43 protein-coding genes are annotated in these 40,817 nt (G+C 71.3%); 26 read left to right on the top strand and 17 right to left on the bottom strand.

Annotated features, from left to right (window positions below):
- Positions 1 to 24: 24 nt before the first annotated feature.
- The 5 genes from GWI24_RS07695 to GWI24_RS07715 form a co-directional block, all read right to left on the bottom strand.
- On the bottom strand, positions 25 to 789 hold the full coding sequence (locus GWI24_RS07695; RefSeq protein WP_210945145.1) for an ABC transporter ATP-binding protein: 765 nt from the start codon (positions 787 to 789) through the stop codon (positions 25 to 27).
- 180 nt (positions 790 to 969) lie between these two features.
- Positions 970 to 1,620: a response regulator transcription factor gene (locus GWI24_RS07700; RefSeq protein ID WP_210945146.1), complete on the bottom strand. Its 651-nt coding sequence runs from the start codon at positions 1,618 to 1,620 to the stop codon at positions 970 to 972.
- Positions 1,617 to 2,912, bottom strand: coding sequence for a histidine kinase (locus tag GWI24_RS07705; RefSeq protein ID WP_210945147.1), 1,296 nt, complete (start codon positions 2,910 to 2,912; stop codon positions 1,617 to 1,619). The genes GWI24_RS07700 and GWI24_RS07705 overlap by 4 nt, the downstream gene beginning before the upstream one ends.
- 18 nt (positions 2,913 to 2,930) lie before the next feature.
- Positions 2,931 to 3,263 (bottom strand): hypothetical protein, encoded by a 333-nt coding sequence (locus GWI24_RS07710; RefSeq protein ID WP_210945148.1) that lies wholly within the window; start codon positions 3,261 to 3,263, stop codon positions 2,931 to 2,933.
- A gap of 91 nt (positions 3,264 to 3,354) precedes the next feature.
- Positions 3,355 to 4,332, bottom strand: a complete 978-nt coding sequence (locus GWI24_RS07715; protein ID WP_210945149.1) for a serine protease — start codon at positions 4,330 to 4,332, stop codon at positions 3,355 to 3,357.
- A gap of 450 nt (positions 4,333 to 4,782) precedes the next feature.
- Between GWI24_RS07715 and GWI24_RS07720 the strand changes: the two genes are divergently transcribed.
- Complete coding sequence (locus tag GWI24_RS07720; RefSeq protein ID WP_210945150.1) at positions 4,783 to 6,105, top strand: cytochrome P450; 1,323 nt, start codon at positions 4,783 to 4,785, stop codon at positions 6,103 to 6,105.
- Between the two features lie 82 nt (positions 6,106 to 6,187).
- Entirely contained in the window at positions 6,188 to 7,306 is a 1,119-nt protein-coding gene (locus GWI24_RS07725; protein WP_210945151.1) for an LLM class flavin-dependent oxidoreductase, read from the top strand.
- Between the two features lie 72 nt (positions 7,307 to 7,378).
- Here GWI24_RS07725 and GWI24_RS07730 read toward each other — a convergent pair whose 3' ends face one another.
- From GWI24_RS07730 to GWI24_RS07740, 3 genes are read right to left on the bottom strand one after another with little or no spacing between them, the layout of a single operon-like run.
- Positions 7,379 to 7,594, bottom strand: coding sequence for a tautomerase family protein (locus GWI24_RS07730; RefSeq protein WP_020873857.1), 216 nt, complete (start codon positions 7,592 to 7,594; stop codon positions 7,379 to 7,381).
- 58 nt (positions 7,595 to 7,652) lie between these two features.
- Positions 7,653 to 8,561 (bottom strand): SDR family NAD(P)-dependent oxidoreductase, encoded by a 909-nt coding sequence (locus GWI24_RS07735; RefSeq protein ID WP_210945152.1) that lies wholly within the window; start codon positions 8,559 to 8,561, stop codon positions 7,653 to 7,655.
- A gap of 45 nt (positions 8,562 to 8,606) precedes the next feature.
- Positions 8,607 to 9,374: an SDR family oxidoreductase gene (locus GWI24_RS07740; RefSeq protein ID WP_210945153.1), complete on the bottom strand. Its 768-nt coding sequence runs from the start codon at positions 9,372 to 9,374 to the stop codon at positions 8,607 to 8,609.
- 200 nt (positions 9,375 to 9,574) lie between these two features.
- Here GWI24_RS07740 and GWI24_RS07745 point away from each other — a divergent pair, with 200 nt between their 5' ends.
- From GWI24_RS07745 to GWI24_RS07765, 5 genes are all read left to right on the top strand, one after another.
- Positions 9,575 to 10,438 carry a helix-turn-helix transcriptional regulator gene (locus GWI24_RS07745; protein ID WP_210945154.1) on the top strand — a complete coding sequence of 288 codons (864 nt, stop codon included), beginning with the start codon at positions 9,575 to 9,577 and terminating at the stop codon, positions 10,436 to 10,438.
- Positions 10,439 to 10,633: 195 nt separating this feature from the next.
- Positions 10,634 to 11,515 carry an aldo/keto reductase gene (locus GWI24_RS07750; RefSeq protein ID WP_210945155.1) on the top strand — a complete coding sequence of 294 codons (882 nt, stop codon included), beginning with the start codon at positions 10,634 to 10,636 and terminating at the stop codon, positions 11,513 to 11,515.
- Between the two features lie 128 nt (positions 11,516 to 11,643).
- Positions 11,644 to 12,414 carry an SDR family NAD(P)-dependent oxidoreductase gene (locus tag GWI24_RS07755; RefSeq protein ID WP_210945156.1) on the top strand — a complete coding sequence of 257 codons (771 nt, stop codon included), beginning with the start codon at positions 11,644 to 11,646 and terminating at the stop codon, positions 12,412 to 12,414.
- 153 nt (positions 12,415 to 12,567) lie between these two features.
- The gene (locus GWI24_RS07760; RefSeq protein WP_210945157.1) at positions 12,568 to 13,176 is read left to right on the top strand and encodes a 3'-5' exonuclease; all 609 of its coding nucleotides are present in this window, start codon (positions 12,568 to 12,570) and stop codon (positions 13,174 to 13,176) included.
- A gap of 139 nt (positions 13,177 to 13,315) precedes the next feature.
- Entirely contained in the window at positions 13,316 to 14,071 is a 756-nt protein-coding gene (locus GWI24_RS07765) for a dienelactone hydrolase family protein (protein ID WP_210945158.1), read from the top strand.
- Positions 14,072 to 14,126: 55 nt separating this feature from the next.
- On the opposite strand, the gene GWI24_RS07770 is transcribed toward GWI24_RS07765, so the two are convergent.
- Positions 14,127 to 15,029, bottom strand: a complete 903-nt coding sequence (locus GWI24_RS07770; RefSeq protein ID WP_210945159.1) for a serine hydrolase — start codon at positions 15,027 to 15,029, stop codon at positions 14,127 to 14,129.
- Positions 15,026 to 15,970: a LysR family transcriptional regulator gene (locus GWI24_RS07775; RefSeq protein WP_308343562.1), complete on the bottom strand. Its 945-nt coding sequence runs from the start codon at positions 15,968 to 15,970 to the stop codon at positions 15,026 to 15,028. Before GWI24_RS07775 ends, GWI24_RS07770 begins: the two co-directional genes overlap by 4 nt.
- A gap of 172 nt (positions 15,971 to 16,142) precedes the next feature.
- On the opposite strand from GWI24_RS07775, the gene bla reads away from it, so the two are divergent.
- A complete protein-coding gene (bla, locus tag GWI24_RS07780) occupies positions 16,143 to 17,099 on the top strand; it encodes a class A beta-lactamase (protein WP_210945160.1) in 957 nt (318 codons plus the stop codon).
- 17 nt (positions 17,100 to 17,116) lie between these two features.
- Here the strand turns inward: bla and GWI24_RS07785 are convergent, their stop codons facing one another.
- Entirely contained in the window at positions 17,117 to 17,878 is a 762-nt protein-coding gene (locus GWI24_RS07785; protein ID WP_210945161.1) for a sulfite exporter TauE/SafE family protein, read from the bottom strand.
- A gap of 84 nt (positions 17,879 to 17,962) precedes the next feature.
- On the opposite strand from GWI24_RS07785, the gene GWI24_RS07790 reads away from it, so the two are divergent.
- Together GWI24_RS07790 and GWI24_RS07795 are read left to right on the top strand one after the other, a co-directional pair.
- Positions 17,963 to 18,886 carry a LysR family transcriptional regulator gene (locus GWI24_RS07790; protein ID WP_210945162.1) on the top strand — a complete coding sequence of 308 codons (924 nt, stop codon included), beginning with the start codon at positions 17,963 to 17,965 and terminating at the stop codon, positions 18,884 to 18,886.
- A 47-nt stretch (positions 18,887 to 18,933) separates the two neighbouring features.
- Positions 18,934 to 19,335: a hypothetical protein gene (locus GWI24_RS07795; protein ID WP_210945163.1), complete on the top strand. Its 402-nt coding sequence runs from the start codon at positions 18,934 to 18,936 to the stop codon at positions 19,333 to 19,335.
- Here GWI24_RS07795 and GWI24_RS07800 read toward each other — a convergent pair.
- On the bottom strand, positions 19,317 to 19,766 hold the full coding sequence (locus GWI24_RS07800) for an Rrf2 family transcriptional regulator (protein ID WP_210945164.1): 450 nt from the start codon (positions 19,764 to 19,766) through the stop codon (positions 19,317 to 19,319). The two genes, GWI24_RS07795 and GWI24_RS07800, sit on opposite strands and share 19 nt — an antisense overlap.
- A gap of 178 nt (positions 19,767 to 19,944) precedes the next feature.
- Between GWI24_RS07800 and GWI24_RS07805 the strand changes: the two genes are divergently transcribed.
- Positions 19,945 to 21,063 (top strand): NADH:flavin oxidoreductase, encoded by a 1,119-nt coding sequence (locus tag GWI24_RS07805; RefSeq protein WP_210945165.1) that lies wholly within the window; start codon positions 19,945 to 19,947, stop codon positions 21,061 to 21,063.
- Positions 21,064 to 21,186: 123 nt separating this feature from the next.
- On the opposite strand, the gene GWI24_RS07810 is transcribed toward GWI24_RS07805, so the two are convergent.
- On the bottom strand, positions 21,187 to 22,530 hold the full coding sequence (locus GWI24_RS07810; protein ID WP_210945181.1) for a cellulase family glycosylhydrolase: 1,344 nt from the start codon (positions 22,528 to 22,530) through the stop codon (positions 21,187 to 21,189).
- 159 nt (positions 22,531 to 22,689) lie between these two features.
- On the opposite strand from GWI24_RS07810, the gene GWI24_RS07815 reads away from it, so the two are divergent.
- The 3 genes from GWI24_RS07815 to GWI24_RS07820 all read left to right on the top strand — a co-directional run bounded on the left by GWI24_RS07815 (position 22,690) and on the right by GWI24_RS07820 (position 24,203).
- Complete coding sequence (locus tag GWI24_RS07815; protein ID WP_210945166.1) at positions 22,690 to 23,079, top strand: TraR/DksA C4-type zinc finger protein; 390 nt, start codon at positions 22,690 to 22,692, stop codon at positions 23,077 to 23,079.
- Positions 23,080 to 23,256: 177 nt separating this feature from the next.
- Positions 23,257 to 23,541: a hypothetical protein gene (locus GWI24_RS44940; RefSeq protein ID WP_247616034.1), complete on the top strand. Its 285-nt coding sequence runs from the start codon at positions 23,257 to 23,259 to the stop codon at positions 23,539 to 23,541.
- Between the two features lie 11 nt (positions 23,542 to 23,552).
- On the top strand, positions 23,553 to 24,203 hold the full coding sequence (locus GWI24_RS07820) for a type II CAAX prenyl endopeptidase Rce1 family protein (RefSeq protein ID WP_247616035.1): 651 nt from the start codon (positions 23,553 to 23,555) through the stop codon (positions 24,201 to 24,203).
- Positions 24,204 to 24,224: 21 nt separating this feature from the next.
- Here GWI24_RS07820 and GWI24_RS07825 read toward each other — a convergent pair whose 3' ends face one another.
- Complete coding sequence (locus GWI24_RS07825; RefSeq protein WP_210945167.1) at positions 24,225 to 25,151, bottom strand: SDR family oxidoreductase; 927 nt, start codon at positions 25,149 to 25,151, stop codon at positions 24,225 to 24,227.
- Positions 25,152 to 25,364: 213 nt separating this feature from the next.
- Between GWI24_RS07825 and GWI24_RS07830 the strand changes: the two genes are divergently transcribed.
- The 3 genes from GWI24_RS07830 to GWI24_RS07840 all read left to right on the top strand — a co-directional run bounded on the left by GWI24_RS07830 (position 25,365) and on the right by GWI24_RS07840 (position 29,274).
- Positions 25,365 to 26,300 (top strand): D-alanyl-D-alanine carboxypeptidase family protein, encoded by a 936-nt coding sequence (locus GWI24_RS07830; RefSeq protein WP_210945168.1) that lies wholly within the window; start codon positions 25,365 to 25,367, stop codon positions 26,298 to 26,300.
- Positions 26,301 to 26,923: 623 nt separating this feature from the next.
- A complete protein-coding gene (locus GWI24_RS07835; protein WP_210945169.1) occupies positions 26,924 to 27,877 on the top strand; it encodes a tetratricopeptide repeat protein in 954 nt (317 codons plus the stop codon).
- 434 nt (positions 27,878 to 28,311) lie between these two features.
- Positions 28,312 to 29,274 (top strand): alpha/beta hydrolase fold domain-containing protein, encoded by a 963-nt coding sequence (locus GWI24_RS07840; protein WP_210945170.1) that lies wholly within the window; start codon positions 28,312 to 28,314, stop codon positions 29,272 to 29,274.
- A 7-nt stretch (positions 29,275 to 29,281) separates the two neighbouring features.
- Here GWI24_RS07840 and GWI24_RS07845 read toward each other — a convergent pair whose 3' ends face one another.
- Positions 29,282 to 30,241, bottom strand: coding sequence for a LysR family transcriptional regulator (locus GWI24_RS07845; RefSeq protein ID WP_210945171.1), 960 nt, complete (start codon positions 30,239 to 30,241; stop codon positions 29,282 to 29,284).
- A 146-nt stretch (positions 30,242 to 30,387) separates the two neighbouring features.
- Here GWI24_RS07845 and GWI24_RS07850 point away from each other — a divergent pair, with 146 nt between their 5' ends.
- The 8 genes from GWI24_RS07850 (at position 30,388) to GWI24_RS44945 (ending at position 37,557) form a co-directional block, all read left to right on the top strand.
- Entirely contained in the window at positions 30,388 to 31,506 is a 1,119-nt protein-coding gene (locus tag GWI24_RS07850) for a PrpF domain-containing protein (RefSeq protein ID WP_210945172.1), read from the top strand.
- The gene (dctA, locus tag GWI24_RS07855) at positions 31,503 to 32,897 is read left to right on the top strand and encodes a C4-dicarboxylate transporter DctA (RefSeq protein WP_210945173.1); all 1,395 of its coding nucleotides are present in this window, start codon (positions 31,503 to 31,505) and stop codon (positions 32,895 to 32,897) included. The genes GWI24_RS07850 and dctA overlap by 4 nt, the downstream gene beginning before the upstream one ends.
- A 207-nt stretch (positions 32,898 to 33,104) precedes the next feature.
- The gene (locus GWI24_RS07860; protein WP_210945174.1) at positions 33,105 to 33,932 is read left to right on the top strand and encodes an inositol monophosphatase; all 828 of its coding nucleotides are present in this window, start codon (positions 33,105 to 33,107) and stop codon (positions 33,930 to 33,932) included.
- Between the two features lie 30 nt (positions 33,933 to 33,962).
- A complete protein-coding gene (locus tag GWI24_RS07865) occupies positions 33,963 to 34,610 on the top strand; it encodes an NADPH-dependent F420 reductase (RefSeq protein ID WP_210945175.1) in 648 nt (215 codons plus the stop codon).
- A gap of 132 nt (positions 34,611 to 34,742) precedes the next feature.
- A complete protein-coding gene (locus GWI24_RS07870; RefSeq protein ID WP_210945176.1) occupies positions 34,743 to 36,260 on the top strand; it encodes an LCP family protein in 1,518 nt (505 codons plus the stop codon).
- Between the two features lie 208 nt (positions 36,261 to 36,468).
- Positions 36,469 to 36,735 (top strand): GlsB/YeaQ/YmgE family stress response membrane protein, encoded by a 267-nt coding sequence (locus GWI24_RS07875; RefSeq protein WP_210945177.1) that lies wholly within the window; start codon positions 36,469 to 36,471, stop codon positions 36,733 to 36,735.
- Positions 36,736 to 36,863: 128 nt separating this feature from the next.
- Positions 36,864 to 37,337: a hypothetical protein gene (locus GWI24_RS07880; protein WP_247616036.1), complete on the top strand. Its 474-nt coding sequence runs from the start codon at positions 36,864 to 36,866 to the stop codon at positions 37,335 to 37,337.
- A 13-nt stretch (positions 37,338 to 37,350) separates the two neighbouring features.
- Positions 37,351 to 37,557 (top strand): hypothetical protein, encoded by a 207-nt coding sequence (locus GWI24_RS44945; protein ID WP_247616037.1) that lies wholly within the window; start codon positions 37,351 to 37,353, stop codon positions 37,555 to 37,557.
- 37 nt (positions 37,558 to 37,594) lie between these two features.
- Here GWI24_RS44945 and GWI24_RS07885 read toward each other — a convergent pair whose 3' ends face one another.
- Positions 37,595 to 38,407: a helix-turn-helix transcriptional regulator gene (locus tag GWI24_RS07885; RefSeq protein WP_210945178.1), complete on the bottom strand. Its 813-nt coding sequence runs from the start codon at positions 38,405 to 38,407 to the stop codon at positions 37,595 to 37,597.
- A gap of 81 nt (positions 38,408 to 38,488) precedes the next feature.
- On the opposite strand from GWI24_RS07885, the gene GWI24_RS07890 reads away from it, so the two are divergent.
- Positions 38,489 to 39,205, top strand: coding sequence for an SDR family oxidoreductase (locus GWI24_RS07890; protein WP_210945179.1), 717 nt, complete (start codon positions 38,489 to 38,491; stop codon positions 39,203 to 39,205).
- A 77-nt stretch (positions 39,206 to 39,282) separates the two neighbouring features.
- Here GWI24_RS07890 and GWI24_RS07895 read toward each other — a convergent pair.
- The coding region (locus GWI24_RS07895) for an MDR family MFS transporter (protein ID WP_210945180.1) at positions 39,283 to 40,817 on the bottom strand (1,535 nt) is incomplete at its 5' end.

A 40,817-nucleotide genomic window follows, 5' to 3' on the forward strand; every position in this document is an offset into this window, starting at 1 on the left:
GCGGTCGTCGGGCGTGCGTAGTCGTCAGGCGTGCGCCGGGGTCAGGCGGCCCATGCGCTCCAGGACGGCCTCGGCCGTCGGCGCGTGGAGTTCGTCGACGATGCGGCCGTCGGCGAGGAAGACCACGCGGTCCGCGTAGGAGGCGGCGACGGGGTCGTGGGTGACCATCACGACGGTCTGGCCCAGCGCGCTCGCGGAGCCGCGCAGGAACTCGAGGATCTCGGCGCCGCTGCGGGAGTCGAGGTTGCCGGTGGGCTCGTCGGCGAAGACGATGTCGGGCCGCCCGGCCAGCGCGCGGGCGACGGCGACACGCTGCTGCTGGCCGCCGGAGAGCTGGGCGGGCCGGTGGCCGAGCCGGTCGGCCAGGCCGACGGTCCGGATGATGCTCTCCAGCCAGGCCCGCTCCGGTTTGCGGCCCGCGATGTCCATGGGAAGGGTGATGTTCTCCAGGGCGCTCAGGGTGGGCAGCAGGTTGAACGCCTGGAAGACGAAGCCGATGCGGTCGCGGCGCAGCCGGGTGAGCTGACGGTTGTTCAGCGAGGCGATCTCCGTGTCACCGAGGCGGACCGAGCCGAAGGACGGCGAGTCGAGCCCGGCCACGCAGTGCATCAGGGTGGACTTCCCCGACCCGGACGGACCCATGATCGCGGTGAACCGCCCCTTGCCGAAGCCGACCGTGACCGCGTCGAGGGCCACCACACGGGTGTCCCCCGTGCCGTACACCTTCGTCAGGTCGGTGGCGTGGGCCGCGTAGGACTCCGGGGCGGAAGGGGGCTGGTGTGCGTGCATGCCGATCCTCGGTGAGCGCTCGGTGGATGGCCCTCGTGGCGGAGGGCGTCGCCGCTGATGGCGACGTCCTCGAGCCTCCCGCCCGGCCACCCCCGCGCGGATCCCCCGACCATCCGGAGCCGCATCCCCCGATCGGGGGAGATCGCCGCGGAACCACCGCTCGGCACGCCCGCCGGACCGCTACTCCGCGCGCCCCGTGCGGAAGGCCCAGGCCGCGATCTCGACCCTGTTGCGCAGCCCCAGCTTCGCCTGGACCGAGCCCAGATGGGTCTTGACCGTGCTGGGCGCGATGTACAGCTCGGCGGCGATCTCCGGGTTGGTCAGCCCGCGGGCGATGCCCTGGATGACCTCCTCCTCGCGGTCGGTCAGCGGCTCGGCCGGCTCATGTGCGGCGCGCCGCCGGCTCTTGGCGAAGTGCTGGAGCAGCCGGAGGGTGATCTGCGGGGCGACCATCGCGTCCCCGCGGACGGCCGCCCGCACGGCCTCGGTCAGCAGCGCCGGACCGGCGTCCTTCAGGAGGAAGCCGGACGCCCCGTTCGACAGCGCCGTGTACACATACTCATCGAGGTCGAAGGTGGTGACCACGACCACCTTCGGTGCGCCGGGCCGACCGCCGCCGGCCAGTCGGCGGGTGACCTCCAGACCGTCGGGCGGGGGCATCCGGATGTCCACGAGGCACACATCCGGCTGGGTCTCGCGGGCCAGCGACAGGGCCGAGGCCCCGTCGGCGGCCTCGGCCACCACCTCCATGTCGGACTCGGCCGACAGCACCATGCGGAACCCGGCCCGCACCAGATGCTGGTCGTCCGCGACCAGGATGCGTATGGTCATGCCGTCCTGCCCTCCCGTAGCCGCAACCCGGTTCGTACGGCGTGCCGCCCGCGTGTCCGCGAGGTGCGCGCGGCCTCGTCGGGGCGCAGCGGTACGGAGGCGCGGACCCGCCATCCGCCCTCGGCGCGGTGGCCCGCCTCGAAGGCGCCGCCGAGCAGCTCGATCCGCTCCCGCATGCCCATGATGCCGAAGCCGCCGCCGAGCCGGCCGAGGCTGCCGCGGTTTCCGGACGGGGAGCCGTGTCCGTCGTCCTCCACGACCAGTTCGGCATGGCGTGCCGCCACCCGGGCGGACACATCCACCGACCGCACTCCGCGCGCATAGCGCTGAGCGTTGGTCAGGGCCTCCTGAAGGACGCGGCTCAGCCCGCCGGTGACCTCGGCCGGTACGTCCTCCGGCAGATCCCGCCCGAGGTCCAGCCGGACCGGCAGCCCCGTCCCCCGCGCCTCGTCCACGATGCGGGTCAGGACCTCGCCGAGGTTCTCCGGGTGCCGCGGGGTCTCGTCACCGCGCATCGAGCCCACCAGGCGCCGCATCGATGTCAGCGCCTCGCCGCCCGCGTGCTCGACGGCCTCGAGCATCTCGTTCAGCGCCCGCGGGTCGGGGGTGCCCCGCCCGGTGACATGGCGCACGGCCTGCAGCTGCACCACGATCGCGGTCACCTGGTGGGCCACGGTGTCATGCAGGTCCCGGGCCAGCGCGAGCCGTTCCTCCTGCCGCACCAGCTGTCCGGTGCGCTCCTGCTGGACGTCGTAGAGACGGAGCACCAGCCCGCAGACGAAGGCCAGCGCCAGCAACAGCGCGGTGTTGTCGGAGAAGTCACCGGGATCGGAGTCCCGCAGGAGCGGGATGGAGAACACGCTGACGCTCATCGCCGCCACAGACACCAGGGCCCACCAGGGCGTGCAGCGGCGCACCGCCACGGCGAGGAGGAACAGCAGGCCCATGAGTTCGGTGCCGCTGGACTCGCTGGTCACCATGTTCACCGGCATCAAGTGGTAGGCCACCGTGGCCGCGAAGGTACCGGCACAGGCCACCAGCGCGGCCCTCGGGACCCACCGGACATCGCGCACGACGGCAAGCACGGCCATCGCCCCGGCCAGGGCTCCGGAACCGATCGGCACCCAGTCCCCGGCGAACGCCTCCGTGTCGAGGTCCGGGTCGAGGACGAGCCGTTCCCGCACGTCCTGGTAGACGGAGAAGAGGAACCACAGCGCCAGCGCGGCAATCACGATCCGCCCCGGCCAACGTCGATAACCGGCGCGCCGACCGGAGGACACAGCTATTCGCACCCGCGCCACCCTACGCACCTACGGCGGCGATTGCCGCCCGCCTCCCGCGCCCGGGCCCGTGTCCGTGTCCGGGCCCGTGTCCGTGTCCGGGCCCGTGTCCGTGTCCGGGCCCGTGTCCGGTCCCACGCCCGGGCTCTGGCCCGGGTCGGTGGGCATGGGCGCGGGCCGTGCGTCGCGCACTCGCTCCGGTGTCCAGTACGAGGGGTCCGGCGGATCCGCCCGGTGGGTCCGTGGCGTGTCCGGGGCGGGGGGATCGCCGGTGTCGTCGCCCCGGGCGGCGACGGCGAGGACCGCGACGATGGCGGTTCCCACGACCGCCGCGGTGATGAGCACTGCGGTGAGCGGGCGCATGACGTTCTCTCCCGATGGTGGGGCGCTACGGATGCCGGAGGCCGGGACCCCCTGAGTGCGGGGCCCCGGCCGGGTGCGGTGTGTGTGGTGCTCAGCCGTTGGCGGTGTTGTTGTAGATCGTCTGGATCTTGTTGTCGAAGTAGGCACTGTCGATGTAGGCGGGCGGATCGGTCCGGGTGCTGGTGACGCCGATCTCGGTCCCCAGGCCCGTGGTCTCGTTGTAGTCCCGCAGCCAGGGGCCGCCGCTGGCGCCCTCGACCATGGTGCACCCGTTCTGCACCCGGGAGCCGTCCTGCCACGTGGGGATGTTCTGGCACACGTAGGGCAGCTCGCCGTCGTAGCCGAAGGCGGCCGGATAGCCCCAGACGGTCACGGTGTTGGAGTACCCGTAGTTGTAGCCGAGCCCCATGCCGCCGACGGTGTTGACCAGCTTGCCGGCGCCGTTGTCCCAGACGTTGACCACGCCGATGTCGTAGTTCAGGTCGCTGTTGTTGATCCAGCCGTTGAACGTGGTCAGCGTCTTGGCGGACCAGGTTCCGTACGGCCGCGAGCCGTTGTAGTACGCGGGTACGAACACCCAGTTGGTGGCCCAGGTGCCACCGGCGCCACCGTGGACGCAGTGCCCCGCGGTGAACACCATGTTCTTCGTGGGATTGTTGACCGCGGCGGCGGAGCAGGCGTAGTCGCCGCCGTTGGTCGGGTTGTGGAAGAAGACCTTGCCCTGCACGATCGAGGTGGCGATCCGCACCCCGCGGGCCTTCTTCGAGCTGGCCTTCTGCGGTTTCGCGAGCTGAGCGGGTTCGGCCGCCGCGTCGATGGCCGCCTTCCGCGACGCCTTGGCGTCGGTGGGCGTGTCGGCCTCGACGGCTCTGCGCATACGCTGCGGGGTCCAGTATGTCTCGGCGGACTCCGCGGATGAGCGGGACGCGGCGCTCTTGTGCGTGGACACCGCGGTGTCCACGCTGCGTGTGACGGTGCCGTGCGAATCGGCGGACGCGGCCGCCGGAATCGTCAGGGCGAACGCGAAAACCACTCCGCTCGCCGCTAAAACGACCTTGCGTATCTGCACCAGTCCCCCCAGTTTTTGAACGGGACGGGGAGCGGATGCCCCCGGTGAAATCCCGGGCGCACCGTATCGCGTGATGAAGTGCGCACGCCAAGATCCCGCAGGTGGTCAGAACGGTATCCGGCCAGGCATGACGCCCCCGGCCCAGTACGGAGAATCGCCTCGCGACCGCTGGACTGCCCTTTTCGGTAAAAGCGGAATGGGTCGTGTGCCGCATTGAACGAGGAATTCCGACGCGTCAACGCGCGTCAACGGCCGCCTTCTCCCACTCGGCGACGGCCACCCGATACCCGACAGTGTCCGGAACCCGCATTCGCATTTCTCTTGTCGAATTCACGGAAGTATTCACGCATTCACCGGAGCCCCGCACTACGCGATGGGCCCGCCTGCCGCAGCGAATGCTGTTAGCCTCCCGGCAGCCCCGTAGGCCCGCCGCTCCGAGGAAGACCATTGGTGACGAACCTCCAGGACGACCAGGACGCCCAGGACAGCCAGGACACACCGGCGCCGCCGCACGCGCCGGACGCGCCTGACGCGCCTGACGCGCCGCCCCCGGGCTGCCCCGCCCACGCCGCGCGGCTGTACGGGCCGGACTTCCGGCGTCGGCCGGACGAGACCTACCAGCGGATACGGCAGGACAGCGGACCGGTCGCCCCGGTCCTGCTCGAAGGCGACATCGACGCCTGGTTCGTCCTCGGCTACCGCGAGACCCGTCAAGTGCTGTCCGACACCGAGACGTTCGGCCGGGACCCGCGCCGCTGGAACGGCTGGGACAGCGTGCCGCCGGACTGGCCGCTGATGCCGTGGGTGGCGTACAGCCCGATGATGACCTTCACGGAGGGCGAGGAGCACCAGCGGCGCGCGACGGCGGCCAGCGAGGCCCTCGCCACGATCGATCCCTTCGTGCTGCGTGGCCACTGCGAGCGGCTCGCCGATCAGCTGATCGACAAGTTCGCCGCGAGCGGCAGGGCGGATCTGGTGTACGACTACATCTACTCGGTGCCCACCCTCGCCACGGCCGAGCTGTTCGGCCTGGCCGAGGACGAGGCCGGGCTGGAGGCCCTGGCGGCGGGGCTGACCATGTCGTTCCTCTCCAACGAGGAGGCCATCGCCGGTCAGCAGCGGGTCGCCGCGTATGTGACGGAGCTGGTGCGGGCCAAGCGCGAGGAACCGGGCCCCGACCTCACCTCGCGGTTCATCCTGAACACCCCGGACCTCACCGAGGAGCAGCACACCGCGGACGTCATGGTGCTGATGGCGGCGGCGCTGCCGCTGACCTCGTACTGGATCGGCAACACCCTGCGGCTGATGCTTACCGACGAGCGCTTCGCCATGACCCTCTCGGGCAACCGCCGCAGCATCGGCGAGGCCATGAACGAGGTGCTGTGGGCGGACTCCCCGCTGCAGAACCTCATCGGGCGGTACGCCACCCGCGACACCGACCTCGGCGGCCGGCGCATCCACGCCGGCGACCTCGTCGTCCTCGGCCTGGCCGCCGCCAACGCCGATCCGCTGCTGTGGCCCGACATCCCCGTCGGCCACGCCGGGAACCACTCCCATGTCGCCTTCAGCGGCGGCGACTACGGCTGCCCGGCAGGCGGCCCCGAGACGGCTAGGATCATCGCGGAGACGGCGATCGAGGTGCTGCTGGACCGGGTTCCGGACCTGACACTGGCGGTCGCGCCCGACGAGCTGAGATGGGTGGACTCGTTCTGGTACCGCTGCCTGGAGTCGCTGCCCGTCACGTTCAGCCCCACCCCGGTCACCGCGGGCTAGCACACGAAGAAGCGGAATAGACACCGGAGGCCCTCCGTTGACATAGTTCAACAATCAACTACTTCGGAGGAGGATGAGTCCGGTGCAGTTCGGGATCTTCACGGTCGGGGATGTGACGGAGGACCCGACCAGGGGCACGACGCCGAGCGAGCACGAGCGGATCAAGGCCATGGTCAGGATCGCGCTGAAGGCGGAGGAGGTGGGTCTCGACGTCTTCGCGACCGGCGAGCACCACAACCCGCCGTTCGTGCCGTCCTCCCCCACCACGATGCTCGGGTATGTCGCTGCCCGCACCGAGCGGCTGATCCTCTCGACCTCCACCACGCTGATCACCACCAACGACCCGGTGAAGATCGCCGAGGACTTCGCCATGCTCCAGCACCTGGCGGACGGCCGGGTCGATCTGATGATGGGGCGCGGAAACACCGGTCCGGTCTATCCGTGGTTCGGGCAGGACATCCGCCAGGGCATTCCGCTCGCCATCGAGAACTACGCCCTGCTGCACCGGCTGTGGCGAGAGGACGTGGTGGACTGGGAGGGGCGGTTCCGCACCCCGCTGCAGGGCTTCACCTCCACGCCGCGGCCCCTGGACGGGGTGCCGCCGTTCGTCTGGCACGGCTCGATCCGCTCGCCGGAGATCGCCGAACAGGCCGCCTACTACGGCGACGGCTTCTTCGCCAACAACATCTTCTGGCCCAAGGAGCACTTCCAGCGGCTGATCGACCTCTACCGGCGGCGCTACGCCCACTACGGCCACGGCACGCCCGAGCAGGCGGTCGTCGGGCTCGGTGGCCAGGTGTTCATCCGGCCCAACTCCCAGGACGCCGTACGTGAGTTCCGGCCGTACTTCGACAACGCGCCGGTCTACGGCCACGGCCCGTCCCTTGAGGAGTTCACCCGCGACACCCCGCTGACCGTCGGCAGCCCGCAGGAGGTCATCGAGAAGACCCTGGCCTTCCGTGACACCTTCGGCGACTACCAGCGCCAGCTGTTCCTCATGGACCATGCCGGGCTGCCGCTGAAGACCGTCCTGGAGCAGCTGGACCACCTCGGCGAGGTCGTGCGGGTCCTGCGCACCGAGTTCGCCAAGGACCGCCCCGCCGGCGTGCCCGACGCCCCCACTCACGCTTCCCTCGTCGCCCAGCGCGACGCCGAGGCCGCGCGGGTCGGCACCGGTCTCCAGGAGGTCCGGCCCGAGTAGCCCGGCGTCCCCCGGGGAGATCCGGCGTTCCCCGGAAGAGAAGAGGACGCCGGGGCCCTGGGTCCGGTGGTGTCAGTTGCCGGGTGGCTGCTGGAGCATGGCGAGGGTCAGGACATTGCCGCCGATGCCCCAGCCGCCGTCGGTGACCTCCTCGACCAGGACCAGGGTGGTGGCGCGGGCGCGCTCACCGTAGATCTCGACGTACAGCTCGGTGGCACGGGTGACGATCTCCTCCTTCTGCTTCTCGTCGAGGGATCCGGCAGGGACCTTGAAGTTCGCGAAGGGCATGGTCGTTCTCTTTCGTACGTGGGACTTCGGTGTGTTCGAGGGTGCGATTCGGGTGTGATTACAGTGAGCTGCCCGTGGTGAGCAGATCGTCCAGCCCGGCCCGGCGGAAGAACTCGGCGCGGACGCGGTCGGCGACCGCGGAGACGACTTCGCTGCCGTCGCGGCTGGGGTCTATGTGGGTGCGCAGCGGCCGGGTGCCGGCCGGCAGGGCCACCAGGCGTACGACGGCGTCGGCGACGTGCGCGGCGTCCGCGTCCGGCGGGATCAGCGCGGCCAGCCGCTGGTCGAGCTCGGCCAGCAGGGTGCCGTAGCGCTCGTCGTAGGCGGTGGCGCGGTCGGGGTCGGCGGGCGCGCCCGCGTGGCGGAAGTGGTTGGTGCCGGAGGTGAAGGCGCCGGGGACGACGATCGCGGTGTCGATGCCGAAGCGGACCACCTCGGCGGCGTAGCTGACGGCCAGGGCGTCCATGGCGGCCTTCGCGGCGAAGTAGGGCCCGATGAAGGGCGGGCAGCCGCCGCGGGTGCTGGAGCTGCCGATCCACACCAGCAGCCCCTCGCCCTGGGCCCGCAGATGCGGCAGCGCGGCGCGGTTGACGCGCTGGGTGCCCAGGACGTTGACGTCGTACAGCTGGGCCAGTTGCTCGGGGATGAAGGCCTCCGCCGGGCCGGTGGCCATGTGTCCGGCGTTGTGGACGATCACGTCCAGCCGGTTCCGGTCGGCCAGGATGCGGGCGACGGCGGCGTCGGCGGAGTCCTGCGAGGTGACGTCGAGCTCCACGGCACGCAGGTCGGCGTCGTGGTCGGTGGCGTAGCGGGTCAGCTCGGCCACCGCGGAGGCGTTGCGGGTGGCCGGCTGCCGGATCCCGGCGTAGACGGTGTGGCCGGCGCGGGCCAGAGCGCGTGCGGTCAGCGCCCCGAAGCCGCTGGAGGCCCCGGTGACCAGGATGGTCGTGGGTGTGTCGGAGGGCATGGGGTCCTTATGGGCGAGAGGAGGGGGAAGGTCGCGCGGTGGCGGTCAGATGATGCCGCCGTTGGCGCGGACGCGCTGACCGTTGACCCAGTGGCCGGCCGGGGAGGCGAGGAAGGCCACGACCTCGGCGATGTCGGCGGGGGTGCCCAGGCGCTCCAGCGGGGGCTGGGCCGCCATCCGGGCGATGGTCTCCTCGTCCTTGCCGTCGAGGAACAGGTCGGTGGCGGTGGGGCCGGGGGCCACGGTGTTGACGGTGACGTCCCGCCCGCGCAGCTCGCGCGCCAGGATCATGGTGAGCGCCTCGACCGCTCCCTTGCTGGCGCTGTAGGCGCCGTAGGCGGGGAGGGCCAGGCCCACGATGGACGTGGAGAAGGTGATGAGTGCCCCGCCGCCGCGGATCCTGCGGGCGGCCTGCTGGGCGACGACGAAGGTGCCGCGGATGTTGGTGCGGTGCAGCGTGTCCAGCTCGGCGAGGTCCAGCTCGGCGATGGGCGCCAGGTACATCCGGCCGGCCGCGTGGACGACGACGTCGACACCGCCGAACTCGGACTCCGCGGTGTCGAAGAGCGCGGCCACCTGCTGTTCGTCGGCGACGTCGGCCTGGACGGCGACGGCCCGGCCACCGGCGGCGGTGATGTCCTTGGCGGCGGCCTCGGCCGGTTCGCGATGGCCCGCGTAGCCGATCACGACGGCGTATCCGTCGGCGGCCAGCCGCTTCACCGCCTCGTGGCCGATACCGCGGGAGCCTCCGGTGACGATGGCGACGCGGGGCCGGTCGGTGGGGTGCTGAGGCGCGGTTTCCTGGGGCGACATGGAGACTCCTGGAGGACATGTACTGGCGGGCGGATGCCACGGCGTACGGGCCGTGGCCCCCGGGGCGCCGGCGTCGTTCGCCGCCGTGCCCCTTCGGTGTTCCCAGCTTGGGCCGGGATGGCCGGGCCAGCCACGGTTCTCTCCACCCAGGGGTTGTCAGCCCCTGGCTCAGCTCACCGGCACAAGCGACCATGGAGGGCGTGAACCACTCCGAATTCGCCGCCTTCCTGAAGTCCCGGCGCGACCGCATCCGCCCGGCCGACGTCGGTCTGCCCGCCGGTCCGCGGCGCCGGGTGCCCGGCCTGCGGCGCGAGGAGGTCGCCCAGCTGGCCGGGCTGTCCGCGGACTACTACACCGAGCTGGAGCGCGGGCGCGGCGCCCAGCCCTCCGCCCAGGTGCTGGCGGCGCTCGCCCGGGCGCTGCGGCTGAACGGCGACGAGCGCGACCATCTGTTCCACCTCGCCGACCGTCCCGTCCCACCGGCGACGCACGGCCCGGCCGCACAGGTCCAGCCGGCCCTGCTCGGTCTGCTGGACCGGCTCACGACCACCCCCGCCCAGGTCATCACCGATCTGCACCAGACGCTCGTACAGAACGAGCTGGCCGCGGCGCTGGTCGGCCGTCCCCCGGCGGTGCGCGGCCCCGCGGCGAGCCTCGTCTACCGCTGGTTCACCGATCCGGACGCCCGTGGGCTCTACCCGCCCGAGGACCACCCCCACCACTCCCGGGTCTTCGTAGCCGATCTCCAGGCCGTCGCCGCCCGGCGCGGCGGCGACTCCGAGGTACGGCGGATGGTGGCCGCGCTCCGCCGCCGCAGCGAGGAGTTCGCCGCCCTCTGGGACACCCATGACGTGGCTCTCCGGCGGACCGACCACAAGCGCATCGTCCACCCCTCGCTGGGCGTCATCGAGCTGGACTGCCACTCCCTGTTCAGCGAGGACGGCCACCAGCGGCTGCTGTGGTTCAGCGCCCCGCCCGGCACCGAGGGCGCCGCCCAGCTGGAGCTTCTCTCGGTGATCGGCACGCAGGACATGACGGCCGGCGAGCACAGCGCGTCACCGTGATCCCCCGCGGTGTGGCGGCCTCGGAGGCCGGGCACGGCTCCCTGATCGCGCCAACGTGGTGACGTTCGGGGGTGCGGAGCATGCGAGCGGCCCGTCATTGGGAACCCCTGTCGCAGTACGAGCGGGCTCCGCCCGGTGCCGGGGTCACGGCACCGGCAGGGGCCCGCCGGTCTCCGACTCACCCAAGGACCCCGTATGAACGGACCAGCCCCGCTTCTGACCCTGAACAACGGCGTGCGGATGCCCGCCCTCGGCCTCGGTGTCTACCAGAGCCCGCCCGAAGAGACCGTCTCCGCGGTGACGACCGCGATCGGGAACGGCTACCGCCTGATCGACACCGCGGCCGCCTACGGCAACGAGAAGGAGGTCGGCGAGGGCATCGCCCGCTCGGGCATCGGCCGCGAGGACATCTTCGTCATCACCAAGCTGTGGCTGACCGACTACGGCTACGACTCCACCCTCCGGGCCTTCGACACCAGCCTCACCAAGCTGGGCCTCGACCACCTCGACCTGTATCTGCTGCACTGGCCGGTCCCGTCCGCTTACGACACCACGGCGGCCTCGTACAAGGCGGCCGAGAAGCTGCTGGCCGACGGCCGGGTGCGGGCCATCGGCGTATGCAACCACAGCCCCGGACACCTGACCGATCTCATGGCGCGCACTGACGTCGTGCCCGCGGTGAACCAGGTCGAGCTGCACCCGAACTTCAGCCAGCCCGAGCTGCGCGCGTTCGACGTCCGCCATGGCATCCTCACCCAGTCCTGGTCGCCCATCGGCGGGGTGAACCGCTACGGGGGCGAGGGCGCGGACAAGGTCAGGGACCCGCTCCAGGAACCCACCATCACCGGCCTCGCCGAGAAGTACGGCAAGAGCCCGGCCCAGATCATCCTGCGCTGGCAGGTCGAGCACGACCTGTGCGCGATCCCGAAGTCCGTCAAACCCCACCGCATCGCGGAGAACATCGACATCTTCGACTTCTCCCTGACCCCCCACGAGGTGGCCGCCATCGACGCGCTCGACACCGGAGCGCGCGGCGGACCCGACCCCGACCGGGTCACGCTCGACACATTCTCCTGAGCCACCGGCGCGGGGCGGCCACCGGCCGCCCCGCACACGGTCGTCCGGGCAGGAGACTACCGAGCTTCATCGTGGAATGATGACGCGTGCTTTTGTCGGTTCCAGACCTCTGTCGGTGGGAGAGAGGCATGAGGGGACTTCAGGGCAAGAGGATCGTCATCGCGGGTGGCGCCACCGGTATCGGCGCCGCCACCGCCGAGCGGCTCGCCGGGGAAGGTGCCTCCGTCGTCGTCGGCGACATCGACCTCACGGGCGCGAAGGCCACCGCCCAGCGCGTCGCCGAGGCCGGCGGCACCGCGGTCGCCGTCCCGTTCGACCTCGCCGACGAGGAATCGATCGGCGCGCTGATCGACCGGGCCGCCGCCGAACTCGGCGGGATCGACGGGCTGTACAACGTCGGCGCCGACCTCTCGGACGAGCACCTGGGCCGGGACACCGATCTGCTCGAGATGGACCCGGCCGTGTGGCGGCGCACCCATGAGGTGAATCTGCTGGGCTACGCCCTCACCTGCCGGGCGGTCATCCCGCGGCTGCTGGCCCAGGGCGGCGGCGTGATCGTGAACACCTCCTCCGGCGCTGCCTGGGGAGGGGAGCCCCGGCGTCCCGCGTATGCCGCATCCAAGGCCGGGATCAACGCACTGACCCGCCATATCGCCTCCCGCTGGGGCAAGGAGGGCATCCGCTGCAACGCCGTGGCACCCGGGCTGGTCATGGGCGACACCCAGAAGCAGCGGGACGACCAGCGGCTGCAGGCCATGGCGCTGAAGGTCGCCCGCAGTCCGCGGCTGGGCGAGCCCGCGGACGTGGCGGGCACCGTGGCGTTTCTTCTCTCGGACGACGCCGAGTGGGTCAACGGCCAGGTGTGGTCGGTCTGTGGCGGCATGAGCCTGCGCGACTGAGGGCTCCCCCGGGACCGTCTTACGGCGTCTTACGGCGGGCCAGGTCGTCCTACGGCCTCCTACGACGCCCTATGGCCATGCGCGGAGGAGTAGCCTCCTGCGCAGCGACCCGTACGGTTCATTCGCCCCCACCGCACATCGAGGAGAGACCGTTTGTCGACGTTTGTCGTGTTCGACCTTGAGTTCACCACATGGCCGGGAGCGCTTGAGCAGGACTGGTCGGAACCGGGGCAGCTTCGCGAAATCGTCCAGATCGGCGCGCTGCGCATCAGCACCGACTCTTCCGCTGACGCCTACTCCGTTGTCGAGGAATACGAAGCGCTGGTCAGACCGGTGGCCAATCCTCGGCTGTCCCCGTTCTTCACCGGCCTCACGGGTATCGACCAGCGGACCGTGGACCGCGAGGGAGTGGCACCCGCCGAGGCGATCGGCGACTTCCTGGCGTTCTGCCGGGGGCAGTCCGTCCTCTCCTACGGCAATGACATGGTCGTCCTCGGGGAGAACGTGGGGTGGGCCCGGGCCCGCGGCGAGGAGGTCAAGAACGGCTTTCTTACCACCCCCTTCCTGAACATCCGGCCGTGGCTGAACACCATCGCGCCGACAACGGCCTCGACCAATTCCGGTCGGCTGTGGGAAGCGCTCGGCCTGCCCAAACCCGCGGCCGGCAAGGAGCATTCGGCGCTCTTCGACTGCTATTCGATCGCCGCGGCGATCGGACACGTCCGCGCCGGTGGGGCCGCCCTGCCCGAGGGATGCCTCTAGGGATGGAGCGAATCGGCCATCGGCGAGCGTGGCGGCTGACGCGCTGACAGCGAGTGGCACGATGGGCCGGAGAGGCCGGAGATCTTGCTCGGCGGTGCTCGCGCGCCGTCCGGTACGCATCGAGGAAAGGAACCCCCACATGACCGCAGTGCGCGGAACAGCCGTGGACATCCCCACCCAGGACGGCATCGCCGATGCCTATCTGGCCCACCCCGACGACTCCGACCGCCACCCGGCCGTTCTGTTCTACATGGACGCGTTCGGCCTCCGGCCACATCTGCGCGGGATGGCCGACCGTCTGGCCGGAGCCGGTTACACCGTGCTGGTGCCCAACGTGTTCTACCGCCACGGGCGCGCTCCCGTAGTGGAGCTGCCCGACTTCCTCGACCCGGCGGCGCGTCCGGCGATCTTCGAGCACATCGCCCCGATCGCGCGGGAGCTCACTCCCGAGCGTGCCATGCGCGACGCCGGTGCCTATCTCGACTGGCTGGCCTCCTGCGCGCAGGCCACCGACGGGCCCGTGGGCCTCACCGGCTACTGCCTGGGCGCCGGGCTGGCCCTGCGGACCGCCGGAACGCACCCCGGTCGTGTCGCCGCGGCAGCCGGTTTCCACGGTGCCCACTTGGCCACGGAGGCGCCGGACAGCCCGCACACGGTGGCCGGGCAGGTCACCGCCGAGCTGTACTTCGGACACGCGGACCAGGATCACGCCCTGCCCCCCGAACAGATCGAGCGCCTGGACAAGGCCCTCAACGAGGCCGGTGTCCTCCACCGCACCGAGGTCTACACGGGCGCTCAGCACGGCTACACCCAGGCCGACACCTCCGCCTACAACGCCGAGGCGGCCGAACGCCACTGGGAGGCGCTGCTCGACCTCTTCGGCCGCACTCTCTGACCATGGCCGGCCATGGCTGGTGACCGGCCGCCGGGGGCTGGTCACCACCTCCGGCCTAGAGCTGCCGGAGGTGGTCCCGCAGAGTGCGGGCCACCTGCGCCATCAGGGCCTCGGCGCCGGGCTGGAAATTGGCGGGCACCAGCGACTCGGTGAGCGCGGCGACGGCGAACACCTGGCCGTCGGAGTGCTCGACGATCCCGATCTCATGGCGAAGGTTGAGGAGGGTGCCGGTCTTGGAGGACCAGGTGGTGGCGTCGGAGCTGAAGTCCGGGGCGAGCCGGTGCCGCAGCACGTTGTGGGCCATGAGGTCGCGTACGCGCAGCGCCACTTCGGGGTGGATTCTCGACGGCGTCCACAGTGCCTGGAGCAGTTCCACCCAGGCGCGTGCGCTGCCGGTGTTGGCGCGGGTGGTGTCGAGTTGCGGCACCCGATGGCCGCGGCCGCTGGTGCCGGCGTCGATGGCGAGGGCATGGGCGAGATGCACCTGTGCGGCCTCGAAGCGCTCCACGGGGGTTTCGCTCAGTTCGCGCATACCGTGCCGGACGGTGATGCCACGCAGCCCGAGCTCATGGAGGATCTCGGCCACCTGGGCGGGCGGGGTGAGGTCGAACAGCGCGTCGGCCGCCGTTCCATCGCTCACACAGGTGCTCAGATAGAGCAGATCGTCGACCGCGATCCGGACGGGGTGGCGGAACCGGCTCAGCCCGGTGGGGCCGGGCGTGGTGATCCGCCCGGGTGGCACATCGAGCATCGTGGCTCCGTCGAGTTCGCCACGCCGAACGCGCTCCAGCGTCGCAAGTGCGAGCGGGACCTTGACCAGGGAGGCGGAGGGCAGCTGGGTGTCCGGGTCGATCCCCACCTCGTCCCCCGTGTGGAGGTCCCGTACGAGCAGACAGCCGTGCAGGCCGCCGTCGCGCAACTGCCCGCGCAGCTCGCTCAGCAGTGGCTCGGTGCTCATGCCTCGGCTCCTTCCGCGGTGCCTGCCCGGGTGGCCGCTTCCGCGGTGTCCGCCTGTGTGCGCGCTGCCTCGGTGCCCGCGCCGAGGCAGCGGGCGATGGCGCCGCCCAGGCGCCCTTCGAGGTGCTGGGGATTGCCGTCCGCCGCGGCGGCGAGGGCGAACCCCCGGCTGAGCGCGATCTCACCGATGGGCCGCCACGTCAGGGCGAGTTCCTCGGCCTGCGCGGGAGAGCACAGCAACAGGTCACGGGTGCAGAGGACTTCGGCGGCGGCGGTCGTCAGATCGGTGGCGGCCACGAGCTGTGCGGGCCGCAGACCGACCGCGTCGCGCAGCCGGGTGAGCGGATCGCGGATATGCGGCACATCGTCCTCCGGCTGGATCCATATCCGGCGGGCCGGGCCCCGAGCGGACCGGCCGACCCGCAGCGTCTCGAGATAGACCCGCCGCACACCGGGATCCCGGACTCCGGCGAGCCCGAGCGGCACGGACCATGTGGCCTCGTCCTCGGGCACCGCGAGCAGTGCCGCCCGCACCTGCTGTGCGTGGATGAGCTCCAGGCGCCGCGCCGGCGCCGCCACGCGGAGATCGAGGGTGACCCCGTGCCCTCGCGCCTCGGCGACCAGGTGGGCGAGACCGGCCGTGGAGCAGATGCCGGGCACCGCGAGCCGCCACGGCTTGCGCTTGGCCGCTTCCGCCTCGTGCAGCAGCACATCGGCCGCCTGTACGAGCTGTCTGGCCACCGGCAGCATCTCCCGTCCGAACGGGGTGAGGACGGCCCGCCGCGAGGTGCGCTCGAAGAGCTGCTCCCCGAAGCGCTCCTCCAGCGCGGCCACGCGACGGCTGGCCACCGACTGCGACATCCGGGCGGCGGCCGCCCCGACGGTGAAACTTCCCCGCTCGCTCACGCTGACGAACGCCCGGCACACTCCCACCAGATCCACAGCCGCACTCTATGCCAGATCGGCATGAAGAAGCGCATGAGCGTATTGGACCGCATAGGCGCCCGACGGCGAGGGTGATGCCAACGCCCATGACCACGCCCCGGAAGAGGGGCCCGGTCATCCCATCCCATGTGCGCCCCGTGTGACGGGGACCCAACCGGAGGTTCGGACCATGCGATTCACCCGTGCCCGGCACACCGCTGTCAGCGCGCTCGCCGCGCTCGCGCTGCTCGTCCCGCTGACGGCCTGTAGCGAAGGGGATTCCCCGGACGCGTCGGCGCCGTCGAGCTCCTCGTCCACCTCCGCCGAGAGGGCGAGTACGGCGGGTACCGGCGCGGACGCGAAGGCGGTCACCGGCGAGTTCAAGAAGCTGGAGCGCTCCTACGACGCGCACCTGGGGGTCTACGCGATCGACACCGGCACCGGACACGAGGTGGCGTACCGCGACGGCGAACGGTTCGCCTACGCCTCCACGTTCAAGGCACTGGCCGCCGGTGCCGTACTGCGGAAGTACAAGCTGAGCGGGCTGGACCGGGTGATCCGGTACTCCAAGGACGATCTGGTCGACAACTCCCCCGTGACCGAGAAGCACGTGGACACCGGGATGAGCCTGGGCGCGCTGTGCGACGCCGCCGTCCGCTACAGCGACAACACCGCGGCCAATCTGCTCTTCGACCAGCTCGGCGGGCCCAAGGGCCTCGACGCCACCCTCGAGAAGTTGGGCGACGACGTCATCCAAATGGAGCGCCCCGAGCCGGAGTTGAGCCAATGGGTGCCGGGCGAGACGCATGACACCAGCACCCCGCGGGCGATGGCCAAGGATCTGCGCGCGTTCGTCCTCGGTGATGTCCTCCGCGAGGGAGAGCGCGCGCAGCTCACGAAGTGGCTGCGGACCAACACCACCGGGGACGAGCTCATCAGGGCCGGAATGCCCAAGGGCTGGCAGGTCGGCGACAAGACCGGAAGCGGCAGCTACTACGGCGCCCGCAACGACATCGCCGTGGTGTGGCGGCCCGACGGCGCTCCCCTCGTCATGGCGATCATGTCGTACCGCGGTGACAAGGACACCCCGTTCGACAACAAGCTGATCGCGGACGCGGCGTCCGTGGTGGCCGACACGCTGTCGTAACGCGGTCGGTCAAGTCCTCAGCCGCGCAGGAAATACAGGACCGTCATGGTCACGGCGGTGGTCAGAATGACGCCCCGCAGCAGCCACGCGGGCAGACGGCGGGCGATCCGCGCTCCGGCCACACCACCGGCCACCGCCCCGACCAGCATGGCGGCGAGCAGACGCGGTGCGCCCAGCGCGTCCGAGGCGATGAGGAACAGCCCGGTCGCGCTGAGGTAGATGGCCGTGATCTGGGCGACCCGCATCGGGTTGCCGGTCGAAGTGTCGAGGCCGAGGCCGATGCTCCACACGGCCAGCATCATGATGCCTACGGCACCGCCGAAGTATCCGCCGTACACGGCGAGGAGGAACTGGCCGAGCAGGACGGCCCGGGGGCTCATGCCGACCGCATGGCCCCTCGCCTCGCTCACGGCTCGGGAGACGCGCCGCCCGAAGGCGAGGACCACCGTGGCGAAGGCGAGCAGCCAGGGCACCGCGGCGTCGAACGACACCGCGGGCAGCGCCAGCAGCAGACCGGCACCGAGCCCGCCACCGATCACACTGACCGCCGTCAGGGCCCGGGTGGACGTGCCCCCGACCGGGGCGAGATCGCGCCGGTACACCCACGCGCTCGCCACGCTCCCGGGGACGAGGGCCACGGTCGAGGACGCGTTCGCCGTCACGGGGGACAGACCGGCCGCCACCAGGGCGGGGAGCGCCACGAACGTGCCCCCGCCCCCGATGGCGTTCAACGCCCCGGCGGCCACACCCGCCAGCAGAACAAGCACTGTCTCGGACACCCGCCGAGCATCGCCCCATGGCCCGTGGGCCCACAATGCGTGATCCGCGTAGTCGGCCCAAGGCTCTGCCTTAGGCTCATCAGGGTGCGGTATGACCTGGACGACCTGCGGCTCTTCCTTCACATCGTGGCGGAGGGCTCGATCACGGCGGGCGCTCGCCGGATGCATCTGAGCCTCCCGTCGGCCAGTGCGCGGGTGCGCTCGCTCGAGCACCACGCGGGCGTGGACCTGCTGATCCGCGGACGGCGGGGCGTGCGCCCGACCCCGGCGGGGACGGCGCTGGCCAGCCACGCACGGGACGTGCTCGACCAGACGGCGCGCCTGGAAAGCGCCGTGGCGAGCTACGCCCGGCCGCCGACCGCCCCGCTGACCCTGCTGGGCGGTGGCTCCGCGATGCACCGCCTGGTGCCACGGGCGCTGGTCTCGTTCCTCCGCGCACACCCGGACGTCGACGTCGTGGTGTCCGAGAGCCGCACCCCACGGACCGTGCGGATGCTCGCCGACGGCGAGGCGGACCTGGGCGTCGTCCTCGACCGCGAGGCCCGCGACTGCGGTCTCATCATGGAACCCCTCGGCGACGACTCGCTGGTGGTGATCGGCCAGTGCGGCGGGATCCTCGCGGGGCGTACCGAGGTGACCTACAGCGAGGTGGCCGAGCATCCGCTCGTGGGGCTCGACTCCGGTTCCTCGCTGCGACGCTCGATCGAGAAGAACCTCGGCCCGCACGCTCCTGCGGTGCGCTACCGCACCACCGTCGCCCACCTCACCACCCTGGTCTCCCTCGCGGCCGCCGGTGTCGGACTCGCCGTCGTGCCACGCCGTGCCATCGCTCCGTACCATCCGCTCGACGTGTGCCACCTCCGCGATCCCTGGGCACGCCGCCACCATCTGCTGGCCTGGGGCGCGAAGGCCCGGGCCTCGTCCACCGCCACCGCGGCGCTCGCCGAACATCTGCGCCGCGCGGCCATGTCGGAGCCGGACGGGGGCGATGGCCTTCCGGCCCAGTAGGGTGCCGTCCCCGGGAGCGGCAGCCAATGGAGCCGACAGGAGAGATCGTGCCACGTAATGTGGCCCGGGAGCCGAAAGGGCCCAGCAAGGTCTATCCGGTCAAGACCCCGAGCACCGGCCAGGTCGCCAAGGCGCTGCGGGAGGAGTCGGCCAGGAGGAGTACGCCCGAGGACCTCTGTACTTTGACGGACAAGGCTGACGGCGAGGAGCTGCTCGCCATCACCGTGCCCTGGACTCCCCAATCGCCCCCATCGGGCCGGTCGGTGCGCTACACGGCCACCGTCGGTCCGGAGGACGCCGGCAGGCTCCTCGTCGCGTGTGACATCGGCGGTGGCGGCGGGACGGAATCGGGGGCCTCGGGCGGCTTCTGGGGCCCGGTGGTCCCGGCACTCCTGGCCACGCAACGGATGAACACCGGGCCGGGCTCGGATCAGTCCTGCCGGGCGTGACCGGTGCAGAGGCGGCGCAGTTCACCCACGCTGTCCGCGAGCGTGCGGTCGCCCAGCGATTCGAGGACCGCCTCCTCGGCCTCGGCGGTGAGCGTGGCGAAGTACTCACCGGCGTGCGCGGTCACCGCGCACACGGGCTCCACCCCCGGCGAGGGGGCGAACAGGGGCTTGTCGCCGACGGCACAGCGATAGATCTCGGCCAGGGTGATCCGGTCGGTCGGCCGCCCCAGCCGCGCCCCACCGGTACGGCCCTTGACGCAGACGACCAGCCCCTCGTCCGTCAGCGGGACGAGGAGTTTCCGGACCAGGCTCGGGTTGGCGTTGAGTTTATGGGCCAGCTCGGCGGAGCTCAGCGGCCCGGACCCGTTCTCGGCGGCCATGGCGAGGAACAGCATCACCTGGAGCGCACGGGAGAACCGGATGTCCAACACCTTCTCCACCTCCGCCCGCAGATCGGGGCACAGCCTACTCGACAGTGCCGTTCCGCCCTCACCTAAAAAGCAATCGATACAGTTGCAGTTTACGCCGTGAAAACTGTACCTTTCAGACTCACACTTTCGAGGCTCCGGGGGAAGCCTCCTCGGAACGACACGTCTGGAGAGCGACACAGTGAACACCCGCCTGGCCACGGCACTGTCCCGCCCGTTCACACTGGGTTCGACCAAGCTGCCGAACCGGATCGCCATGGCACCCATGACCCGTGGGCACTCCCCCGACGGCATCCCCGGTGAGGACGTCGCCGCGTACTACGCGCGCCGGGCGGCGGCGGGGACCGGCCTGATCATCACCGAGGGCACCACCGTCGACCACCGGTCCGCCGGTTACCTCGACGGCGTCCCCCGCTTCCACGGCGAGGAGCAACTGGCCGGGTGGCAAAGGGTCGTTGACGCCGTGCACACCCACGGTGGCGCGATCATGCCCCAGCTCTGGCACGTGGGCATACAGCGCACCGCGGGAGCGCCGCCGTTCCCCGACGCCCCGTCCGTGGGCCCGTCCGGGATCGCGCTGGACGGCACGCCCGGAGCGGGCGAGACGATGACCCTCGCCGACATCGACGACGTCATCGGCGCCTTCGCGAAGGCCGCGCGGGCGGCCGAGGAGATCGGCTTCGACGGCGTGGAACTGCACGGCGCACACGGCTATCTCATCGACCAGTTCCTCTGGGAGCGCACCAACCGGCGCACCGACACCTACGGCGGCGATCCGGCCTCCCGGACCACGTTCGCCGCCGACCTCGTGGCCGCCATCCGCGAGCGGGTCGCGCCCGACTTCCCCGTCGTCCTCCGGTTCTCCCAGTGGAAGTCCGACAACTACGACGTCCGGCTCGCCGAGAACCCCAAGGAGCTGGAAGCCCTGCTCACACCGCTGGCGGAGGCCGGGGTCGACGCGTTCCACGCCTCCGGGCGGCGCTACTGGCAGCCGGAGTTCCCCGACACGGGATCGGATCTGAACATCGCCGGATGGACGAAGAAGGTCACCGGCAAGCCGGTGATCACCGTCGGCTCGGTCGGCCTGGACAGCGTCTTCCACCCCGGCTCCCTCTCCGGTGCGAACGCGGCCGTGGAGTCCCTCGACCGGCTCCTGGAGCCTCTGGAGCGGGACGAATTCGACCTCGTCGCGGTCGGCCGCGCACTGCTCGCCGACCCCGAGTGGGCCGACAAGGTCCTGAACGGCCGAGTGAGCGAGCTCACCCCGTTCAGTCGGGACGCGGTGGAGTCCCTGCACTGATCCTCGCGCCGGCTCCCACACCGATGGGGACGGCGCCGGCCAGCACGGGGGGGATCTGGCCGGCGCCGGGCACGGGGTGCGGTAGTTAGTTTAACATTTCACGACTGCCCCGCATTTCCGGTGCTAGCCGGTGGCGCAGGCGCCGCCGTTGAGGGTGAAGGCGGTCGGCGCGGCGTTGGTGGCGCCCTTACCGGCGGTGAAGCCGAGGGTGACCGAGCCACCGGCGGGGATGGTGGCGGTGTACGAGGCGGGGGTGACGGTCACCGCGGCACCGCTCTGCCGCGGCGTGCCACCCCACATGTTGGTGATGGTCTGGCCGTTGGCGAAGCTGAATCCCAGCGTCCAGCCGGTGATGGCGGCGGTGCCGGTGTTGCGGATGGTGATCTCGCCCTGGAAGCCACCGCCCCATTCGCCTGCCACCCGGTAGCCGACCGAGCAGCCGGCGCCGGAGCCGCCGCCGTAGATGGTGGCCTCGCGGGAGGTCTCGGCGATCCCGTCGGGGCCGTTGAAGACGCGCTTGCCCCAGTCGGTGAGCCTGGCCGGGTCGAAGTCGGTGGCCAGGTCCAGGATGGGATCGGTGTTGCCGCTCCAGGACCAGGCCAGATAGCCCAGCTTCAGCCGCTGGGCGGTGGCCATCATGGTGTTCTCGTCCGGATCGCCCCACTGGTCGGCCGGCCCGCCGAACTCACCGATGAGGATGGGCAGCCTGGCGCTCACGAAGGCGTTCAGATAGTCGGTGATCTCCTGCGCCGTGTCATAGACGCTGTACATGTGGATCGAGAAGAGCAGGTTGCCGGTGGAGTCGGCGTCGTAGACGGTCCGCGCGTTGGTGCGCATCACGTTCTGCAGGTCCTGCCCCCAGTTGGGGGCGTCCACCATGATGGTGTGCTGGAGCCCGGCGTTGCGTAGCTTCTGCACGGCGGCGACGGTGGGGGCGGTCCAGCCGGCCGGGTCGGTGTTGCCCCAGGGCTCGTTGCCGATGTTGATGATGACGTAGTTCTCCTGGCCGGTGAGCACGCTCTTGAGGCCGATCCAGTAGTCGGCCGCCTGGTCGAGCGTGGCGGCCGCGGCATCCTCGCCGTAGCCGGTGGTGTCGTGCACTTCCAGTACGCAGATGAGCCGGTTGGCCTTGCACTGGGCGATGATGGCGGCCACGTCCTCGGGGCTGTTCCTGGTCCAGCGGTGGCCGTTGGAGAGGACGACGCGGACGGTGTTGGCGCCCAGGGCCTTGATGTCGGCCAGCGACTGCGTCTCGCCCGGATACCAGGTGTGGGCGTGGTTGACACCGCGCATCACGAAGTCGTTGCCGTTGCCCTCCAGCAGCCGGCCGTCGCTGATGTGCAGGCCCGTGGCCAGGGGGGCCTGTGGGCGGGCCGGCTCGGCATGGGCGGTCCGGCCGAGACCCGCGATCCCGAAGAGGCTGACCAATAGGGCCAGTAAGGCGGCTAAGGATCTCTTCCGTCTCATCATGACTCCAAGGAGTGAGCGCGCGATGGCGTCCGTACGGTGGATGTACGGTCGATTTGGGAGCGCTCCCATCCATTGCATCGGGTCCGAGAGACGTCAAGACCTCAGGAAAGGGCGGCAACCGGAATGCGGACCGGGCGCGCCGAGGTTATGCCGGGCATGAGCGATTCATCCGGTGATGCCGCTTTCTCTCCGGCCGAGCGCGAAGCCATTCGCGAACGGCTGGCGGCCGAGCGTGCCGAAACCAGCACCCGGATCGCGGCCCTGAACAGTGAATTCGACGCGATCGTCGCGTCGAACGCCCTGGTGGCGGTGGACGACGAGCACGACCCGGAGGGTTCGAGCACCGCCTTCGAGCGAGCCCACACCGCCGCCTTGCTGGCCCAGGCCCGCCATCATCTGACCGCCCTGGACGAGGCGCTGGAACGGCTGGACCGCGGCGACTACGGGCGGTGCGATGTGTGCGGCGAGCCGATCCCCGCGGAACGGCTGGAGGCGCGCCCCACGGCGACCACCTGCGTACGCTGCGCGGCCACCCCTCCTCGCTGAGCGGCTGGGCACCGGGCGGACGGTCACTGGAAGGGCGGCCGCCCGGCCGATGGGCCCACTCCGTGCACGCGCGGTACACCGAAGGATGTACGGGCGTTTCATCAGTGGCTACGAGCCCCGTGGCGAAGCGGGACGTGAGGATGGCGGAGGTCACCGCCCCGCCCCGAGGACACCTCTATGACCGAGCCGCACACCGGTACGCCCGCCCCCTCGACCGCCGTCGCCCTGGTCCGGGCGCTGACCGGTGGGCTGGTGATGGCCACGGCGCTCGGCGTCGGCACGGCCCTGGGCCCGGCCGCCGCCGACGCCCTCGGCCTCACCGGTTTCCCGGCCCGGGTGCTCCCGGCGCGCTGGTCACCGCGCTGGCCGTACCGCTCGTGCTCCTCCTCGTACGCCGGGAACGCCGGTCCCCTGCGTGGCTCGGGTTCGGCGGGGCGGGCGCGAGCCTGCGGGCGCTGCTGACCGGGGCGGGGGTGACGGCGGCCGCGGCCGCCCTCGTCCTCGGTGCGGGTACCGCCGCGGGCATGCTGCGCTGGTCGCGTCCCGAGCCCGCCACCCTCGCCGGGTTCGTCCTCACGAACGGGGTGGTCGCCTTCCTCCTCGAAGCCCTGCCGGAGGAGACGACCCTGCGTGGCTGTGCCTGGGCCGAACTGCGCACCCGGTTCGGCGGTACCGTGTCGGCCGTCGGCACGACGGCGGTGTTTCTGCTGGTGCCGGGGGCATCGACCGTGGTCGGGGCCGCGGCCGCGCGTCTGGTCGGCCGCGATCCGGAACCGATCGGGATCGCGCCGGACGGGCAGCACCCCGCCGACTATCTGATCCTCCTGACCGTCTTCGGACTGACGCTCGTCGCGGCCCGGACGGCCCTGGTCCGGGCCCCGCTGTGGGCCGCCGTCGGCACCCATCTGACCTTTCTGACCGTCAACCGGATCGTGCTGGAGGGCGACCGGCGCGGCGCGGGCTGGCACATCGAGCAGACGACGCCGGACGCGGTGCTGCTCGTCCCCGCCTATCTGCTGGTGGCCACCGCCGGTTTCGCGGTGTGCCGACGGGCCGTGCGACGGCGTGGCTCCGAGCCGCCCCGGGCGGTGACAGAGCGGCCGGAGCCGCGCGCGAGACGTTGACCGGCCCTGACGGGCACTCTGTCAGGTGGCGGACCAGCTGTCGGGCTGCGAGCCGTCGGTGTCGGTGAATCCGTACTCGCGGGCGAGCTCGGCGGAGCTCACCGACCGCTGGTTCCACCTCGCCCGGCCGGGGTCGGCGGCCAGCGCGGCGATGGCGCGCCCGACGTAGCGCGGTGACTCGGAGGACGCGAAGGCTTCGGGTGCGGTCGGGCGGCCCTCACCACGGTCCGGGAGCAAGGCGTCGCGCCAGTTGCCCTCGCCGACCCCGTACGCGTCCAACATCATCTCCGAGCGCAACCAGCCCGGTGTGATGGCGACGGCCGTCGCCCCGTGCGGCGCCAGCTCGTGGCCCTGGGAGAAGGCCAGCCGGTTCACGGCGGTCTTGACCAGGTCGTAGAAGACCGAGATGCGGTATCGCTCGGCGTTGTACGCGGCGGTGCCGTCGGTCATCTCCACGAGCAGCCCACCCGGCTCGCCGATCAGCAGTGGCAGCAGGTGGTGCGAGGTGATCAGGTGGGTGTCCAGCCCGAGCCGGAGGATGCGCAGTCCGTCCTCGAGGCTGTGCTCCCAGATCGGGGTGTTCCAGTCGGCGGGGCCGCCCTTGAGCCGCTCGGCGCCCCAGATGTCATTGACGAGCACATCGATGCCACCGTGATCGTGGCGGATGCGCTCGGCCAGCCGCCCGACCTGCCCGGGGTCGAGGTGGTCGGTCCGTACGGCGACACCGGTGCCACCGAGCCGTGCGACGAGCTCGGCCGTCTCCTCGATCGTCTCGGGCCGGTCGTAGTCCGACCCGCCCCTGCCCGACACGCTGCTGCGTCCGGTGCAGATGACGGTCGCTCCCGCCTCGCCCAGCGCGGCCGCGATACCTCGCCCGGCGCCACGGGTCGCCCCGGCCACCACGGCGACACGTCCGCGCAGCGCATCGTGATCGAGTGTCCGGTTCACACCATGAGTGTCGCAGATCGCGGATCAGCGGGCGCGCGCTCCGGGCCGCATGTGGCCGCCCCGGATCCACCATCGGGTCAACAGCGCTGGTCCGGACACTAGTTGTTTCCCCAAAGCCACCGCGTGTCCGCCACCCCGAAGCATGGCCGATTTTCGCCTGGTGAGACGATGCGCTCGCCCGAAACACACCTCAACAAGCGAAACGGAGGGCGAATGCATAAACGTCGTGGAACCGTGACCCGCCGCTGGAGAGTCGCGGCGGTCGCGTCCACGGTGGCCGTAGCGATCGCGGTCCCGGTGGCAATGGCCCAGGCTTCGGCCGAGCCGCCACCGGAGGTCAGCGCCAAGGGCGCGTACCTGCTCGACGCCGGTTCCAACAAGGAGCTGATGGCCAAGGACGCCGACACCAAGCGTCCGATGGCGAGCACCACGAAGATCATGACTGCCCTCGTGGTGCTCGAGACCCGAGGCCTGGACCTCAACCAGCAGGTCACCATCAAGCAGGAGTACCGCGACTATGTGACCAAGTCCGGTGCCAGCACGGCGGACCTGCAGACCGGTGACAAACTCACCGTCAACCAGCTGCTGTACGGATTGATGCTGCCGTCGGGCTGCGACGCGGCGATGGCGCTGGCCGACACGTTCGGCACCGGCGACACCACCGCCGAGCGGACCAAGTCGTTCATCTCCAAGATGAACACGAAGGCGCAGGACTTGGGGCTGGCCAACACCAAGTACGACTCCTTCGACGGTGTCTCGGCCGACGCCGACAACTACTCGACGCCCCATGACCTGGCGCAGCTGACCCGGCGCGCCATGGAGAACGCGACGTTCGACACGGTTGTCAAGTCGGTGTCCACCAAGCAGGAGGCACCGGCGGCCAACGGCCACACCCGGTACTACTCCTGGGACAACACCAACCAGTTGCTGGGTTCGTACCAGGGCGCGATCGGTGTCAAGACCGGGACCACCACCCCTGCCGGTCCCTGCCTGGTGTTCGCCGCCAAGCGCGGCGACAAGACGGTCGTGGGAGTCATCCTCAACGACGCGGACCGCTACCCGGACGCGAAGAAGATGCTCGACTGGACGTACGACACCACCACCGAGGTGAAGTGGCGCCAGCTTCCCGAGGACGCTCAGCGGGACTGATCCACAAGCCCCGTGAGGCGACAGCGCGGTGCCCCGGCCGGACTCGTTCCGGCCGGGGCACCGGTGCTTGGGGCCAAGCCCCTTGAGCCCGGCCCCCTCGAACCCGGCCTCCGCACACGCGAACGATGTATCCCGATCAGGTGATATAGCGGATACACAAATCACAGGAGCCCGGCGCGCCCGAAGAATGACCTCGGGTCAGGCGGCGCGCAAAGGGGGAGTTCCGCGATGACGATGCCCGCGGGCGGGGAGATCACGGTCGACTGGGTCCACATCAGGGACACCATCCAGGTCAATGACGCACTGCTCGCCGAGATCGGGGCCGAGCTGACACATCTGCCACCCGAGGCGCGGCTGGCGCTCATCGCGCGCGAGGTGGTCCACGATCCCCAGTACGTCCTCACCGGGCTCCCGGGCCACCCCCTCGTCGTGGTCGCCGAGACCTACCGCGGCAACGGCGGCGCGCTGGACACCAGCGGCGCGCCCGGTGCCGCGGGTGCGCACGGCGCCACCGGCAGATCCGGCCGTCATCCGGGGCCGCGCCGCGCTCACTGCCCTGGGGACGGCCCGGCGACATCCCCGTACCGGCCGACTACGACGGCGACGGAAGGGCCGAACTGGCGGTGTTCCGGCCGGACAATCGCAAGCTCTACACCACCCGGGCGGACGGTGGCCCCGCCGCGGTCCACTACTGGCGGACCGCCGACTACGTCCCCCGGGCCACCGACCTCCCCCGTATGCATCTGCTCGCGAACACGTTCCGGCAGCGCGCCGCCGTGCTGACGAACGCCGGTCGGCACGCCGAGGCCGTCGAGGTCCAGTTCCAGGCCCGCGACGCGTATCTCCAGCTCGCCGCGGTGTCCGCCCCGGCCCGCCGGGACGTGGCCCAGACGCTGGTCACCCTCGGGATGTATCTGTCCCGGGTCGGGCGCCATGACGAGGCGATCACGATCGGCCAGGAGGGCGTCGCCGAGTACCGGGCCATCGGGGACGAGGAGCACGTGGCATGGGCGCTGGGAAACCTGGCGGCCCGCTGCTACGAGGCCGGTCGCCCCGAGGAGGCCGCGGAGGCGCAGCGGCGTGCGGTGGCCGCCTACCGGGTCCTGGCCGCCGCCAACCCCGCCTTCGAGACGGAGATGGCGAAGATGCTGGTGTTCCTGGGGATGTATCTCCAGCATGCGGGCCGCCACGAGGAGGCGGTGACGGCCGGACGGGACGCGGTGGCGGTCTACCGGCGCCGCGAGGATCTGCCCAATCTGGCCTGGGCGCTGGGCAATCTGGGCGCCCTGCTGCAGTCCGCGGGCCGACCCGGCGCGGGCGCCGACGCATGGCGGGAGGCGCGCGACATCTACCAGCGGCTCGAGGCCACCGTGCCCGGCACCTACCGCCCGCTGCTGGCCATGGCCGCGTACCGGCAGGCGGCGCTGCTGGTGGCGGACGGGCGCCGTGAGGCGGCCCTGGCCGCGGCCGGGCAGGCGGTGGCGCTGTACGAGGAGTTCGGCGCGGCCAGCCCCGGCAAGTACATCGCCGAGACCGAGGCGGCCAGGAAGCTGAGGGACTCGCTGCGGCCCGGATGAGGTGGTCAAGGATCCGACACCTTGTCTCAAGCCCACGTTTCCCGGGAGTACGGACGCGGAGGCGGGGAAGGCGGTGATCGGGAGAGCCGAGGGTCAGGGGCGGGCGCACCGCAGCGAACGGACGCCCGCCCCTGGGGGTGTCCGACGGGTCTTGACGCCTGCGGCGGGCTGCTCCCCTCCCCGCCCCTTCCCGATACCAAGGGCTTCGCCCCCTGGACCCCGGAGTCTGGGCCGGAGCCCCGCACACGGCGGAGCCACATAGCGGAGCCGCATACCGATGCCGCGGGAAGGGGCGGGGAGGGGCAAAGATCCGCCGGACACCCCGTAGTAGTCCTCAGGCCGCCGCCAGTCTCTGTACCAGGCCTCGAGCGCAACTCGGCAGTCTATGAGGACAGTTGGGGCAGCGGCCCCGCCGTCCTCGAACGGAGTCGACCATGGCCTTCACCCTCGACCCTGAACTCGCCGCGGTTCTCCAGGCCCTCGCCGAACAGAGCGACCCCGCTCCCCCGCCCGAGCGCGACGACTGGCGGACGCTGCGCGCCAGGGGCACGGCCTCGATGCGATGGATGGCCTCACTCCTCCCGGCGTACCCGTCCGGCTATCCGCTGGTGAAGGCGTCCTCGCACAAGGTGCGGTCCGCGGACGGGGCGGAGATCCTCGTCCGCTGGTACGAGAAGGCCGAGTCCGCGCCGGGTTCCGCGGTCGTCTACGCCCATGGCGGAGGGATGATCGCCGGAAGTGTCGATCTCTATGACTCCGTGGTCGCCGGGTATGTCCAGGCCACCGGGGTGCCGTTCCTGTCCGTGGACTACCGTCTTGCCCCCGACGCTGCCACCGGTACCGGCCCCGTGGAGGATGTGTTCGCCGCGCTGATCTGGCTGGGCGACCAGGCTCCCGAGCTGAGGGTCGATCCCCGTCGCATCGCCGTCATGGGCGACAGCGCCGGGGGCGGGCTCGCCGCGGGAGTGGCGATCCTCGCCCGTGACCGGGGCGTTCCGCTCGCCCGCCAGGCCCTGCTGTATCCCATGCTGGACGACCGCACTCTCACCCCGGATCCCCGGCTGACCCCGTATGTGGCCTGGACCTGGGACGACAACTGGACCGGCTGGCATGCCCTGCTGGGCGCGGCGTTCGGCACCGACGAGGTCCCGCCGCAGGTGGCGCCCGCGCGTGTCGCCACCGTCGAGGGCCTGGCACCGGCCTATGTCGAGGTCGGAGAGCTCGATATCTTCCGCGCCGAGGCCGTCACCTACGCCCAGCGGCTCGCCGACGCCGACATCCCCACCGAACTGCATCTGCACAGCGGGGCCATCCATGAATACGACCGCCTCGCCCCCGCCTCCCGGCTGGCCCGCCGGGCCGTGGAGGACCGCAGGCGGGTGGTCTCCTCGCTGTGAGAGCCCGTCATGAGCCGGAGCGGGGATCCGGCACCACCGCTCGCCCGCCCGCGTCCATCGCGTCGGTCCGCCGGGCCGCGGCGCTCTCCCGCAGCGAGCCGAGGAACGCCCCGGCGGCGGGGGTGAGGGCATGGTCGGCCATGCGAACGAGCAGGATCCGGCGCACCGGCGCGGGCGGGCGCAGCGGCAGCACCCTGACGCCCGGGCGGATGCCCTCCAGGGCCAGGGTCGGGGCCAGCGCCACGCCCAGACCGGCGGCCACCAGGCCTTGCGCCTCCTGGTAGTCGTGTGCCTCATAGGCGATCCGCGGTTCGAAGCCGACCGCCCGGCAGCTGCGCACCAGGGCCTCGGCCACCGGATGGCGGTCGGCACGGGTGATCCACGAATCGTCGGCGAGATCGGCGAGCGTGGCGTCGGTACGGGTGGCCAGCGGGTGGCGGTCGCCGACGAGGAGGGCGGGCGGATCGTCGAGGAGCGGGGTGATGTCCACATCCTCGCGGTCGATGCGGCACCAGTCGTAGTCCCACATCAGCGACATCTCGATCTCCCGGCTCTCCAGCATCGACCACAGTCCCGCGATACGGGCGCTGCGCACGGTCAGCCGTACGTCCGGGTGGGTGTCGCGGAAGGTGATGACGGCGGGTGGCAGCAGCGAGGCGCCGACGGTGGGGAAGGTGCCGATGCGCAGAGTGCCCGCGCGGAGCCCCGCGAAGTCGGCGAGCTCACTCTCCGCGGCCTTCAGCTCACGGGCGATCCGCTCCCCCCTGTCGGCGAGGGCACGCCCGGCGTCGGTGAGGGTGACACCCCGTGCGTGGCGGTCAAGCAGCGGCTGGCCGGCCTCCGTCTCCAGTCGGCTCACCTGCTGGGACACCGCTGATGGCGTGTAGTTCAAGGCGCGGGCGGTGGCCGTCACGGAGCCGCGCCGGGCCACCTCGGCGAAGAGCAGAATGCGCCGGACGTCCAGCACGGCATCACCTCAAGCCTTCAGTTCTGCTTAATACCCCTGCAGATTTCCGAGATTGTACTTCACGCTGCGGTAACACACCGTAGATGCCACCGCCCACGGAGGAGCCGTCGGCGGGGTGTCGATTCCACGGCCATGGGGAGTCCGTTGTGTTGCGTCTGCAGGGCGAGATGATCCGCGGGGGTACCAGCAAGTGCTGGATCTTCGACCACCACGATGTGGTGGCCACCAGAGTGGATGCCGACACCCTGCTGCTCGCCGCCTTCAACGCGGCCGACCCCCGCCAGATCGACGGGGTGGGCGGCGCCTCGTCCACCACCTCCAAGGCCGCGATCGTCCAGATGTCGGACGTGGCGGGCGTGGATGTCTCCTACGCCTTCGCGCAGGTGGGCATCGGCGATGAGCGGGTGGAGTGGACCAGCAACTGCGGCAACTGCGCCACCGCGGTCGCGCTGTACGCCGTCCACCGCGGTCTGGTGCCGATCACCGCGGCCACCACCACCGTCCGTATGCTCAATGTGAACACCGGGGCCCGCCTCACCGGCACCATCCCCACCCCCGGCCTGACCGCGCCCGACGAGGGCACCGCCGTGGTGCCCGGCACCGACGCGCTCGGGGTGCCGGTCCTGCTGGGGTTCCACGACCCGGCCGGGTCCACCACCGGCCGCGCCCTGCCCACCGGCCGCCCCCTGGACACCCTGACCGGGCCGGACGGCCCCGTCGAAGCCTCGCTCGTGGACGCGGGCGCGCCCGCCGCGCTCTTCGACGCCAAGGCGTTCGGCCTCGACGGCTCCGAGTCCCTGGCCGCGTTCGCCGCCGTGGTGCCCGCGCTCACCGTGCTGCGCCGCAAGGCGGCGCTCGCGATGGGGCTGGTCCACGAGGACGCCCCGGTCAGCCACGCGGTGCCCAAGGTCGGGGTCGTCGGCGGCCCCGTAACATATCGCACCGCTCACGGCCCGCAGGTCACTCAGGACCAGTACGACGTGGCCGTGCGCATGGTCTCCATGCATGCCCCGCATCCGGCGATCGGCCTCACCTCCGCCGTCGCCCTGGCGACGGCCGCCGCGATCCCCGGCACCCTCGCCCACCGCGTCACCCGGCAGACCGCCGACGGCACGCTGCGGCTGGGCACCCCCGCGGGCGTCATCACCGCCCGAGCCGTCCCCGCACTGGACGGCGCGTCCCCCACGGTGCTCCTGCACCGCGCCGCCCGGCGCATCGCCCGAGCCGAACTTCTCGTTCCCGTCCCGGAAGGACGCCCCGTATGAGCCGCAACGTCGCAGCGCCGGGCACCGTCGCCGCCCCCGGCCGGCCCGGCCGCATCCGCCTGCTGCTGTCCCGCCTCTATGTCCAGTGTCTGCTCGCGGTCCTCGCCGGGGTCGTCGTCGGTTCGTTGTGGCCCTCCTTCGGGGCGGAGCTGAAACCGCTGGGAGACGGTTTCGTCGCGCTGGTGCGGATGATGATCGCGCCGATCATCTTCTGTACGGTCGTCCACGGCATCGCCGCCATGAGCGACCGCAGAACGGTCGGCCGGGTGAGCCTCAAGGCCCTGGTCTACTTCGAGATCCTGACCACCATCGCCCTGGTCATCGGGCTGGTCGTGGTCAACGTCGTACGGCCCGGCAGCGGACTGCACGTCGATGTCTCCACCCTCAGCACCGACAGCCTTCCGGCCGAGGCGACCCAGGCCCATGAGAGCTTCGCGGACTTCGTCCTCAGCACCATCCCGGACACCCTCGTCTCCGCGCTGACCGGCGAGGAGATCCTGCCGGTGCTTTTGGTGGCGGTCCTGTTCGGCTTCGGTCTGCAGGCCAGTGGCGAGGCCGGGGCGAGCATCACCGCGGGCGTCGAGAAGCTCTCCACGGTGCTGTTCCGGCTCATCCGCTGGATCATGCGGCTGGCCCCCATCGGCGCCTTCGGCTCGATGGCCTTCACCATCGGCAACTACGGCCTGGGCACCCTGCGCCAGCTGGCGCTGCTGGTCGGCTCGTTCTGGCTGACCGCCCTCTTCTTCGTCCTGGTGGTCCTCGGCGCGGTGATGCGCATGGGCGGCCTGCGCCTGCTGCCGTTCCTCCGCTACATCAAGGAGGAGTTGCTGATCGTGCTCGGCACCTCGTCCACCGAACCGGTGCTGCCACGCATGATGGCCAAGCTGGAGCACGCGGGCGCCTCGAAGCCGGTCGTGGGCATCACCCTGCCCGCCGGGTACTCCTTCAACCTCGACGGGACGGCCATCTACCTCACCATGGGGTCGGTGTTCCTCGCCCAGGCCGTGGGGGTGGACCTCAGCCTCACCCAGCAGCTGACCATGCTCGCCGTCATGCTGCTCACTTCCAAGGGCGCGGCGGGAGTGACCGGTTCGGGCTTCGTCGCCCTGGCCGCCACGCTCAGCGCCGTCCCCCACGTCCCGGTGGCGGCCCTCGCGCTGATCTTCGGCATCGACCGGTTCATGTCCGAGGCGCGGGCGCTGACCAGCCTGGTGGGCAATGGTGTCGCCACGCTGGCCGTGGCCCGCTGGGAGGGGCAGCTGGACGAGGCCCGGGGCCGGGCGGTGCTCCGTGGTGACCTGCCCTTCAACCCCGACGACACGGCCACCGACGACCTCGTTCCCGAGGAGCCGGCGGGATCGCCCCGCGAACCCGTCCCCGCCATCAGCTGACCACGCCGCCACCTGGCGAATCGCCCGGGCCGAAGCGAACGCTTCGGCCCGGGCGTCGCTTGTCGGCCCCCGCCTTCCGTTGCACGCGGGTAAACCCAGCAGTGCCATATGTGCAATTGCCGTTATCGACGAGGGTGCCTACGGTCGAGGCACAGACGGCGAAGCGCGCGCCAAGCCTCCCCCTCTTTCACCATCGCGGGAGCACTCATGTCCACGTCCACCGGCACCACCACCACCGACACCGGCCTCGACGCCGCGTTGCTCACCCGGGTCACCACGGCCGTCCGCGCCGCCGGTGACCTGCTGCGGGAGCGCCACACCACACAGGCCCGCGGGGTGGCGCTCGACGAGATCGTCGCGGAGATCCACGCCAACGACGACGCGGTGCTCGACGTCCTGAAGGAGCCGCTGCTGGCCGCCAGGCCGGGTGCGCGCTGGGCCGAGGACGAGCTGGAAGGCGGCGCGCTGCCGCCGGGCGAGTGGTGGATCGTCGACCCGGCCGAGGGCAACATCAACCATGTGCACGGCATGTCCGACTGGGCCGTGACCGCCACCCTCGTCCGCGACAACCACCCGGTGCTCACCGTCGTCCACCTTCCGCTGACCGGCGACTGGTACACCGCGGTGGCCGGTCATGGCGCCCGGCTGAACGGCGCGCCCCTGCGGGTGTCGGCCAAGACGGACCTGGGCGCGGCCCTGGTCGGCACGGGCCAGGCCCGGCCGGGCGAGGACGAGCACACCTTCCACCGGATCGGCGCGTCGGTCACCCGGATGCTGATCCACGGCCTCGTCGTCCGGGTCTCCGTGCCCGCCACCCTCCAGCTGATCCATGTGGCCGCCGGACGCACGGACGCGTTCTGGCAGTTCTCCGATGTGCGCTCGGGTCTGGTGGCCGGCGCGCTGCTGGTCGCCGAGGCCGGTGGCACCGTCACCGACACCCGGGGCAATCCCTGGGACCTGGCCAGCGGTGACTTCCTGGCCACGGCCCCCGGCATCCACGCCGAGGCCGTCTCCGTCCTGTCGTCCATCGCCTGACCACCCTCCCCCGGCAAGGAGTTCATCCGCATGACCAGCATCGGCATCCTCGGCACCGGACGCGTCGGCAGCGGCCTCGCCCGCGCACTCGCCACCGCCGGCCACCAGATCACCCTCGGCCACCGGCAGCCGCCCCAGGAGACCCCGGCCGACGAGACCGGCGCCGTTCCGGAGATGCGCCACGCCGACCAGCGCACCACCGCCGCCACCACCGGCATCGTCATCAACGCCACTCCGGGCGACACCGCCCTGCAACGCCTCTCCGCCCTGCACACCGAGCTGGCGGGCAAGATCCTCATCGACGTCTCCAACGCCACCCGTCACACGCCCGACGGACTCCCCTCGGACCTGTGCTATCCCGGCAGCAGCCTGGCCGAACAGCTTCAGCGGGACCTGCCCGCCACGCGGGTGGTCAAGACCCTCAACACCATGCTCTTCCCGGTCATGACCGCCCCCGCCGATCTGTCCACCCCGCCCACCGCCTATCTGTCCGGCGACGACGCGGACGCCAAGGCCATCACCGCGGGCCTCCTCGCCGACGTCGGCTGGAAGCCCGAGTGGATCGAGGACCTCGGCGACATCACCACCGCCCGTGCCACCGAAGCCCTCGTGCTGCTGGTGCCCCATGTGCTGCGCCGCCGTGGATTCCGGCCGTTCGCCGTCTCCCTGGCCCGCTGACCGCCGCGTACCCCCGGCATCGCGGCGACGTGTCGTACCACACGCTATGAAACATGCCCTTGCGCTTCGATAGAACCTGAGGCCAGCATCGATCGTCTTCTCTTCCGAACAGCCGCCGGACGAAGGACGCGCATGACAGGCAGAGACGGGGAGACGACGGGGAGCGGCGCTACCGCGGAACGGACGGACGCGGGGCGGCAGCGCAAGGGGCGCCGCCCGCTGCGGATCGCCCTGGTGATCGTGGCGTCGTTCCTGGTGCTGCTCGGCGGCGGAGTGGGCTGGCTCTACTTCAAGCTGAACGGGAACATCACCACCTTCGGGGCGGACGGCCTCTCCGACAACCGGCCGGAGGGGAACGCCGCCGGCCAGAACGTGCTGGTCATCGGCTCGGACACCCGCTCGGGCGACAACAGCAAGCTGGGCGGCGGCACCGGAGACGTGGGCCGCTCGGACACCGCCCTGCTGCTGCACGTCTACGCCGATGGCAAGCACGCGGTCGGGGTGTCGATACCCCGCGACACCCTGGTCGACATCCCGCCGTGCCGCCTGCCCGACGGCTCATGGACCAGGACGCAACGGAACGCCATGTTCAACTCGGCGTTCTCCGTGGGCGAGACCGCCCAGGGCAATCCGGCCTGCACCCAGAACACCGTCGAGAAGCTGACCGGGCTGCGCATGGACCACACCGTCGTCATCGACTTCGAGGGCTTCTCCCGGATGACCTCCGCGGTCGGCGGGGTCCAGGTGTGCGTGCCCCAGGACGTCTACGAACGCGATCTGAGCCCCAGCCGGTCCACTCGCGGCAAGCGCATCTTCAGCAAGGGGGTCCAGAAGGTCTCCGGCCAGAAGGCGCTGGACTACGTGCGCATCCGCCACGGGATCGGCGACGGCTCCGACATCGGGCGCATACGGCGGCAGCAGGCGTTCATCTCCGCTCTGCTCAAGAAGGTGAAGAGCCAGGGAATCGACCCGACCACGCTGTATCCGCTGGCGGACGCGGCCACCAAGTCCATGACCGTGGACCCGGGGCTCGGCTCCGCGAAGAAGCTGATGTCCTTCGCCATGTCGATGAAGGACATCGATCTGCACAACACCAAGTTCGTCACCATCCCCTGGCGCTACCAGGGCGAACGGGTCGCCATCGTCCAGCCCGACGCCGACGGGCTCTGGGCGGACATCAGGGCCGACCGCACCATCGACGGGAAGGCGGCCGGCGGGAAGAAGGACGAGCCCCGGGACCCCGCCACGCCACGTGCCACGTCCACCGTGTCGGGCGCGGGCATCAGCGTCACCGTCTACAACGGCACCACCACCGCGGGACTAGCCGCACGCGCCGCGGACACGCTCAGGACGCATGGCTTCACCGTGACCGGCGCCACGAACGCCGACACCCAGGACCACGCCACCACGGTGGTCGGCTACGGCCCCGGTGAGCGGGACCGGGCCCAGACCGTGGCCCGGCTCTTCCCCGGCGCGGGACTGCGCCCCGCCACCACCTCGGGCATCAGCCTCACCCTGGGACGCACGTACCTCACCGCGCCCTCCCCCGACGCCTCCACGCCCTCCGCGCCGTCCACGCCGTCCTCCCACGTGGCCGACGACGCCCGCTCCGCCGACGACGACCCCTGCTCCAACCTGTCCTACGGCTGACCGGATCCCCGTACGGCCCTCACCTCCGGTCCAGGCATGGCGCACCGCTCCCCGGGCATCCGGAAGGTCAGGCCGCTCGCAACCACCGCCGAGCGGACCGCGTCTTCGTTGACGCCCGTACACCTGCGCAACCGACTGAACACGTCATCGACCGGGCTCACTCACCCCGGCACGACAGCACAACAGCACGACGAAGGGGACGAACAACGTGGGTATCGTGAGCTGGATCATCCTCGGCCTGCTGGCCGGAGTCATCGCCAAGATCCTCCTCCCCGGGCGTGACCCGGGCGGGCTGGTCGGCACCACGGCCATCGGCATCGCGGGGGCGTTCGTGGGCGGCTGGATCTCCGCGAAGTTCTTCGACCGCCCGGTCCAGAAGGAGTTCTTCGACCCCGCCACCTGGGGCGCGGCGATCGGTGGCGCCTTCGTTCTCCTCGTTGTGTACCGCCTGTTGTTCGGCAATTCACGGAACTGACGGCACGGACGGCTCGAAGCACACGGACGGCACGGAACCCGGCCCGGCGCCGACGCGTCACAGAGGCGGTACGGACTCCCCCCACGCACCGCACAGCTTCACCGTCGCCGTCTGTTCCTGGGGGAATCATGCACACGAATCGCACGCGCACACTCAACGCATCCATCGCGCTCATCCTGTTCGCCGCCGCGGCCGGTGCCCTCACCGGCTGTGGCGGCGACACGGTGAAGGCCAGGAACACGGAACCGGAATCCCGGGCGCGGCTGGTGGCCGACGCCTGGGACGGCTCCCGGGCCGCCGAGGCGTGGCGGAGGGGCTACTTCCCGATGGGGGACGCGGTCCAGCTCCCCGCGAACGGCTTCCGCACCCAAGCCGACCGGCGGGCCTACACCACCCAGAACGTCGTTCCGCGTGGCGAACTCCCCGCCACCCCGCACGGGGGCGGGCAGGTGCGGTGGCGGAGCGGGGGCTCGCCGCCACTCTCAGCCGCCGATCGAGCCCACCCGCGCGGGGTCTCCTCATGGGCCCGCGCCGCTGAAGCTGATCAAGGTGGCCGGGGACGGCCGGTCCACCACCGTGCGGGCCGGCCACGGATCCTGTGACGACGGCGCGGCGGTGGACGTGCTGGAGACGGGCGGCAGCGTGGTGCTGTCCGGCTCCGTCGTGGGGGCTGAGGACGGTCCCTGCACCTCCGAGCTGTTGAGCCAGGAGGTGACGGTGAAGCTGAAGCGGCCGGTCGGCGGCCGTGTGCTCCTGGACGCGCTCACCGGCCGGCCGGTGCCGTACGGGGAGCGGAACGCGCAGTCGCCGAGCTGGAGCTAGGAGCAACCGGGAACACGGGCGACCGCACGCCACGCCATCACGGTGCCGCCGCGCCCGCGAGCCTGCGGATCGTACGGGCGGAGGGGGATCCCGGGTCGGCCGTGATCAGGACCACCTCCTGGTCGTCCTCGGGGACGAGCAGGACATCGCAGTTCAGCCGGAGTGGCCCGGCCGTGGGGTGGTCGACGGTCTTGGTCCGGTGTCCGGGGGCGTGCACCGGACGCTCCTCCCAGATCTGCCGGAACTCCTCGCTGCCGGTGCGCAGTTCGCCCAGCAGCGCGGTGAGCGCCGCGTCGCGGGGGTAGCGGTCGGCGGCCCGGCGCAGCCGGGCGACCACGATGTGCCCGAACTCCTCGGCGCTGGAGCTCTCGTACCCATGGCCCCGGCCGAGGAAACGGCGGCGGGCGAGGTTGCTGTCCCGGCCGAGGTCGTCGCCGAGCAGGGCCTGTGCCAGCGGGTTCCAGGCGACCACGTCGTAGGCGGCGTCGGTGACGATCGCCGCGGTGTCGGGCAGCCGCCGCAGCATCTGGGCCACATGCGGGCGGACCCGCCGGACCGCCCGCGCGCCCGGGGGCGCGCTCGTCCCCGCGAGCCGGAACAGATGGCTGCGCTCGGCTGGCGCGAGCCGCAGCGCCCCCGCCAGCCCGTCCAGGATGCGCGGCGAGGGCCGGGGGCCACGGGCCTGCTCGAGGCGGGTGTAGTAGTCGACCGACATATGGGCCAGCTCCGCCACCTCCTCCCGCCGCAGCCCGGGCGTACGGCGATGGGGGGCGGCTGGCAGGCCGATGTCCTGGGGACGCAGCCCCTCGCGGCGGTCCCGCAGGAAGCGGGCCAGCTCGTGCCTCGCCATGCTGCCTCCTTCGGCTGACGGGTACTGCCTGGGACAGGTTGTCCCTGGCAGGGTGGACGTGGCCGGGGAACCCTTGGTGCCATGAACAATCGCACAGCACTGGTCACCGGTGCCAACAAGGGCATCGGCAAGGAAATCGCACGCCAGCTCGCCGCCGAGGGGCTCACCGTGTACGTGGGCTCGCGCGACGCCGAGCGGGGGCGGCGGGCTGTCGGGGAGATCGGCGGCGACGCCCGGCCGATGGTGCTCGACGTGACCGACGCCGACAGCGTCGCCACGGCCGCGGCCCAGCTGGAACGGCTGGACATCCTGGTCAACAACGCGGGCATCATGGTGGACAGCTCCACGGCGCTCGAGGCCGATCTCGAGGACTTCCGCCGGACCTATGAGACCAACGTCTTCGGCGTCCTCGCCGTCACCAACGCCTTCCTCCCGGCCCTGCGCCGCTCGGACGCGCCCCGGATCGTCAATGTCTCCAGCGGCACCGGCTCGCTGACCTGGAGCGCGGACCCGGAGCACCAGTTCGCCGTGTCCGCCGGGTCGGGCGCGGCCTATCGCTCCTCCAAGACGGCCCTGAACGCCCTGACCCTCTACACCGCCCAGGCCCTGGCCTCCGAGGGCTTCAAGGTCAACGCACTGGCCCCGGGGCTGCGCAGGACCGATCTCAACGCCCGCGCCGCCGGGAGCGACGGGGATCCGGCCGAGGGCGCGGCGGGCGCGGTCCGGCTCGCCCTTCTCCCGGACACCGGGCCCACCGGCGGGTTCTTCTCCTGGGACGGCACTCCGGCGCCCTGGTAGACCCCCGGCATCACACGGGCCGTGCGGTGGTCCTCTCGCCGCCGCCTCGGTGTCCCCGCCCGCTCCCGCCGACCGGGTCAGTCGGCGGAGAGCTGGGTGTTCGGCACCCGCCAGGCGGCGATCACGAAGGCGATCAGGCCCACCGCGGCCCCGGTGAGGAAGACCACGCGCAGGGCGCTGACATAGCCCTCCAGGAACGGCTGCGCCACGGCCGGATCGAGGTGGTGGAGGAAGGCCGAGTCCTCCAGGTTCACCCCGCCGTCGGGCCGTACGACGCCCTTCAGGGCCTCGGCGTTCGCCGGTTCCCCGGCCAGCCTGCGGAACGACGCGTCCTGGGAGGCCACCGCCAGGCGGTCGCTGATCCGCGTACCGGCCAGGGAGAAGAGGATGGACAGGAAGGCGGCGGCGCCCACCGTGCCGCCGTTGGACCGGAAGAAGTTCACCGACGCGGTGGCCGCCCCCATGTCCCGCCCGGGCACCTCGGACTGGGCGAGCGTGGTGATCGTCTGCATCGCCGCGCCGAGGCCCGCCCCCATGAACACCATGCCGATGGCCACGTACCACAGCGGGCTGTCGTCCCTCAGCGTGGCGAACACCAGCATGGCGACGGTGAGGGAACCGACGCCGGCTGCCAGGTGGACCTTGAACCGGCCCGTCCGTGACATCAGCCGGCCCACCACCAGGGTCACCGTGACGTTCGCCGCCATGGTGGGCAGCGTGGCCAGGCCCGCCCCCATCGGGCTCATGCCCTTGGCCAGCTGGAGATAGAGCGGAAGTGTCGTCATGGCGCCGAACATGGTGATGCCCACGGTGAAGTGCAGCACGGTGCCCAGCCGGAAGGCGCGGATACGGAACAGCCTGACCGGCAGCAGCGCGGCGTCCGCCATCCGCCGCTCCAACAGTACGAAGCAGATCAGCCCGACCACTCCCACCGCGTACATCACCAGCGCCCGGGGCGAGGCCCAGCCCCAGCTCCGCCCCTGTTCGGCCACGACGAGCAGCGGCACGATCCCGACCGCCAGCGTGAGCGCCCCGCCGTAGTCCAGGCGGTGCCGTACGGGCTGGTGGGGTATGTGCAGCACACGCAGGATCACCACGATGGCGAGGGCCGCCAGCGGCACATTGACCAGGAAGATCCAGCGCCATCCGTCGATCCCCAGCAGAGTGGCGCGCCCGGCGAACACCCCGCCCACCAGGGGGCCGATGACACTGGACCCGGCGAACACCGCCGTGATGTAGCCCTGGTAGCGGCCGCGCTCCCGTGGCGAGGTGATGTCGGCGATGATCGTCATGGCGAGGGACATCAGCCCGCCACCGCCGAGGCCCTGCACCGCCCGGAAGGCCGCGAGCTGATGGATGGACGTGGCGAATCCGCACAGCAGCGACCCGAAGGTGAACAGCACGATCGCGGACAGATAGACCGGGCGGCGGCCGTAGATGTCGGAGAGCTTTCCGTACAGCGGGGTGACGATGGTGCCGGTGACGAGATAGGCGGTGGTCACCCACGCCTGGGCGGTGAGGCCGTGCAGATCGTCGGCGATGGTGCGCAGCGCCGAGGACACCACGGTCTGGTCCAGCGCGGCGAGGAACATGCCGAGCACCAGCCCGGACA

The organism is Streptomyces sp. MK37H (assembly GCF_018035285.1).
Classification (GTDB): Bacteria; Actinomycetota; Actinomycetes; order Streptomycetales; family Streptomycetaceae; genus Streptomyces; species Streptomyces endocoffeicus.

What these genes read in the sequence shown, in the direction of transcription:
- GWI24_RS44940 (WP_247616034.1), top strand. Translation starts at nt 23,257, where the DNA reads ATGACCGAGCCGCACACCGGTACGCCCGCCCCCTCGACCGCCGTCGCC.
- GWI24_RS07750 (WP_210945155.1), top strand. Translation starts at nt 10,634, where the DNA reads ATGAACGGACCAGCCCCGCTTCTGACCCTGAACAACGGCGTGCGGATG.
- GWI24_RS07860 (WP_210945174.1), top strand. Translation starts at nt 33,105, where the DNA reads ATGTCCACGTCCACCGGCACCACCACCACCGACACCGGCCTCGACGCC.
- dctA (WP_210945173.1), top strand. Translation starts at nt 31,503, where the DNA reads ATGAGCCGCAACGTCGCAGCGCCGGGCACCGTCGCCGCCCCCGGCCGG.
- GWI24_RS07890 (WP_210945179.1), top strand. Translation starts at nt 38,489, where the DNA reads ATGAACAATCGCACAGCACTGGTCACCGGTGCCAACAAGGGCATCGGC.
- GWI24_RS07700 (WP_210945146.1), bottom strand. Translation starts at nt 1,620, where the DNA reads ATGACCATACGCATCCTGGTCGCGGACGACCAGCATCTGGTGCGGGCC.
- GWI24_RS07755 (WP_210945156.1), top strand. Translation starts at nt 11,644, where the DNA reads ATGAGGGGACTTCAGGGCAAGAGGATCGTCATCGCGGGTGGCGCCACC.
- GWI24_RS07810 (WP_210945181.1), bottom strand. Translation starts at nt 22,530, where the DNA reads ATGAGACGGAAGAGATCCTTAGCCGCCTTACTGGCCCTATTGGTCAGC.
- GWI24_RS07840 (WP_210945170.1), top strand. Translation starts at nt 28,312, where the DNA reads ATGGCCTTCACCCTCGACCCTGAACTCGCCGCGGTTCTCCAGGCCCTC.
- GWI24_RS07830 (WP_210945168.1), top strand. Translation starts at nt 25,365, where the DNA reads ATGCATAAACGTCGTGGAACCGTGACCCGCCGCTGGAGAGTCGCGGCG.
- GWI24_RS07695 (WP_210945145.1), bottom strand. Translation starts at nt 789, where the DNA reads ATGCACGCACACCAGCCCCCTTCCGCCCCGGAGTCCTACGCGGCCCAC.
- GWI24_RS07770 (WP_210945159.1), bottom strand. Translation starts at nt 15,029, where the DNA reads ATGAGCACCGAGCCACTGCTGAGCGAGCTGCGCGGGCAGTTGCGCGAC.
- GWI24_RS07865 (WP_210945175.1), top strand. Translation starts at nt 33,963, where the DNA reads ATGACCAGCATCGGCATCCTCGGCACCGGACGCGTCGGCAGCGGCCTC.
- GWI24_RS07870 (WP_210945176.1), top strand. Translation starts at nt 34,743, where the DNA reads ATGACAGGCAGAGACGGGGAGACGACGGGGAGCGGCGCTACCGCGGAA.
- GWI24_RS07880 (WP_247616036.1), top strand. Translation starts at nt 36,864, where the DNA reads ATGCACACGAATCGCACGCGCACACTCAACGCATCCATCGCGCTCATC.
- GWI24_RS07885 (WP_210945178.1), bottom strand. Translation starts at nt 38,407, where the DNA reads ATGGCGAGGCACGAGCTGGCCCGCTTCCTGCGGGACCGCCGCGAGGGG.
- bla (WP_210945160.1), top strand. Translation starts at nt 16,143, where the DNA reads ATGCGATTCACCCGTGCCCGGCACACCGCTGTCAGCGCGCTCGCCGCG.
- GWI24_RS07765 (WP_210945158.1), top strand. Translation starts at nt 13,316, where the DNA reads ATGACCGCAGTGCGCGGAACAGCCGTGGACATCCCCACCCAGGACGGC.
- GWI24_RS07730 (WP_020873857.1), bottom strand. Translation starts at nt 7,594, where the DNA reads ATGCCCTTCGCGAACTTCAAGGTCCCTGCCGGATCCCTCGACGAGAAG.
- GWI24_RS07735 (WP_210945152.1), bottom strand. Translation starts at nt 8,561, where the DNA reads ATGCCCTCCGACACACCCACGACCATCCTGGTCACCGGGGCCTCCAGC.
- GWI24_RS07740 (WP_210945153.1), bottom strand. Translation starts at nt 9,374, where the DNA reads ATGTCGCCCCAGGAAACCGCGCCTCAGCACCCCACCGACCGGCCCCGC.
- GWI24_RS07815 (WP_210945166.1), top strand. Translation starts at nt 22,690, where the DNA reads ATGAGCGATTCATCCGGTGATGCCGCTTTCTCTCCGGCCGAGCGCGAA.
- GWI24_RS07710 (WP_210945148.1), bottom strand. Translation starts at nt 3,263, where the DNA reads ATGCGCCCGCTCACCGCAGTGCTCATCACCGCGGCGGTCGTGGGAACC.